Source organism: Streptacidiphilus sp. BW17, from assembly GCF_041262485.1.
GTDB lineage: Bacteria > Actinomycetota > Actinomycetes > Streptomycetales > Streptomycetaceae > Streptacidiphilus.
Genome location: NZ_JBGCCR010000008.1, coordinates 1 through 55,401, shown reverse-complemented (window position 1 = coordinate 55,401; position 55,401 = coordinate 1). Strand labels below are relative to the sequence as shown.

General features: G+C 71.2%; 53 protein-coding genes, 1 tRNA gene, 3 pseudogenes and 1 riboswitch (1 of these 58 only partly in view). Of the genes and pseudogenes, 24 read left to right on the top strand and 33 right to left on the bottom strand.

The window, feature by feature from the left end:
- Positions 1-647 carry the 3' portion of a hypothetical protein gene (locus ABH940_RS12235; protein ID WP_370105231.1) on the top strand. 400 nt of this gene lie to the left of the window's left edge, so the window shows 647 of its 1,047 coding nt (coding positions 401-1,047); its start codon lies off the left edge, out of view; it ends in the stop codon at positions 645-647.
- Positions 648-944: 297 nt separating this feature from the next.
- Positions 945-1,997 (top strand): hypothetical protein, encoded by a 1,053-nt coding sequence (locus tag ABH940_RS12230; protein WP_370105230.1) that lies wholly within the window; start codon positions 945-947, stop codon positions 1,995-1,997.
- Between the two features lie 121 nt (positions 1,998-2,118).
- Here ABH940_RS12230 and ABH940_RS12225 read toward each other — a convergent pair whose 3' ends face one another.
- On the bottom strand, positions 2,119-3,498 hold the full coding sequence (locus ABH940_RS12225) for a lipase family protein (RefSeq protein WP_370105229.1): 1,380 nt from the start codon (positions 3,496-3,498) through the stop codon (positions 2,119-2,121).
- A gap of 268 nt (positions 3,499-3,766) precedes the next feature.
- Between ABH940_RS12225 and ABH940_RS12220 the strand changes: the two genes are divergently transcribed.
- A complete protein-coding gene (locus tag ABH940_RS12220; protein ID WP_370062522.1) occupies positions 3,767-4,222 on the top strand; it encodes a VOC family protein in 456 nt (151 codons plus the stop codon).
- A gap of 15 nt (positions 4,223-4,237) precedes the next feature.
- Here ABH940_RS12220 and ABH940_RS12215 read toward each other — a convergent pair whose 3' ends face one another.
- Positions 4,238-4,570, bottom strand: a complete 333-nt coding sequence (locus ABH940_RS12215; protein ID WP_370062520.1) for a hypothetical protein — start codon at positions 4,568-4,570, stop codon at positions 4,238-4,240.
- 238 nt (positions 4,571-4,808) lie between these two features.
- Positions 4,809-5,576, bottom strand: a complete 768-nt coding sequence (gene map / locus ABH940_RS12210; RefSeq protein WP_370062518.1) for a type I methionyl aminopeptidase — start codon at positions 5,574-5,576, stop codon at positions 4,809-4,811.
- Positions 5,577-5,682: 106 nt separating this feature from the next.
- Between map and ABH940_RS12205 the strand changes: the two genes are divergently transcribed.
- Entirely contained in the window at positions 5,683-5,949 is a 267-nt protein-coding gene (locus ABH940_RS12205) for a helix-turn-helix domain-containing protein (protein WP_370062516.1), read from the top strand.
- A gap of 40 nt (positions 5,950-5,989) precedes the next feature.
- Positions 5,990-6,148 (top strand): annotated as a pseudogene (locus tag ABH940_RS12200) (SDR family oxidoreductase); the annotation flags it as partial.
- 1 nt (position 6,149) lies between these two features.
- On the opposite strand, the gene ABH940_RS12195 reads toward ABH940_RS12200, so the two are convergent.
- The 4 genes from ABH940_RS12195 to ABH940_RS12180 all read right to left on the bottom strand — a co-directional run bounded on the left by ABH940_RS12195 (position 6,150) and on the right by ABH940_RS12180 (position 9,599).
- Positions 6,150-6,332, bottom strand: a complete 183-nt coding sequence (locus ABH940_RS12195; RefSeq protein WP_370063006.1) for a hypothetical protein — start codon at positions 6,330-6,332, stop codon at positions 6,150-6,152.
- Positions 6,333-6,361: 29 nt separating this feature from the next.
- On the bottom strand, positions 6,362-7,168 hold the full coding sequence (locus ABH940_RS12190) for a maleylpyruvate isomerase family mycothiol-dependent enzyme (RefSeq protein WP_370062514.1): 807 nt from the start codon (positions 7,166-7,168) through the stop codon (positions 6,362-6,364).
- 222 nt (positions 7,169-7,390) lie between these two features.
- Positions 7,391-8,488 (bottom strand): NADH:flavin oxidoreductase/NADH oxidase, encoded by a 1,098-nt coding sequence (locus ABH940_RS12185; RefSeq protein WP_370062512.1) that lies wholly within the window; start codon positions 8,486-8,488, stop codon positions 7,391-7,393.
- 58 nt (positions 8,489-8,546) lie between these two features.
- Positions 8,547-9,599 (bottom strand): NAD(P)-dependent alcohol dehydrogenase, encoded by a 1,053-nt coding sequence (locus ABH940_RS12180; RefSeq protein WP_370062510.1) that lies wholly within the window; start codon positions 9,597-9,599, stop codon positions 8,547-8,549.
- A gap of 101 nt (positions 9,600-9,700) precedes the next feature.
- On the opposite strand from ABH940_RS12180, the gene ABH940_RS12175 reads away from it, so the two are divergent.
- A complete protein-coding gene (locus ABH940_RS12175) occupies positions 9,701-10,618 on the top strand; it encodes a helix-turn-helix transcriptional regulator (protein WP_370062508.1) in 918 nt (305 codons plus the stop codon).
- A gap of 150 nt (positions 10,619-10,768) precedes the next feature.
- Positions 10,769-11,011 carry a hypothetical protein gene (locus ABH940_RS12170; RefSeq protein WP_370062506.1) on the top strand — a complete coding sequence of 81 codons (243 nt, stop codon included), beginning with the start codon at positions 10,769-10,771 and terminating at the stop codon, positions 11,009-11,011.
- Between the two features lie 17 nt (positions 11,012-11,028).
- On the opposite strand, the gene ABH940_RS12165 is transcribed toward ABH940_RS12170, so the two are convergent.
- The 9 genes from ABH940_RS12165 to ABH940_RS12125 all read right to left on the bottom strand — a co-directional run bounded on the left by ABH940_RS12165 (position 11,029) and on the right by ABH940_RS12125 (position 19,722).
- Positions 11,029-12,111 (bottom strand): NAD-dependent epimerase/dehydratase family protein, encoded by a 1,083-nt coding sequence (locus ABH940_RS12165; RefSeq protein WP_370105227.1) that lies wholly within the window; start codon positions 12,109-12,111, stop codon positions 11,029-11,031.
- A gap of 69 nt (positions 12,112-12,180) precedes the next feature.
- Positions 12,181-12,963 carry a dioxygenase gene (locus ABH940_RS12160; protein WP_370062502.1) on the bottom strand — a complete coding sequence of 261 codons (783 nt, stop codon included), beginning with the start codon at positions 12,961-12,963 and terminating at the stop codon, positions 12,181-12,183.
- Positions 12,964-13,066: 103 nt separating this feature from the next.
- Positions 13,067-14,308, bottom strand: a complete 1,242-nt coding sequence (locus ABH940_RS12155) for a CBS domain-containing protein (RefSeq protein WP_370105226.1) — start codon at positions 14,306-14,308, stop codon at positions 13,067-13,069.
- Positions 14,309-14,492: 184 nt separating this feature from the next.
- Positions 14,493-15,728 (bottom strand): styrene monooxygenase/indole monooxygenase family protein, encoded by a 1,236-nt coding sequence (locus tag ABH940_RS12150; protein ID WP_370062498.1) that lies wholly within the window; start codon positions 15,726-15,728, stop codon positions 14,493-14,495.
- Between the two features lie 60 nt (positions 15,729-15,788).
- On the bottom strand, positions 15,789-16,352 hold the full coding sequence (locus ABH940_RS12145; RefSeq protein WP_370062985.1) for an ATP/GTP-binding protein: 564 nt from the start codon (positions 16,350-16,352) through the stop codon (positions 15,789-15,791).
- Positions 16,353-16,437: 85 nt separating this feature from the next.
- The gene (locus tag ABH940_RS12140) at positions 16,438-16,845 is read right to left on the bottom strand and encodes a DUF742 domain-containing protein (protein ID WP_370062496.1); all 408 of its coding nucleotides are present in this window, start codon (positions 16,843-16,845) and stop codon (positions 16,438-16,440) included.
- The gene (locus ABH940_RS12135; RefSeq protein WP_370062494.1) at positions 16,842-17,252 is read right to left on the bottom strand and encodes a roadblock/LC7 domain-containing protein; all 411 of its coding nucleotides are present in this window, start codon (positions 17,250-17,252) and stop codon (positions 16,842-16,844) included. The genes ABH940_RS12140 and ABH940_RS12135 overlap by 4 nt, the downstream gene beginning before the upstream one ends.
- A complete protein-coding gene (locus ABH940_RS12130) occupies positions 17,249-18,649 on the bottom strand; it encodes a sensor histidine kinase (RefSeq protein WP_370105225.1) in 1,401 nt (466 codons plus the stop codon). The genes ABH940_RS12135 and ABH940_RS12130 overlap by 4 nt, the downstream gene beginning before the upstream one ends.
- Before the next feature lie 425 nt (positions 18,650-19,074).
- Complete coding sequence (locus ABH940_RS12125; protein WP_370062490.1) at positions 19,075-19,722, bottom strand: TetR/AcrR family transcriptional regulator; 648 nt, start codon at positions 19,720-19,722, stop codon at positions 19,075-19,077.
- A 233-nt stretch (positions 19,723-19,955) separates the two neighbouring features.
- Between ABH940_RS12125 and ABH940_RS12120 the strand changes: the two genes are divergently transcribed.
- Together ABH940_RS12120 and ABH940_RS12115 are read left to right on the top strand one after the other, a co-directional pair.
- Complete coding sequence (locus ABH940_RS12120; RefSeq protein WP_370062488.1) at positions 19,956-21,452, top strand: APC family permease; 1,497 nt, start codon at positions 19,956-19,958, stop codon at positions 21,450-21,452.
- Between the two features lie 100 nt (positions 21,453-21,552).
- Positions 21,553-23,151, top strand: a complete 1,599-nt coding sequence (locus ABH940_RS12115) for an amidohydrolase (protein ID WP_370105224.1) — start codon at positions 21,553-21,555, stop codon at positions 23,149-23,151.
- A 433-nt stretch (positions 23,152-23,584) separates the two neighbouring features.
- Here ABH940_RS12115 and ABH940_RS12110 read toward each other — a convergent pair whose 3' ends face one another.
- Positions 23,585-24,517: an RNA polymerase sigma-70 factor gene (locus tag ABH940_RS12110; RefSeq protein ID WP_370105223.1), complete on the bottom strand. Its 933-nt coding sequence runs from the start codon at positions 24,515-24,517 to the stop codon at positions 23,585-23,587.
- Between the two features lie 58 nt (positions 24,518-24,575).
- Complete coding sequence (locus ABH940_RS12105) at positions 24,576-25,049, bottom strand: carboxymuconolactone decarboxylase family protein (protein ID WP_370062482.1); 474 nt, start codon at positions 25,047-25,049, stop codon at positions 24,576-24,578.
- Positions 25,050-25,261: 212 nt separating this feature from the next.
- On the opposite strand from ABH940_RS12105, the gene ABH940_RS12100 reads away from it, so the two are divergent.
- The 3 genes from ABH940_RS12100 (at position 25,262) to ABH940_RS12090 (ending at position 29,982) form a co-directional block, all read left to right on the top strand.
- Positions 25,262-26,077 carry a DUF899 family protein gene (locus ABH940_RS12100; protein ID WP_370105222.1) on the top strand — a complete coding sequence of 272 codons (816 nt, stop codon included), beginning with the start codon at positions 25,262-25,264 and terminating at the stop codon, positions 26,075-26,077.
- Between the two features lie 301 nt (positions 26,078-26,378).
- Positions 26,379-27,899 (top strand): hypothetical protein, encoded by a 1,521-nt coding sequence (locus tag ABH940_RS12095; protein WP_370105221.1) that lies wholly within the window; start codon positions 26,379-26,381, stop codon positions 27,897-27,899.
- A 310-nt stretch (positions 27,900-28,209) separates the two neighbouring features.
- On the top strand, positions 28,210-29,982 hold the full coding sequence (locus ABH940_RS12090) for a protein kinase (protein ID WP_370105220.1): 1,773 nt from the start codon (positions 28,210-28,212) through the stop codon (positions 29,980-29,982).
- A 6-nt stretch (positions 29,983-29,988) separates the two neighbouring features.
- On the opposite strand, the gene ABH940_RS12085 is transcribed toward ABH940_RS12090, so the two are convergent.
- From ABH940_RS12085 to ABH940_RS12065, 5 genes and pseudogenes are all read right to left on the bottom strand, one after another.
- Positions 29,989-30,414, bottom strand: a complete 426-nt coding sequence (locus ABH940_RS12085; RefSeq protein ID WP_370062474.1) for a carboxymuconolactone decarboxylase family protein — start codon at positions 30,412-30,414, stop codon at positions 29,989-29,991.
- Between the two features lie 179 nt (positions 30,415-30,593).
- Entirely contained in the window at positions 30,594-31,547 is a 954-nt protein-coding gene (locus tag ABH940_RS12080) for a hypothetical protein (RefSeq protein WP_370105219.1), read from the bottom strand.
- A 166-nt stretch (positions 31,548-31,713) separates the two neighbouring features.
- The gene (locus tag ABH940_RS12075) at positions 31,714-31,779 is read right to left on the bottom strand and encodes a hypothetical protein (protein WP_370105338.1); all 66 of its coding nucleotides are present in this window, start codon (positions 31,777-31,779) and stop codon (positions 31,714-31,716) included.
- 106 nt (positions 31,780-31,885) lie between these two features.
- A pseudogene (locus tag ABH940_RS12070) lies at positions 31,886-32,071 on the bottom strand (glycine cleavage system protein H); the annotation flags it as partial.
- A 133-nt stretch (positions 32,072-32,204) separates the two neighbouring features.
- Positions 32,205-32,498: a GTP-binding protein gene (locus ABH940_RS12065; protein ID WP_370105218.1), complete on the bottom strand. Its 294-nt coding sequence runs from the start codon at positions 32,496-32,498 to the stop codon at positions 32,205-32,207.
- A 3-nt stretch (positions 32,499-32,501) separates the two neighbouring features.
- Here ABH940_RS12065 and ABH940_RS12060 point away from each other — a divergent pair.
- The 6 genes and pseudogenes from ABH940_RS12060 to cobF all read left to right on the top strand — a co-directional run.
- Positions 32,502-32,696: pseudogene (locus tag ABH940_RS12060) on the top strand (hypothetical protein); the annotation flags it as partial.
- 77 nt (positions 32,697-32,773) lie between these two features.
- Positions 32,774-34,690 (top strand): methylmalonyl-CoA mutase family protein, encoded by a 1,917-nt coding sequence (locus ABH940_RS12055; protein ID WP_370105217.1) that lies wholly within the window; start codon positions 32,774-32,776, stop codon positions 34,688-34,690.
- Positions 34,687-36,906, top strand: a complete 2,220-nt coding sequence (gene scpA, locus ABH940_RS12050) for a methylmalonyl-CoA mutase (RefSeq protein ID WP_370062466.1) — start codon at positions 34,687-34,689, stop codon at positions 36,904-36,906. Before ABH940_RS12055 ends, scpA begins: the two co-directional genes overlap by 4 nt.
- Positions 36,907-36,920: 14 nt before the next feature.
- Positions 36,921-37,925, top strand: a complete 1,005-nt coding sequence (gene meaB, locus ABH940_RS12045; RefSeq protein WP_370062464.1) for a methylmalonyl Co-A mutase-associated GTPase MeaB — start codon at positions 36,921-36,923, stop codon at positions 37,923-37,925.
- Entirely contained in the window at positions 37,925-38,755 is an 831-nt protein-coding gene (locus tag ABH940_RS12040; RefSeq protein ID WP_370105216.1) for a cobalt-precorrin-6A reductase, read from the top strand. Before meaB ends, ABH940_RS12040 begins: the two co-directional genes overlap by 1 nt.
- A gap of 64 nt (positions 38,756-38,819) precedes the next feature.
- Complete coding sequence (gene cobF, locus ABH940_RS12035) at positions 38,820-39,581, top strand: precorrin-6A synthase (deacetylating) (protein WP_370062460.1); 762 nt, start codon at positions 38,820-38,822, stop codon at positions 39,579-39,581.
- Between the two features lie 30 nt (positions 39,582-39,611).
- Here cobF and ABH940_RS12030 read toward each other — a convergent pair whose 3' ends face one another.
- Together ABH940_RS12030 and ABH940_RS12025 are read right to left on the bottom strand one after the other, a co-directional pair.
- Positions 39,612-40,163, bottom strand: coding sequence for an NIPSNAP family protein (locus ABH940_RS12030; protein WP_370062458.1), 552 nt, complete (start codon positions 40,161-40,163; stop codon positions 39,612-39,614).
- The gene (locus ABH940_RS12025; protein WP_370062456.1) at positions 40,160-40,642 is read right to left on the bottom strand and encodes a hypothetical protein; all 483 of its coding nucleotides are present in this window, start codon (positions 40,640-40,642) and stop codon (positions 40,160-40,162) included. The genes ABH940_RS12030 and ABH940_RS12025 overlap by 4 nt, the downstream gene beginning before the upstream one ends.
- Before the next feature lie 62 nt (positions 40,643-40,704).
- On the opposite strand from ABH940_RS12025, the gene ABH940_RS12020 reads away from it, so the two are divergent.
- The 3 genes from ABH940_RS12020 to ABH940_RS12010 all read left to right on the top strand — a co-directional run bounded on the left by ABH940_RS12020 (position 40,705) and on the right by ABH940_RS12010 (position 43,579).
- Positions 40,705-41,688: a helix-turn-helix transcriptional regulator gene (locus ABH940_RS12020; RefSeq protein WP_370062454.1), complete on the top strand. Its 984-nt coding sequence runs from the start codon at positions 40,705-40,707 to the stop codon at positions 41,686-41,688.
- Between the two features lie 37 nt (positions 41,689-41,725).
- Positions 41,726-41,866, top strand: a riboswitch (cobalamin riboswitch).
- Positions 41,867-42,031: 165 nt separating this feature from the next.
- Positions 42,032-43,108: a HoxN/HupN/NixA family nickel/cobalt transporter gene (locus ABH940_RS12015; RefSeq protein ID WP_370062452.1), complete on the top strand. Its 1,077-nt coding sequence runs from the start codon at positions 42,032-42,034 to the stop codon at positions 43,106-43,108.
- A 78-nt stretch (positions 43,109-43,186) separates the two neighbouring features.
- The gene (locus ABH940_RS12010; protein ID WP_370062450.1) at positions 43,187-43,579 is read left to right on the top strand and encodes an ArsR/SmtB family transcription factor; all 393 of its coding nucleotides are present in this window, start codon (positions 43,187-43,189) and stop codon (positions 43,577-43,579) included.
- Positions 43,580-43,601: 22 nt separating this feature from the next.
- Here ABH940_RS12010 and ABH940_RS12005 read toward each other — a convergent pair whose 3' ends face one another.
- The 4 genes from ABH940_RS12005 to ABH940_RS11990 form a co-directional block, all read right to left on the bottom strand.
- On the bottom strand, positions 43,602-43,781 hold the full coding sequence (locus ABH940_RS12005) for a hypothetical protein (RefSeq protein ID WP_370062448.1): 180 nt from the start codon (positions 43,779-43,781) through the stop codon (positions 43,602-43,604).
- Between the two features lie 123 nt (positions 43,782-43,904).
- Entirely contained in the window at positions 43,905-44,669 is a 765-nt protein-coding gene (locus ABH940_RS12000) for a succinate dehydrogenase/fumarate reductase iron-sulfur subunit (RefSeq protein WP_370062446.1), read from the bottom strand.
- Positions 44,666-46,633 (bottom strand): fumarate reductase/succinate dehydrogenase flavoprotein subunit, encoded by a 1,968-nt coding sequence (locus ABH940_RS11995; protein WP_370062444.1) that lies wholly within the window; start codon positions 46,631-46,633, stop codon positions 44,666-44,668. Before ABH940_RS11995 ends, ABH940_RS12000 begins: the two co-directional genes overlap by 4 nt.
- The gene (locus tag ABH940_RS11990) at positions 46,633-47,337 is read right to left on the bottom strand and encodes a succinate dehydrogenase cytochrome b subunit (RefSeq protein WP_370062442.1); all 705 of its coding nucleotides are present in this window, start codon (positions 47,335-47,337) and stop codon (positions 46,633-46,635) included. The genes ABH940_RS11995 and ABH940_RS11990 overlap by 1 nt, the downstream gene beginning before the upstream one ends.
- Positions 47,338-47,432: 95 nt before the next feature.
- Between ABH940_RS11990 and ABH940_RS11985 the strand changes: the two genes are divergently transcribed.
- The 3 genes from ABH940_RS11985 (at position 47,433) to ABH940_RS11975 (ending at position 50,329) form a co-directional block, all read left to right on the top strand.
- Positions 47,433-48,359 carry a LysR family transcriptional regulator gene (locus ABH940_RS11985; protein ID WP_370062440.1) on the top strand — a complete coding sequence of 309 codons (927 nt, stop codon included), beginning with the start codon at positions 47,433-47,435 and terminating at the stop codon, positions 48,357-48,359.
- Between the two features lie 102 nt (positions 48,360-48,461).
- A tRNA-Met gene (locus ABH940_RS11980) sits at positions 48,462-48,535 on the top strand.
- Positions 48,536-48,670: 135 nt separating this feature from the next.
- The gene (locus tag ABH940_RS11975; RefSeq protein ID WP_370062983.1) at positions 48,671-50,329 is read left to right on the top strand and encodes a DEAD/DEAH box helicase; all 1,659 of its coding nucleotides are present in this window, start codon (positions 48,671-48,673) and stop codon (positions 50,327-50,329) included.
- 146 nt (positions 50,330-50,475) lie between these two features.
- On the opposite strand, the gene ABH940_RS11970 is transcribed toward ABH940_RS11975, so the two are convergent.
- The 4 genes from ABH940_RS11970 to ABH940_RS11955 form a co-directional block, all read right to left on the bottom strand.
- Positions 50,476-51,282: a transglycosylase SLT domain-containing protein gene (locus tag ABH940_RS11970; RefSeq protein WP_370105215.1), complete on the bottom strand. Its 807-nt coding sequence runs from the start codon at positions 51,280-51,282 to the stop codon at positions 50,476-50,478.
- Positions 51,283-51,843: 561 nt separating this feature from the next.
- Positions 51,844-52,743, bottom strand: coding sequence for a TauD/TfdA family dioxygenase (locus tag ABH940_RS11965; RefSeq protein ID WP_370105214.1), 900 nt, complete (start codon positions 52,741-52,743; stop codon positions 51,844-51,846).
- Positions 52,744-52,769: 26 nt separating this feature from the next.
- Positions 52,770-54,353 (bottom strand): AMP-binding protein, encoded by a 1,584-nt coding sequence (locus ABH940_RS11960; RefSeq protein WP_370105213.1) that lies wholly within the window; start codon positions 54,351-54,353, stop codon positions 52,770-52,772.
- 1 nt (position 54,354) lies between these two features.
- Positions 54,355-54,981, bottom strand: coding sequence for a thermostable hemolysin (locus tag ABH940_RS11955; protein ID WP_370062432.1), 627 nt, complete (start codon positions 54,979-54,981; stop codon positions 54,355-54,357).
- Positions 54,982-55,401: the final 420 nt, after the last annotated feature.

The following is a 55,401-nucleotide window of genomic DNA, read 5'->3' as shown; positions in this document are numbered from 1 at the left end:
GGGGCGAACCCAGGAACCGCGAGCTCGACATCGAGGAGTTGCTCGGCGACGACATGCTGCTGGCGATGACGCTCAGCGACCTCGACGTCTCCGTCAACAGCCGCTCCGAGCACGTGAGCGTCCACGGGGACCGGTGGATGCACGCCGACCGCTCCTGGAGCACCGAGCGGATCCGACGGATCGTCATCGCCCGCACCGAGGGCGTGGACCGTTTCGTCGCGCTCAGTCTGCGCGACATCGACGGCGAGCAGCCGCCCAGCGTCCGGGCCATGCACGGCTGCCGCCTAGGGCGGGTCCGCACCGACCCTGCGACCGGCCTGCACGCCGCCGAGCTGCTCTTCGACCGCCGCCTGAGCAGCGGTCAGGTCCACGTCTTCGACTACGAGTACCAGGCCGGCCCCGGCTCCACCGGGGTGACCCGCTACGACTACGGATCCCGGCAGCCGCTCCGCGAACTGGTACTGCGGGCCCACTTCACCCCGGACCGGCTCCCGGTCCGCTGCTACCAGGTCGTCCGCCGCCGCTACCACGACGACAGCGGGTTGCGCGACGTGCAGGAACTCCAGCCCGACGCGCACGGCGTGATCCAGCTGGTGAGCCTCAACGGCAAGCCCGGCATCGAGGGCTTCCGCTGGGAGTGGGACTGAGGGCGCTGCTCCACCTCTGTTCGGCTGTCGCGAACGTGTTCACCTTGCCATTGACGTCTGCCACTCCGCCCTGCCCGGAACCGATCGTGAACATCCGTCAAGACAACTGTGAAACTGCGAATGTTCACGTTCTGCTCGCCCACCTGTACGACCACATGCACTTCCTGTGGGTCCGCATGCTCAGCACCTTCACAGTGTTCTCCCAGCCCGGCTTCAGGTCGTTGTCACCACGTGAAGTGGTAGCCCAGCATGCTCCCTGTCCCCCATCGCAGCAGTCGTCACAGGGAGGAAACCCTCGTGTTCTCGACCGCCCGCTCCACCCGTCCCGCGACGCGTCGCGCCTTCGGCCTCGTCGCCGCCGGAGCGACCGTTGTTCTCGCCGCGTCCCTCTCGGCGCTCCCCGCCAACGCCGCGCCCAAGCAGGACAACGGCGCCGCGGCCCCCGCCGCTGCCATGGCCGCGCACATCGCGCAGCTGGCGCAGAACGGACGCACCGTCACCGTGCACCTCGGTGGCAAGACGTACCACGTGCAACTGAACAAGCCGACCGGTGTCATGCCGATGAACCACCACGGCGTCAAGACCGCGGGCCACGCGTCCCCCACGGACACCAACGCCACGGTGTACCCGCCCACCACGTCGACCAGCGGCCTGAACTACGGCGGCGGCCCGCTCGAGACCCCCTCGCCGACGGTCTACCTCGACTTCTGGGGTAACCAGTGGGACAGCGACTCCAACGGTGTCCAGTCCTACATGCAGAACCTGTTCAACGGCCTGGGCGCCTCCGGTGACACCTGGTCCACCGTCACCAGCCAGTACACCGACGGCAGCGGGAACGCGCCGACCTTCAACGGCTCGGTCCTGGGCGGCACCTGGACCGACGACGGCTCGGCCGCGCCCGCCGCGCCGACCCAGGCCCAGATCGCGGCCGAGGCCGACAACGCCGCCTCGCACTTCGGCGTCTCCGGCCCGGGCGTGGACATCTTCGTGATGAGCCCGAGCGGCACGCAGCCGGACGGCTTCCCGAACGCCGGCTTCTGCGCCTGGCACGACTGGGACGGCAACGTCGCGTACACCAACATGCCGTACGTCCTGGACGCCGGTTCGAGCTGCGGCGCCAGCTCGGTGCAGAACCAGCTGGACGGCTTCAGCATCGTCGGTGGCCACGAGTACGCCGAGGCCACGACGGACCCGGAGCCGTCGAGCGGCTACGTCGACTCCAACGGCGAGGAGATCGGCGACCTCTGCGCCTGGGACAACGACCAGACGGTCAACTTCTCCACCGGCACCTTCGCGATGCAGCCGCTCTACTCGAACGCGGACAACGGCTGCGTCTTCTCCTCGCAGTGAGCCGGTGAACCCGTGAGCCGGTAAATCGGTAACGCGGTAAATCGGTAAAGCGGTACGGACTGTGCCCACGGACCTCTCGGGTCCGTGGGCACAGTGCTGTCGTTTCGGCCCGCTGTCGGCGTCACGACCCGGAGGTCGGCACCTCCGCTGCGAGCGAGTTGCCCGCCGGGATGTCACCGCAGTCGGACGGGGCCGTCCGGCCCGCGAACCGGTCGGCCAGCCAGCCGATCGCGGTGGGTGCCCAGGCGACGGCCGTCCCGACATGGCTCAGCAGGTCGAACTGCTGGAACTGGATGGCGTGGTCACCGGTGGCGCAGTACTGCCGGGCGAGTGCGCGCACGTCGCCCGCGACCATCACGCCGTCACCGGTACCGATGCCCGGCAGATTGCTGAACGTCCCCTCGAAGACCCCGCCGTCGCCCTGGCCGATGTAGCCGGGGACGGTCGGGGTGGCGGTGGAGCCGAGGTTGATCCGGTTGACCGCGTTGACGAACGCCGGCACCGAGTCGGGGTTGCTGTACTGCGGCTTGGCCATCTTCTGCCACGTCAGCCCCGGGAAGTGGCCCAGCGCGTCCACGATCGACGCGTTCTGCAGCTGGTCGTACACCTGCTGGCCGTAGCTGTTCATGTACTGCTTGAGGTCCAGCCCGTACGACCGGGCGACCCCGATCAGCGCCATCGGGATGACGCCGCTCCAGAGCAGCGACCCGTTCACGTACTTGAGGTTGTGCGCCGGGTCGACGAGCAGGCCGCCCTCGGCGAAGCCGACCAGCTTCCGGTTCACCTCCGGCGCGTAGTTCGGCGCCATGGCAGCGGCCCAGTCCGTGGCGATCGCACCGCCGGAGTAGCCCATCAACCCGACCCTCGTGTCGGCGTCCAGTCCGGTGCCCTCGGCCCGCGTCGCGGCACGGATCGAGTCGAGCGTGGTCGCGCCGTACTCGGGACCGGCCGCGAAGTCGGCGGTCTGGCCCTCCGTGTCCGGGATGACCAGGTTGTAGCCCTGGAGCAGCAGCGGGACCAGCAGGACCGCCTCGGCGTTCGGGATCACGCCGCCCAGCGTCACGTCACCGGCGATGGCGCGGGAGGGGCTGTCCGCCGGGTCGAGCGAGTCGTAGAACGACTGGTACGACACCGCCCGGGTCCGATCACCCGTCAGACTCCGCACCACCGAGGTCACATTGGCCGCGGGACGCCCCTGCGCGTCGACCGTGCGGTAGAGCAGCTGGATCACCGTCAGCGGCGTGGGGATGCCGAAGACGTGGTACTGGAGCGTCCGCTCCTTCAGCACGGTCCCCGGCGCGAAGTCGCCGAGCGGCTCGCTGCCGTCGTAGCGGTAGAACGGGTCGTCAGCTACGGCCGCACGGGCGGCATGCGCGGCAGCGGTGGACGCCGCGGACGCCGTCGGCGCGACAGCCGCTTCGGCGGTGGCGGCCGGAGCGACGGCGGCGGTCATCACGGCGGCAACGGCGGTGGCCAGGAGCCGAGCGGCGTGTCTGGACATGGGTGGGTCCCCCAAAAGCGTGAAACGGATCACAGATGGACCTGACGCCCGAGTAAGTTACCTCCTGGTAAAGCCCGTGCCCAGAGGTCGCGCAGCACAAGTTTTGTCACGCGTTCACAGTTCTGCGCCTGCCCCCGACCTGCCGGACACCTCGCCGACGCACGCGCCCGGTCCGGTTTGACCCTCTTGCCGGGACGCGGCCGGCACCGGCAGCTGATCGGGCCCGGGATTGCCGGGGATTGTCAGAGGTGTCTGCCAAGCTCCGGTCATGGAGATGACGCTGCAGCTGACGATCGACTGCGCCGACCCACAGCGGCTGGTGACGTTCTGGAGCGAGGCGCTGGGGTACGTCCCCGAGCCCCCGCCGGACGGCCATGCCAGCTGGCGGGGGTACTGGGTCGCCATAGGCGTGCCCGAGGACGAGCTGCCCCCCGGTGCGGGTGACACCCCGGAGTCGATCGTCGACCCGGCAGGGCAGGGCCCTCGGGTGTGGTTCCAGCAGGTCCCCGAACCCAAGACCACCAAGAACCGGATCCATCTCGACCTGAAGGTCGGCGGCGGACGCGACGTCCCGCTGAAGCTGCGCGCGCAGCGCGTCACCGCGACCGTGGAGCGGCTGGTCACGGCCGGCGCGGGGGTCGTCCGCGTCACGGACGACCCGGACGCGAACCACTACGCCGTTCTGCTCCAGGACCCGGAGGGCAACGAGTTCTGCGTCGTCTGAGACAGGCCCTGAGGCTCAGGGCTGGTCCGGCCGCCCGCGCTCGACGATCGTCACGTCCGTCACGTCCACGACCCGCAGGAGCTTGGCTCGCACCCGCTCCGCGTGCTCGCACGGCACCTGCACCTCGACGCGGGCGCGGACCGCCTCGCCTGCGTTCGCGTACGAGAGGGCGAGCACATGATGCGCGCTCAGGACCGCTGCCAGGCGCCCGAGCACGCCCCGCGAGGGGACGACCGTCGCGGCGAGCAGCGATGACGTGGCGGCAGGTCGGGGCCGGTGGGCGGCAGGGGTGGCAGGGGTGGTGCGGGCGTCGAGAGTGTCGAGGGTGTCCAGGGTGTCGACCGGCACGGGATGCTCCAGATCCTGTCGGGGCCCGTAGGTGCGCGGGCCAAAAGAAAAGACCTCCCGGAGGGTGCGGGAGGTCTGCGTGCGGCTGGTTCGGGCTGGTCCGGTGGGACTCACTCCGACAGCGGCACGCTGAAGCTGATAATGAGGGCCAGGCTCACGCGCCCAGCATGGCACTCTTTCCCCAGTTCGGGACGAACCGTCTCACTTGGTGAACGTCGGCCCAGAACCGGCCTGCGTCTCAGCCGAGCCGGGTCAGGACGCGGGGGCCGTCCTCCGTGATCGCGATGGTGTGTTCGGAGTGGGCGCCGTTGGAGCCGTCGGCGAGGCAGAGGGTCCAACCGTCGTCGTCGACGCGGAGTTCGTCGGAACTGGCCGACCACCAGGGTTCGATCGCGAGCGTCATGCCCGGCCGGAGCTTCATGCCGCGCCCGGGGCGCCCCTTGTTCGGAATGTGCGGGTCCTCGTGCATGGTGCGGCCGAGGCCGTGGCCGCCGAACTGGACGTTCACCGGGTAGCCGTGCGCCGACGCGACCGCGCCGATCGCCGCGGAGATGTCGCCGATGCGCGCACCCGGGACGGCCGCGGCGATCCCCGCGTCCAGCGCCGTCCGGGTGGACTCGACGAGGCGGGTGTCCTCCGCGCGGGGCGTGCCGACGAGGACCGTGACGGCGGAGTCCGCGACCCAACCGTCGATGGAGACGGCGAAGTCCAGGCTGAGCACGTCGCCGTCGCGCAGCACGTGGTCGCGCGGACGGCCGTGCAGCACGGCATCGTTGACGGACAGACAGATGACGTTGCGGAACGGCCCGCTGCCGAACGACGGGGCGTAGTCCCAGTAGCACGAGACCGCACCGCGCTCCTCGACCCGGCGGCGGGCGCGACGCTCCAGGTCGAGCAGGTTCACCCCGGGGCGGGCCAGCTCCGACAGCTCGGCCAGCGTCTCGGCCACGAAGCGGCCGGTCACCGCCATCTTGTCGATAGCCTGGGCGGTCTTCAGTTCGATCACAGCTCTCCCTCACCGGCGTCGGTCACCAACGCCGGTATTTAAATACCTTCCCTGTCGACGGGAGCCTAACACAGCTCGGTATTTGAATACCGGCTACGATGGCGCCATGGTCCGTATCCCCCTCACACCCGAACAGGTCGAGGCAGGCAGACGCCTGGGCACGCTGCTGCGCGACGCCCGCGCCGGACGCGATCCGGAGCTGATCGCCCGGACCGCGGGCATCTCCCCGGAGACACTGCGCAAGATCGAGGCCGGCCGCATGCCGAGCCCCGGCTTCGGCACCATCGTCGGCCTCTGCGAGGCTCTGCACCTCCCGATCCACACCGCAGCCCAGATCTGGCTGGGCCCGGCGGAGGAACAGCTGGCGGGCTAGGAGCGTGGACCAGCCACGGGCAACCGGGCTCGCGGCACGACCACTCTCCTCCAGCGCGGCCCTGCGCGCCGTCCCGGGCCTGAGCGTCTACGCCGCCACCAAGGCCGCGATCCGCAGCCTCGCCCGCACCTGGGCCGCCGAACTCGCCGACCGCGGCATCCGCATCAACGCCCTCAGCCCCGGCCCTCTCGCCACCCCCGTCAGACCTGGTTGTTCCACATGCGGAAGACCGTGCACCTGCCGTTCCTGTCGAAGGTCACCGTCCAGAGGTTGGCGAAGGTGCCCAGCTCCTTGTAGCGGCCGGTGCCCTCGATCGCTGCGGTGTCCCCGTTGATGGGAACGTTGGCCAGTAACCGGCAACTGACCGGGTGATCGTGACCCACGGGTCTCACGGCGCTGCGACAGCCTCTTCTCAGAAGACGACCCGGGCCGCGGCGAGGGCCTCCGCGGCGTCCGCGTCGCCCTCGAACGTCAGCTCACCCTGCGACGGCCGACCCGCGAGGTGGCGGGCGAAGTCGAGGGCATCGGCCCGCAGCGTGACCAGCGGTGGACCGCTGCCGAGCTGGTACCGGCCACCGGCCGGGCCCGAAAGCTCCAGCAGACAGGACGGGCCGGTCCAGCCGAGTGCCAGATCCAGCAGTACCTGGTTCATGATCTCGCTGTCGTGCCCGTCCAGGACTGGCTCGGTACCGGTGGCGTCACTGATGTCGATGCGATGCATCCAGGTGTCGCGGGCGATGAGCACGCTGTTCAGGTACTCCATGGAGTCCTCGGGCAGCGTCTTCCCCTCCGGGAAGATCATGCTCGTGCGGATCCGACGCCGTACCGGGGCCGGCATACGGCCCAACGACCGGGCTCCCCTGGGGGCGATGCGAGCGAACTCCGCGACCAGCCGCTCTCCCGACGCCTCGTCGCGATCTTCGATCTGACTCTCGTTGTGGCCGTCGAGCGCGCCCAACTCGGGATGCCTACGACGGGCCCGCCGAATTCGCGTGATCATGAGCCATGGCCTGGGCAACTCCTCGAACTGGCCGACCTCGTGGGCCACCATGTCCCGGACGGTCCAGCCGGTGCACACGGTCGGCCTCGACCACGCCTCGGCGCCCAAGGAGTCCATCATCGCAAGCGAGGCTCGAATCTCCGCCTGGTTGACCGTGCGCGCCCGACCCCCGGAAGTCCGGGAAATGTCCTTCGCGGAAACAGCAGCAGGCGTGGCCATAGCGCACCTCCTCGGCCCCCTCGGTCCAAGGCTACAAGGCACCCCCACCGGCGGCACGTGCATGGCACCGGCTTCCAGCAGGGCCGGAAGCCGCCGCAGTGAAGCAGCGACTGGCTGCACGACTACGCGTCGCGCCAGGAGCGCGGACCGGGGCCAGGGGCTGTGGCGGGTCGATCTCGCAACGGGCCACAGCCCCTCCACACGCGGTCCTCCGCACGATTGTCAGGAGCGGGCGTACTGGTTGAGCTTCGGGAGCTCGTGGCCGAGGGCCGAGGCGGCGTGGCGGGCCCAGTACGGGTCACGGAGCAGCTCGCGGCCGAGGAGGACGGCGTCCGCCTGGCCCGAGGCGACGATCTGCTCGGCCTGGTGCGGGTCGGTGATCAGGCCGACCGCTGCCGTGGCCAGGCCCGTCTCGTTGCGGACCCGCGCCGCGAAGGGGACCTGGTAACCCGGCTCGACCGGGATCCGGCTGCCGTCCGGGACGTTGCCGCCCGTGGAGACGTCCAGCAGGTCGATGCCACGCGACTGGAGCTCCTTGGCCAGCAGCACCGTGTCGTCACCGGCCCAGCCGCCCTCGTCCAGCCAGTCCGTGGCGGAGACGCGGAAGAACACCGGCAGGTGCTCCGGCCAGACCGCGCGGACCGCCTCGGCGACCTCCAGCGCGAACCGCATCCGGTTCTCGACGGGGCCGCCGTAGGCATCGGTCCGCTTGTTGGAGAACGGCGAGAGGAACTCGTGGACGAGATACCCGTGCGCACCGTGGACCTCGACGACCTGGAAGCCCGCCGCCAGCGCCCGCTCCGCCGCCTCCGCGAACCGCCGTACGACGACCCCGATCTGATCGACCGTCAGCTCATCCGGAGCGGTCAGCGACCCGAAGGGCACCGCCGACGGCGCGACCGACCGCCAGGCCAGCGGATGGTCTGCCGCCAGCGAGCCGCTTCCGCCCTCCCACGGACGGTGCGTGGACGCCTTCCGGCCGGCGTGCGCGAGCTGGATGCCGGGGACCGTGCCCAGTTCGCGCAGGAAGGAGGTGATCCGCCGGAAGGCCTCCGCCTGGCGGTCGTTCCAGATGCCCAGATCCCACGGGCTGATCCGGCCCTCAGGCACGACGGAGGTCGCCTCCGTCAGGATCAGCCCGGCGCCGCCGGCCGCGCGCGAGGCGAGGTGCTGGAAGTGCCACTCCCCCGGCACGCCGACGTCCTCGTTGTTCGCAGTCGGCCCCTCGGCCGGGGCCGAGTACTGGCACATCGGCGCCATCCAGACCCGGTTGGGGACGGTGACGTCACGCAGTTCGAGGGGCTCGAACAACTGGGTCATCGGGGCAGGGCTCCTGACGGTGGCTCGGGAGGGCGACAGAGGGACGCGGTGCCTGGGATCAGATCGTCGCGGTGTCGATCACGAAGCGGTAGCGGACGTCGCTGTTGAGGACCCGCTGGTAGGCCTCGTTGACCTGGTCCGCGCGGATCACCTCGATCTCCGCTCCGATGCCGTGCTCCGCGCAGAAGTCCAACATCTCCTGCGTCTCCGGGATTCCGCCGATCATGGAACCGGCCAGCGTCTTGTTGCCGCCGATCAGCGAGAAGACCGCGACCGGGACCGGTGTCGCCGGCGCGCCGACCTGGACCAGGGCGCCCGTCGGCTTGAGCAGGCCGAGGTAGGCGTTGAGGTCGAGCTCCGCCGAGACCGTGTTGACGATCAGGTCGAAGCTGCCGGCCAGCTTCTCGAAGGTCTCCGGGTCGCCGGTGGCGTAGTAGTGGTCCGACCCCAGCTTGAGGCCCTCCTCGCGCTTGCGCAGCGACTGCGACAGCACGGTCACCTCGGCGCCCTTGGCGTGGGCGATCTTGACGCCCATGTGCCCGAGGCCGCCCAGGCCGACGACGGCGACCTTCTTGCCCGGGCCCGCGCCCCAGCGGGTGAGCGGCGAGTAGGTGGTGATGCCCGCGCACAGCAGCGGCGCGGCGGCGTCCAGCGGGAGGCCCTCGGGGATCTTCAGCGCGAAGCGCTCGGTGACCACGACCTGCTTGGCGTACCCGCCGTAGGTGGGCAGGCCGTCGCGGCCGGTGTCGTTGTACGTGCCGGTCGCTCCGCCGGGGCCGGAGCAGAACTGCTCGAATCCGGCGCGGCACTGCTCGCACTCACCGCAGGAGTCCACCAGGCAGCCGACGCCGACGCGGTCGCCGACCTGGTGCCGGGTGACGGCGGAGCCGACCGCGGCGACGGTGCCCGCGATCTCGTGGCCGGGCACCATCGGGAAGATGGCCGGGCCCCAGTCCTCGTTGACCTGGTGGATGTCGGAGTGGCAGATGCCGGCGAAGGCGACGTCGATCAGGATGTCGTGCGGGCCGAGCTCGCGGCGCGGCACGGTGGTGCGCTCCAGCGGGGCCTTGGCGGCGGGTGCGGCGTAGGCGGGGACGGTGCTCGTTGTCATGACTCCCAGGCTGCCAGGCATAGGAACAGGCAGCCAGAGCCCTCTGGAACATACGTCTGCGGTTCCTACCACTGGCAGGGTCACCCTCATACTTGGGTGTCATGACGTCCAACCCTGCTCCCCTCGATCCGCGCAGCGAGCTCAGCGAGTTCCTGCGGACCCGCCGTGCCCGGCTGCAGCCGGAGGAGGTAGGCCTGCCGTACTTCGGCGCGCGCCGCCGGGTCCCGGGCCTCCGGCGGGAGGAGCTGGCGCAGCTGGCGGGCGTCAGCGTCGCGTACTACACGCGGCTGGAGCAGGGGAACGCCCACAACGTCTCGGCCTCGGTGCTGGAGGCGATCGCGGACGCGCTGCGGCTGGACGCCGCCGAGCGCGAGCACCTCGACCACCTGGTCAAGCCACGGCAGCGCACCCGGGCCGTTCCGGCGCGGGCGCAGCGGGTCCGTCCGCAGTTGCAGTTCCTGCTGGACTCGATGGACGCCGTCCCCGCCTACGTGATCGGCCCGCGCGCGGACGTCCTGGCCTGGAACCGGATGGCCTGCGCGCTGCTCGGCGACTTCGGCGCGAAGACCCCGGAGCAGCGGAACTTCGCCTGGATGATCTTCATGGATCCGGCCTCGCACGAGTTCTATGACGACTGGGAGGGCAAGGCCCGCGACGTGGTGTCGTGCCTGCGGATGGCCGCGGGCCGCACGCCGGACGACCCGAAGCTGGCGGCGCTCATCGGCGAACTGTCGGTGAAGAGCCCTGAGTTCCGGCAGTGGTGGGCGGCGCACGACGTCCGGAGCAAGGGGCCGTGCCAGAAGGAGCTGCACCACCCGGTGGTAGGACGGCTCAGCCTCGCCTACGAGGCGATGGTGCTCCCCGCCGACCCCGACCAGCAGCTGATCACCTACGCGGCCGAGCCCGGCTCCGCGTCGGCGGAGTCGCTCCGGCTGCTGGCCAGCTGGGCGGCCGAGCCGAGCAGGGGCACGGGCGCAGGCAGGGGCACCGCACAGGAGCAGGCCCGCGCGGCAGACTGACCCTCCGTGCGGCGGGATCATTTCGCGCATCTGCGGACCAAAGCTCTCGCCCCCATTGCCACAGGGGCCTGACCACGGTGTTAACTAGAGCCAAAGCCGGAGCGGCCCGCACGTTTGTTCGTGGGCGCTGTACCAGTGAAGGACGGTCACATGCATCAGCAGATGTCACCCCTCCACGCTGTCGCCCTCTACACCGTGCTGACCCTGGCCGTGCTCTGGACCGCCGTGGGCGTACGCGCCGTCTGGCTCGCCGCCTTCCGTCCCTGGGCCGTCGGCGGCAGCGCGGTCGGCATCGATCCTGCCGAGCAGGTCGCGCTGAGCCGCACCGAGCGCCGGGCCTTCGTGGCCATAGCGAACCAGCTCAACCGCAGCGACGCGTACACCCGCGTCTGACGAGCGGTCAGCCCGGCTCAGCCAGCGTCCCGGTCCCCTTCCGCAGCACGCGCCGCACTCCCCGCACCCGCCGCATGGGCGGCGAGCACCGCCCGCTCGTGCTCCGTCGAGAGGCCGACCGCGCGGTCACCGAAGGTCCGGTACTCCTCGAACGCCTCCAGCTCGCCGCCCGGTGCGAGCAGCCACGCCGCGGTGTCCCGCACCGACTCGACGACGGGACGGCAGCGCAGGCCCGCGGCCAGCGCCTTCGCGCACGACGCGTCCCAGACGGCCGCCACCTCCGGCACCGGTGGCACCCACAGCGGGGCCTCCGTCCACGGCTCGAGGCCGTGGTCGACGAAGAGCTGGTCGTCGACGTAGACCAGTTCGGCCTTGCCGCCGGTCGCCTCGACGCAGGCGTCGAGGTAGTCGCCCCAGGTCCCGTTGTCGGGCGCGCCGGGGACCAGGTAGTCCTCGACCGCGTCGCGCGGCGCCGCCGCCAGCAGGTCGAGCCCGAAGGCGGCGAGGTCGCGGACGTCGATCACCCGCACGGGCCGGTCCGGAGCGCCGGGGACCGCCATCGGGCCGCCGTCGGCCGCGCGGCGCAGCCAGGCCGTGGTGCGCCGGGCACGGTCGTGCGGGCCGACGATCAGCCCTGGCTGGAGCACGACGACGCGGCCGGGGAAGTTCTCGCGGACCGCCTTCTCACAACCGTCCTTGAGCCAGCCGTAGTTGCCCTCGCCTCCCTCGGGCCCGGCGTCGGCCAGGCCGCCGTGACGCGGCGAGGACTCGTCCGTCGGCTCGGCGGGATAGTCGGGATAGACGTTGATCGTGGAGACGAACACGTACGCGTCCGCATGCCCGGCCAGCGCCTTCACCGACTTGGCGACCTCGCGCGGGACGTAGCCGCAGACGTCCACGACCGCGTCGTACGGCCCGGCGGCGGCCAGCGCTGCCAGGTCCGTCTCGTTCTCGCGGTCGCCGCGCAAGGAGCGGGCGCCCGGGGGGTCGTCCTGGGTCCTGCCCCGGTTGAAGACCGTCACCTCCCACCCGCGCCGCACGGCGTCCTCCGCGAACGCCCGGCCGACGAAGACAGATCCACCGATCACCAGAAGTCTCATGCCGCTGAGTCTTCACGTCCGCGGGGGCGCGGTGAACCCGCGTGCGCGCTCGGCGAACAAAAGTAGCTGTCAGCCGAACTGGAGGGAGCGCTTCGACATGCCCATCCAGAAGCCGTCGATCACGCTGCGCCGGCTGCGCAGCTCGGACTCGGACGCGCCGAGAGTGACGAAGAGCGGCGCGAAGTGCTCGGTCCGCGGGTGGGCGAGCCGCCCGGCGGGGGCCTTGCGCTCGAAGTCGAGCAGCGCGTCGATGTCCTGCGTGTCGAGGGCGCGGTGTCCCCAGTCGTCGAACTCGGCCATGATCGAGTGCACCGACCCGTCCTGGGTCAGCGCCCGCAGGTTGTGGGTGAAGAAGCCGCTGCCGACGATCAGCACGCCCTCGTCACGCAGCGGTGCGAGCTTGCGGCCGATCTCCATCAGCGCCCGCGGGTCGAGGGTGGGCATGGAGACCTGGAGCACGGGGATGTCGGCGTCCGGGTACATCTCGACCAGGGGCACGTAGGCGCCGTGGTCCAGGCCCCGGTCCGGGATGTCCTGCACCGGCGTCCCTGGGGCGCGCAACAGCTTCCGCACGCTCTCGGCCAGCTCGGGGGCGCCGGGCGCGGCGTAGGTGACCTCGTAGTAGTGCTGCGGGAAGCCCCAGAAGTCGTACACCAGCGGCACCGTCGTGGTCGCGCCGATGGCGAGCGGCGCCTCCTCCCAGTGGGCGGAGATCATCAGGATCGCCTTGGGCCGCGGCAGATCCGCCGCCCATGCGGCGAGCTGTCCGGTCCACAACGCGTCGTCGGCGAGCGGCGGCGCGCCGTGGCCGAGGTAGAGGGCGGGCATCCGCGTGGGGGCGGCGGTGGTCATCGTGCTGCTCCTGAGGAGACGGTCGCCAGTAGTTCAAATCTGAACCAAATCTCGACGTCAGCGTACTCCGAGGTTCAGATGTGAACAACCACTCGGACGACCGTCAGGAACCACCCGTCGCCTGGGACAGCGTGAAGGTGACGTCCACGACGCCGTCGACGCCGCTCACCGTGCGCGCGACCTGTGGAATCAGGGACGAGTCCGACAGTGTGCCGCCGACGGTGACCATGCCTCCATCGATGTCGAGCGTCAGACCGGCGGCGATGTCCGGGCCCAGGGCGCGGACGAGGGCGGCGCCGATGTCCTCGGCGAGGGCGACGTCGTCGCGGAGGAAGACCGAGAGCACGTCCGCACGGCTGACGATGCCGAGCAGGGTGCCGTCCTCGTCCACGACCGGGAGGCGTTTGACGCGGCGGCGGAGCATGGTGCGGGCCGCGGCGGCGACGGATTCGTCCGGGCCGGTGGTGATGGCCGGGGCGGACATCAGCTCCTCGGCGACATCGGCGGCGAGGCGGGCGGCCTGGTCCGGGTCGAGGAGGGCGGCGCGCATGCCCAGGGTGCGGCGCCGGCCGGCCTGCTTGAGCAGCAGGTCGGCCTCGGAGACCACGCCCAGCACGTGACCGGACCCGTCGAGCACCGGGAGCGCACTGATCCGGCGCTCGTCCATGATCCGGGCCAGCTCCTTGAACGGCGTCCGGGCGGAGGCGGTCACCACGTCGCGGGTCATCACCTCCGCCACGGTCCGACCCTCGGGATTCTGATGGCTCGTCAAGACCGGCTCCCTTGCTGCTCTTCGTGGATGATTCAACGGATCAGGACGCGTTCGCCGGACGAGCACCGTGCCCGGTGCGATCTCGGTGTCGACGCCGAGCTCGGTCGGCCGGAACAGGGTGAGCACCTCCTCGACGTCCTCCTCGGTGTAGAGGGGCTCGGCCGGGCGGTGCTTGGACCAGCCGTTCTGGTTGGCGTGCTCGGCCTGCTCCTCCTGGAGGTGGGCGCTGTCGCGCAGCACGATCTCCGCAAGGCGGGCGGTGTCGGGGGTGCAGAAGATCGGTCCCCGGAAGCCCTCGCGGACGAGGCGGGGCAGATAGCCGGTGTGGTCCAGATGGGCGTGCGTCACGACGACGGACCTGACGTCGCGCGGGTCCAGCGGCAGCCGGCGCCAGTTGCGGCGGCGCAGTTCGGCCTGGCCCTGGAAGAGGCCGCAGTCCACCAGGACCCGGGCGTGGTCGGTCTCGACCATGAACTTGCTGCCGGTGACCGTGCCCACGGCGCCGAGGAAGGTCAGCAGGCCGGGCCGGGGCTTCGGGGCAGGTGGGGTGCTCTGTGCGCCTGCGTCGGCCATCGGAGACCTCACCTCGTCGGAAGCCCGGTGTCTCCAGCCTCGCCGACGCGATACCGGGTCGCCACCCGTGGCCCACCGGCCGCCACCGGCCCCGCACACAGCTGCAGGCCCGGCCCTCCCCCAGCTGTGGCAGGGGCGAGCCGGGCCTGCCGCAAGGCAGCACAGCGCAGCGCAGCGAGCGGACTCAGCCGCCGAAGGAGGCGAGGTACGCCGAGGCCGCGTCCGGGGTGAAGAACCAGTTCGGGAAGTCCGACGGGTTGTCGAAGCCGTTGGCGAAGCGGTCGGCGACGGCCGGGATCTGGCCCGCCGCGCCGATCAAGTTCAGCACGTGCTCCGGCGGCGGGGCCAGCATCGCGTTGGTCCACGCGGTGACGTCGCTCGCGGCATCCGCCCAGAACGTCTCGAAGGCCTGCTCCATGAAGGCGCGGTCGAACGGACCGTCACCGTTGGCACGGATCGACGCCAGGTACGAGGCGGCGCACTTGGACGCGGTGTTGGAGCCCTGGCCCGTGATCGGGTCGTTGGCGACGACGACGTCCGCCACACCCAGGACCACGCCGCCGCCGGGCAGTTCGCCGACGGCCCGGCGAACGGTCGGCGCGTAGCGGCCGGCGAGGGTGGCGCGCGAGTCGGTCAGCTCGACGCCGCCCCGGGTGCGCTCGTACTCCCACGGGGTGTAGGTGCGCATCAGGTCGAGGGTGCGGTTGAGGTGCTCCTCGGGCTCCAGACCCGGCTCGAAGACGTCGAGCGGTCCGCCGGGGATGCCCTCCCAGAAGAGGATGTCGCACGGGCCGGAGTGGGTGAGCGCGGGTATGACGAACAGTTCGCCGACGCCCGGCACCAGGTTGCAGCGGACCGCAGGGAAGTCGTGCTCCGGGCGCGGGCCGAGGCCGTGCACGTAGGAGACGGCGAGCGCGCGCTGCGGCACGCTGTACGGGGAGCGCTCAGGGTTGCGGGCGAACATCGACACCAGCTCGCCCTTGCCCGCGGCGACCACGGTCAGGTCGTAGCCGCGGACCAGGTAGTCCAGGTCGGAGACGGTGACGCCGTTGATGACGACCTTGCCGCCGCGCTGGGCGAAGAGCTCCAGCCAGCCGGGCATCTTGACGCGCTGGTCCACGGACTGGGCGTAGTCGTCGAGACGGCCGACCCAGTCGATGACGCGGGCGGACTCGGGGCCGCTCACCGAGACGCCGAGACCCTGGGCCTTCGGGGCCTCCGCCTCCCAGAGGTTGACGCCGAGTTCACGCTCGATGGCGAGCGAGGTACGGAACATGCACTGGGTGGACATCACCCGGCCGCCGCGCACCTCGTCGGGGGTGCGGTCGGTCATCACGGTGACGTCGTGGCCCTCGCTCTGCGCGCCGAGCGCAAGCTGCAGTCCGGCCTGGCCGGCGCCGACGACGAGGATTCTCGCCAAGATGAGCTCCTGTTGTGCTGGTTGTGCTGGTGAAGGACGACCGGACGGACTGACGGACCGTCAGTACGCGGTGGTCGCCAGGGTGTGCTGGACGAGGGCCGCCAGCGTCCGCGCCGAGGAGGAGCGGGACCGGGCGTCGCAACGCAGCAGCGGCACTGCCGGGTTGAGCGTGAGCGCGTCGCGGACGTCGTTCTCCTCGTACACCGGCGCGCCGTCGAACTCGTTGACGGCGACGATGAACGGCAGGCCGCTGCTCTCGAAGTAGTCGACCGCGGGGAAGGCTTCAGCCAGCCGACGGGTGTCGACCAGGACCACCGCGCCGACCGCGCCACGGGCGAGGTCGTCCCACATGAACCAGAAGCGTCGCTGGCCCGGGGCGCCGAAGAGGTAGAGGATCAGGTCGTCGGCGATGTGCAGGCGGCCGAAGTCCATGGCCACCGTGGTGGTGGTCTTCTCACTGCCGGGAGCCAGTTCGTCGGTCCCGCTGCCCGCGTCGGTCATGATCGCCTCGGTGCGCAGCGGGGTGATCTCGGAGACCGAACCCACCATCGTGGTCTTGCCGACCCCGAAACCGCCCGCGATCACGATCTTGGCGGAGGTCACCGCAAGCTCGGTCAGCGGGATGCCGGGCGTGGCGACGGCCGCGTAGGAGACGCCGGGCGCGCCGGGACCGGGAACGCCGCCGGGCGGGGCGGCGTCCGACCGGGTGTCAGGCCAGGTCACGAAGGCCTCCGAGAATTCTTTCGAGCACCACGCGGTTGGGACGGTTGGGAACGCCGATCGGCGAGTTGCCGGAGCCCATGCTGACCGAGGAGCCGTGGACGCGGATGCGCCCGGCGTCCACCAGGTCGCTGACCCAGACGCGGACGACGCCGAGCGGCAGCTTCAGCAGCGCGGACACCTCGGCGATGGAGCGCATCTGACCCTCGCACAGAGCGCAGATCCGCTCCAGCTCGGGCATGGCGGAGGCGGTCGGCTGCGCCTGCCACGCGGGCTGGACCGGTCTCTGCTCGACGGCCGAGATGAGTGTCTCGACGAGCAGCACCTGGCCGAAACGGGTTCGGCCCCCGGTCAGCGCGTAGGGGCGCACGCGGAGCGAGCGCGCGGGGACAGTCACCGGATCGCCTCCTGGACCTCGGTACGGACGTGCGCGGTCAGGACATGGCCGGCCTGGTCGACCAACCGGGCCATCTGGAAGGCCACGACGCTCAGGTCGCAGTCCCGTGAGGTGTAGGCGGCCAGGCAGGCGGTCTCGTCGACGGACATGAGGATCACCGTGCCTTCGTCCAGCGTGACCACGGTCCGCTTGAGCCGGCCGAGTTGGAGGAGGTGGGTCAGCCCGCTCGCCAGTCCGTTGATCCCGGCGACGAAGGTCGCCAGCTCCTCCACGGGGCAGTGCTCGTCGACGGCCACGAGGGGCAGGCCGTCCGTCGAGACCAGGGCCAGCGCACGCAGGCCGGGTGTGCTGACCAGCACATCACCGAGCAGCCAGCGCAAACGCTGCTGCGGGGTCGCCTGGGTCATGCCTTGTCGTCCTCCTCGCGCGGGGCTGCGGCCTCGCGCAGTCCGTTCTGGAAGCCGCCGAGGCGGCGTCGGAGCTCTTCGGCTGCGGAGCCGGCGTCCCGGGGAGGACGAGTACCCACCTCGCCGCTCGGTTCGTTGGCCTGCGCCACCTGTCCGCTCTCGCCGGGGACGCGCTTGGGCAGTCCGTTGGGGGACGTCGTGGTCGTGCTCGGCGCGGCGGACGTGCCGGCAGGACCGGCAGACCTGGACCCGCCCATGGATCCTGCGGCGCCGACCCCGCCGGTGGTGCCACCGGAGAAGCCGGCCCCCTGGCCGTGTCGGGCGTTGGGGACGGCGGCGAGCATCGGGCCTCCCTGTCGGTAGGTGGCGGCCTGGGTGTGGGCGTCCTCCGGGAGCGGGCGTCCGGGCGGGATGTGCTCCATCCCTCCCGTCACGGCCTGCTGGTGCGTCTCGGCGGGGTCGGCCAACAGCCCGGCGGGCAGGGCGACCAGGGCCGTGGTCCCGTCTCCGCTGGCGCTGGTGCGCAGCTGGATCCGCAGGCCGAGACGGCGTGCCAGCAGCGTGACGACGCGCAGCCCGAGGGAGCGGCCGCTGCCGTGGCCGATCTCGTGACCGTCGCCCTGCTCGGCGAGGGTGCGGTTGACCTGACGCAGCATCGTGTCGGTCATGCCGATGCCGCGGTCGCCGACGGAGACCATCACCTCGCCGCTGTCCAGGTGCCAGGCGGTGACCGTGACCGCCTCGGTGGGCGGGGAGAACGCGGTGCCGTTGTCCAGCAGTTCGGCGAAGACGTGGCTGAGGTCGTCGGCGACCTCACCGCGGACCAGGACCGGCGGAAGCGCCGTCAGGTGCACGCGCTCGAAGCGCTCGATCTCGGAGAGGGCGGCGCGCAGGACGTCCAGCAACTGGGCGGGCGCGCCGGGGCGACCGGGGCGCTGCTGGTCGCTGCCGCTGGCGAGCAACAGCATGTTCTCGCTGTTGCGGCGCATCCGGGTGGCGAGGTGGTCGAGTTGGTAGAGCTGCTCCAGCCGGACGGAGTCCGACTCGCGCTCCTCCAGCCCCTCCAGGTTGCCGAGCTGGCGTTCCACCAGGACCAGGGAGCGCAGCGCCAGGTTGGCCAGCACCTCGCCGCCCTGGGTCCGGCTGCGGTGGAGCTCCTCGGAGGCGTCGTCGAGCTCCTGGACGAGCCGCACGTTGTTTTCCTGCAGCTGCGCGTACGCCCGGTCCAGGTCGTCGTAGGCCCGCCGCATCTTGTCCATGGCCGCGTTACGGGCGGCCTGACCACGGCGACGGGCTCTGCGGGTGCGCAGTTGCACCACCAGGAGGGTCAGCAGCAGGAGGACCGCAACTACAGCGGCGGCAGCAGCCAGAGCCGCAGGGGCGTTCAGTGTGGACACGTAACCCCACAGTTCAGCGCAGCAGCTTGCGCATCAGAAGCAATCAGAAGGAATGACCCGCCCATCACATCATATGGACGATTCCGCATTCCAGTCCGTCCCCTGAGGGGACGCCAATGCCGAAGCACCGCAGGTTGATCCGGCTGTCGGCGCGTCAGCGGGCGACATCGGCCCGCAGTCGGAAACGCCGCGCCCTGGACGCGGACCGCACGATGCAGCGGATCGCCCACGAAGTCTTCCGGGAAGACGAACGGCCAGCTCAGAGCCGGGTCACAGGAAGCCCATGGCACTCGATACCGGTACAGCGAGCCGGATATGACACTCCTGTTCGGCCGGCGTGCCGGGAGCCCGCACCATCCACGCAGCTCAGGGGTGGATTTGGTGAAGAAATCGCGCACCGGGACTGACGCAACGGCAACTGACCGTCAGGGCTTCGCGGCGGGGCCGTCCGGCCGGGGCGCGGTGAGGAGGGTGCGGCAGTGGGCGAGGAAGGCCGTCAAGGCCAACTCGAACGCGGCGTCGGCGCGATGGCCACCCTCCGCGCCCCCGGCGGCGGCGAGCGCCCGCGCCAGCGACGGGGTGGAGCCGTCGGGGGCGGTCTCCCACATGGTCTCCGGAGCGGTCAGGTCGAGCGCCGAGCCCAGCACGATGTTGTCCAGCGCGGTGATCAGCGGCATCACCGTCCCCTCCGGGAACCCCGCCTCCAGCAGCGCTGCGGCGCACCGGTCGTACTGCGCCAGGGCCTCGGGCGCGGCCACCCGGGCCGCCGCCAGCATCGGGATCGCGCGCGGGTGCGCGGCGAACGCGGCGCGATAGGAGCGAGCCCAGGCCTCCAGCGCGCGGTCCCACGGACGCAGGTCGAGCGCGGACGCGTCCATCCCCGCCGCCAGCCGCACCCGCAGCAGTTCGATGATCCCGGCCCGGCCTTCGACGTGGTGGTAGACCGACGCGGTCTGCACCCCGAGCCGCTTGGCGATCTGCGGAACGCTGAAGTCGCCGTGGGCGTCGACCAGCGCCAAGGCGGTGGCGCCGATGCGCTCGCGGTCGAGCAGGGCCTTGCTGGGCCGTCCCATCGCACCCCTCTCACACGTCATCCGCGCGTGGTCGCTGCGCACGGCCGCAACGCGCGGTCGCAGCGCACGGTCGCAACGCTCGCCGCAGCGCGGCGATCGTCTGCCCGCGGCCGCGGAACCAGGCCTTCCCAAACGGTGAAGACAGGGCTACGGTACCGAAACCATCAAGCTTTAGGTTTATGGAGAAGTCGCCGTGGTCCCGGACCCCGGCCGGCCGTGAAAGGCACCTGCGCATGACCGAGCCCCACGCCCGAAGAGCGGACGCGCCCGCCCCCACCCTGCGCACCAACACCCTCGGCACCGCCGACATCGCCTTCTTCGTCGTCTCCGCCGCCGCACCCCTCACGGTGATGGCCGGCGTCGCACCGCTCGCCCTTCTCATCGGCGGCATCGGCGCGCCCGCCGGCTATCTGCTCGCCGGAGGCACCCTGGCCGTCTTCGCCGTGGGCTTCATGACCATGAGCCGCCATGTCCGCCACGGCGGCGGGTTCTACGCGTACATCACCCGCGGGCTCGGCCGGCCGGCCGGATTCGGCGCCGCGCTGCTCGCCCTGCTCGGCTACCTGGCCATGAACATCGGCGTCTACGGGCTGCTCGGCTCGGCCACGCACGACACGCTCCAGACCCTGTTCGGCTGGAACGTCCCCTGGCCGGTGATCTCCCTGGCCGGGCTCGCCGTCATCTGGTTCGGCGGTTTCCGCTCGATCGAGTTCGGCGCCAAGGTGCTGGGCGTCCTGCTGCTCGCCGAGGTCGCGATCCTGGTGCTGCTGGCCGGCGCGGTGCTGGTGCAGGGCGGCGCGCACGGGCTGAGCGCGAGCTCCTTCGCTCCGGCCAACCTGACGGCCGCAGGCATGCCCGGCATGCTGGCCATGGCCTTCGCCGCGTTCACCGGCTTCGAGTCCACCGTCATCTACCGCCGCGAGGCGCGGAACCCGGACCGGACCATCCCCCGCGCCACCTACATCGCCGTGGCGTTCCTCGGCCTCTTCTACGCGTTCGTCGTGTGGGTGGTGATCCAGGCCTTCGGCGACCAGCAGGTCGTCGCCGCCGCGGCCAAGGACCCGACCGGCCTCTTCTTCTCCGCGACCGCGACCTACGTCGGCCCGTGGGCCGCCGACGTGATGCACGTCCTGATCGTCACCAGCCTGTTCGCCTCGCTGCTGGCCTTCCACAACGCGACCAACCGCTACGCCCTCGCCATGGCCGAGGAGGGCGTGCTCCCAAGGCAGTTGGGCCGCATCCACGTCCGGCACCGCAGCCCGTGGGTCGCCGGCGTCGCGCAGACGGTGCTGGGCGTCGTCGTGGTCGTCGCCTTCGCGGCGGCGGGTGCGGACCCCTACACGCAGCTGCTGCTGTGGGTGAACACGCCGGGCCTGCTCGCGCTGGTCGCTCTGCAGTTGCTCGCGGCTGTCGCCGTGCCCTGCTACTTCCGTCGCATCCACCACGACGAGGGCGTGCTGCGCACCGTCGTCGCACCCTCGCTCGCCACGCTGCTGCTCGGGGCCGCGCTCTACCTGGTCGTCGCTCATGTCGGGCTGCTGACCGGGGCGTCCGACACGGTCAACACGGTGCTGGTGGTGCTGGTCCCGCTGGTCTTCCTGGCCGGCGTCGGGTACGCGCTCCGGCTTCGCGCCGCAAAGCCGCGCGTATACGCGGAGTTCGCCGCCGAGCCTGCCCGACCGGATGCGCCTGGCACCTCCGAGAACGCCGCGCTGCCGATCTCGTCCTGAGCACACCCCTCCTCTGTCTCTCCGCTCGTCTGCTTCTCCTCCTGTCTGTCTCTCCTCCTGTCTGTCCCTCCTCTCGATCCACCCGAACAAGGAAGCATCGATGTCCCTCGCGCCAGAAGTGATCGTCGTCGCGGCCCAGGTCCACACCCTCGACCCGGACCGTCCGCATGCCACCGCCGTGGCCGTCCGGGACGGCCTGATCACGGCCGTCGGCGACGCGGACGACGTACGCGACTGGCGCGGGGCAGGGACGGAGGTGCTCGACCTCGGTGCCGCAACCCTCTTCCCCGGCCTGGTCGACAGCCACAGCCACCCGGTGTTCGGCATCGACCTCGCCTCCGGGACGGATCTCAGCGCGGTCCGCGACCTCGACCAGCTGCGCGGCGCGCTGGCCGATGCCGAGCGCGTCGACGGATGGGTCCACGGCTGGGGGCTCGACCACAACGTCTTCGCCGGCCGGCCCGTCCACCGCGAGGTCCTGGAATCCGTCCTCGGTCCGGACACCCCCGCGTTCATCCGCCTCTACGACGGCCACTCCGCCCTGGTCACCGGCGCTGCGCTGCGCGCCGCCGGGATCACCGGACCGGTCGCCTTCGCCCAGCGGTCCACCGTCGTCTGCGACGCGGACGGCTCGCCCACCGGCCACCTGATCGAGATGGCGGCGATGGACCTGGTCACCGCCGTCCTGCCGCGCCGTCCCTTCGCCGAGCGCCGCGACGCCCTCCACGCCCTGCTGAGCTCGATGGCCGCCACCGGCCTGACCGGCGCTCATGTGATGGACGCCGAGGGCGACGTGGTCGACCTGCTGCGGGCCGTCGAGAAGGAACACGACCTTCCGCTGCGCCTGCGGCTCGCGCCCTGGTGCAACCCCGGGATCTCGGCGGAGGGCCTCGACGCGCTGGCCGATCTCCAGGGCACCGCCGGACGCAACTGGCTGGTCGGCGGCGTGAAGTTCTTCATGGACGGCACGGTCGAGGGCGGCTCCGCGTGGCTGGAGCACCCGGACTGCCACGGCCAGAACAGTCGCGCGCTCTGGCTGGACCCGGCCGAGTACACCAGCGCCGTGCACCGCCTCCATGCCGCCGGGGTCCGCACCGCCACCCACGCCATCGGCGACGCGGGTGTGCGCCATGTTCTGGACACCGTCGCCTCCATCGGCCCCGGCGGCCGGATGCGCCATCGCATCGAGCACATCGAGACGCTCTCCAAGGAACAGGCACGGCGTTTTGGCGAGTTGGGCGTGATCGCCTCGATGCAGCCCACCCACTCCGCCTACACGCGCGCCGACCACACCGACGAGTGGTCCACCCGCGTCGGCGCCGAGCGCGCCGACCGCGCCTGGATCTGCCGCACCCTCCGCGACACGGGCGCGGTGCTGGCCCTCGGCTCCGACTGGCCGATCGCCCACTTCGACGCCCGCGAGGTCCTCGCCTACGCCCAACTCCGACGCCACGCCGGGACCGACACCGCACCCGTCATGCCCGAGCAGGCGCTCACCGCGACGATGGCGCTGGAGGGCTTCACCACTCACGCCGCCCTCGCGGCGGGCGAAGCCGAGCGCACCGGCCGCATCTCCCCGGGCCTGCGCGCCGACCTCACCGCCTTCGCCCTCGACCCGCTCAACACCCCCGCCGACGAGCTGGCGGAGACGCCGGTGGCGCTCGCCATGTCCAACGGCCGTGTCACCCACCGCGCCTGACGGACAGCGCTACTCGAGGCCTGACCGCTTGCCCGGGACCCGCGAGCCCGGGCGCGGGTGCGGAAGCCCACGGGTCTCGCCAGCGCGCTGCCGGAGGAAGCGGGTCAACTTCTCGGCCCTGAGGACCGAGCGTGTCGCCCGATCCCGGAGCTTTGATTGCAAGTCGTACTCACGGCTGGCTGCAGCAGGTCGCCTGCGTCCGGCACTGTGCTAGGCGTGTCGCCTGACGGTGCTGGGGCTGTTGACTTTGCCCCGCTGCCACGCAGCATCGGCCCGGTGGGCGATGTTGCGGGAGCCGTTGAGCACACCAGGGCGTCGACTACGACCTGGTCGTGGACAGCACCTCCAGCGAGCCGCTCGCGTGCGCCCGGACCATCGCCGAGCGGATCAGCTGAAGAGATGAGTTGAACGGATGGGTGGAACGGACGCGTGCTCAGCGCGCGGAGCGGCGGGACTCGCGGAACTCGCGGTCGACCGCCCAGGCGTCGGCGACCGGGCCGAGGTGGGCGAGCTTGTCGGGGTTGACGACCGCGCGGATGGCCTGGATCCGGCCGTCGGCGACGTCGAGGACCAGCGTCTGGAGCACCCTGCCGTCGCGGTCGTGGAGGATCGCGCCGGGCTGGCCGTTGAGCTCGTGGAGCTCGCAGGTCACGTCGATGCGGAGCAGCGCGGGGTAGACCGAGCCCAGCAGTCGGGCCACGCTCGAAGCGCCCAGGACCACCCTGGCCAGGCGGGGTGCCTTGCCGCCACTGTCCCCGACCAGCTGCACGTCGGCGGCCAGCAGCTGCTGCAGTCCGCCCACGTCACCGTCCTTCAGCGCGTCGAAAAAGCGGGCGGCGAGCTGCTGACGTTCCGTCCGGTTCGCCTCGAAGCGCGGCGTCCCGGCCTGCATGTGGCGCCGGGCCCGCACCAGGAGTTGGCGGCACGCGGCCTCCGAGCGCTCGACCGCCGAGGCGATCTCCGGGAACTCGAAGCCGAACACGTCCCGGAGCACGAAGACCGCGCGCTCCAGCGGACTGAGCCGCTCCAGTAGGACCAGCGCCGCCATCGGCAGCGAGTCCGCCAACTCCACCGCGCGTTCCGGGTCCTCGTACGGGTCGGCGAGCAGCGGCTCGGGGAACCACGGCCCGACGTACTCCTCACGCCGGACGCGCGCCGACCGCAGGACGTCGATCGAGATCCGCGTGACGGCGGCCGAGAGGTAGGCCTTGGTCGAGGTGGGCCGGGTGGTCGAGGCGTCGAAGCGCAGCCAGGTCTCCTGCACCGCGTCCTCGGCCTCCCCCACGCTGCCGAGAATCCGGTAGGAGATCGAGAAGAGCAGCGGTCGCAGCTCCTCGAACTCCTTGACCCTGTCCGCGCTTTCCACAGCGACTCCTCTCCCCTGGGCGGGATCCTTCATCCGATGCCGCCTGGGTGCAAGTGGATCAGTGCAACTGTCCGGCCTGGTAGTCGCCCGCGGGCTGGCGGGTGATGATGTTCATCCGGTTGGCCAGGTTCATGAAGCCGACCAGCAGCACCAGGGCCGTGAGCTGCTCCTCGTCGTAGTGCTTGGCCGCCTGCTCCCACACCTCGTCGCTGACGCCCTCGCCCGCGTCCGCAGTACGTGTCCCCTGCTCCGCAAGGGCCAGCGCGGCGCGCTCGGGCTCGGTGAAGACGGTCGCCTCGCGCCAGGCGGCGACCAGGTGCAGACGCAGCGCGGTCTCGCCGGCGGCGGTGGCCACCTTGGTGTGCATGTCGATGCAGGCGGCACAGCCGTTGATCTGGCTGACGCGCAGCGACACCAGCTCCTGGGTGGCGGCCGGGAGCGCCGACTCGCGCAGCGACGCGCCCGCCGTCATGAGGTGCTTGAGGGCCTTGCCCGCGGTCGGCTGGGCGAGGAAGTTGAGACGCGGTTCCATGGGTGCTCCTCGTGCTCGTCGGTGCCTACACCCCCTAAGACGGAATAGCCCGGCCCCCTGTGACATGCACGGGAGTGACCCGGGTCACGGTCGGCACGCACCGCGTCGCCCGATCGTGCGGGCGCAGGGCGGGTGAGCGTGTCCCGTTGTCTTGCGGTAGGGGAACGGGCAGGCTGGGCCGGGTCGGGGATCCGTTCACCACGGAGGACACCATGACGTCCGCACCGAACACGCCGGACACACCGGACACACCACCGAACCCGCCGCGCGCCGGGAACACACCCGGCCGTCCGCCCGTCGTCGACCTGGCCACCTGGCGGGCCGCCCGGGGCGAGCTGTTGCTCCGCGAGAAGGCCCACACCCACGCGGGCGACGCCATCGCCGCAGCGCGCCGACGACTGCCGATGGTGGAGTTCGACGGCACGGTCGAGGTCGTCGGGCCCGACGGTCCGATCCCGTTCCTGGACCTGTTCCAGGGGCGTGACGAGCTCATCGTGTACAAGCACATGTGGTACGACAGCGCACCCCACCAAGGGCAGTGCGAGGGCTGCACCAACGCCGCCTGGCACATCCCGGATGCCGTCTACCTCAACGAACGCGGCGTCTCGTTCGCGGTCCTGACCACGGGCCGGTGGGACGAGGTGGCCGCCTTCACCGAGTTCATGGGCTACACCCAGCCCTGGCACTCGGTGCGCGGTCTGCCGGAGCCGGTCGGCGGGGACATGGGCTACCTGACGTGTTTCCTGCGCGACGGCGACCGTGCGTTCCTCACCTACTCCACGACCGGCCGGGGCAACGAGCCGGCCAACGGGTCCTTCGGCCTGCTCGACATGACCCCCTACGGCCGCGGTGAGACGTGGGAGGACAAGCCCGAGGGCTGGCCCGAGGGACACCACTCCTGCTGGTACTGGCGGTCCGACGCCGACGGCACCGCCGACTGGGGCCCGACCAGCCGGCCCGTGCCGCAGTGGACCCGCCCAGGTGCGACTCCGGAGAAGACCCTCGGCCGCAGCGGCCCCCACTCCTGACGTCCTGACGCGCGCGGAGTTCGCGGAGTTGGCGGAGCTCACAGAGTCCATGGAGTTCGCCGAGTTCGCGGAGTTCACGCACTGGAAAGCCCGAGGTCGGCTCCCCGTGGAAGGCCCACAGGTAGGTGTGCCAAGCTGCCGTGTCCCCTTGATCGGATCGCGGCGGAGTGTCCCCCACATGACGACGTCAGTCACCGGCTCGGTACCCCCGACCACAGGCGTAACCGGAAGCGACGCGGGCCGCCGTCCCCGGACACGCGGGACCTCCCTCAGGCAGGCCCGAGGGGACGCACTGCTGGTCGTGGGCGTGTTCCTGCTCGGGCTGCCCGTCTGCATCCGCCTGCCCTGGGACGGTGACCTCGGCGTGCACCTGGCGACGGCGCTGCGGGCCGCCGCGTCGCCATGGAACCCGGTCGACCCGCTGACCGGAACGACCGATTCGAGCCCCTACTACTCGCCGCTGACGATCCCCCAGGGACTGCTCGGCCGGGTCACCGGCCTCTCCGCGCACGCGGTCGTCAGCATCAGCGCCGCCTGCTTCGTCCTCGTTCTGGCGATCGGCGTCGTGCGGCTGACCCGCTGCTTCACCGACCACGTCCTCGCCCCCGCGCTGGCTCTGGCGCTGCTGGTCGGGTTGTGGGGCTGGCAGCTCTTCGACTGGAGCGGCTTCCCCTCGCTCAACTCGCTGGCGCTGGGCGTCGGTTACCCCAGCACGGCGGCGCTGGCGCTGACGCTCAACCTGTGGGCCTGGTGCCGTCGCCGGACCATGCGCGACGGGGGTGCGCGGCCGGGGCTCTGGCTGTCCGGAATGGGCGCCTGTCTCGGCGTCATCCTGCTGATCCATCAGTTCACCGGGCTCGCCGCCGGGCTCGGCCTGGCCGCCATGGCCTGCGGCCCGCTGTGGCGTCAGGCCCGCACCCGGCAGGACCGGCTGCGGCTTCTCGGGCACGCGGCGGGAGCCGTCACCGTCTGCGCGGTGGTGGTGAGCGTCTGGCCGTACTACGACTTCTGGGCGCTCGGCGGCAGCGCCGACGCGCTCAACAGGATCCACCAGCCGCTCTACCTGGCCATGGGGCGGCACTACGGACTGGCGCTGCTCGGCGTTCCGGCGCTCGCGCTGCGGTTCCGCCGGGACCGGCTGGATCCGCTGGTGCTGCTCTTCCTCTCCTCACTTGGCGTCTTCGTCGCCGGTGGGCTCACCCACGAGTGGGCGATGGGCCGGATCCTGCCCGCCGTCATGCTCTCCGCGCAGCTCGCCCTCGCCTACGAGCTGCTGCCCACCCGGTCGGCGACGGCTCGGACAGCCCCTGGCTCCGGGCTCACGCGGCGGCTGCGCCGGGCCGCGCTCGCGGTCACCGCAGCCGCTGCGGCGGTCGGGCTGTGGACGCAGGCGGGCGCACTCGTCTTCGCGCTGCCCGGTCTGCGGGCGCCGCTGACGGACGCGGGCGTCCACGTCGTCGCCCTCTGGGACGCGTCGACCTGGCACTTCCCGTCGGCGCAGACCACGGCCGCCACAGGGACGCTGATGACCGAGGACTACTACATGTTCCGCGTCGCGCCGGCGCACGGCATGCCCACCGTCGCGCCCGCGTACATGGACGTGTTCCTCAGGGACAGCACCGCGCGTTCCGACGCCACCTGGGCCTTCTTCAATCCCGCCACCCTCCACGCCCAGCGGCTGGCGACGCTGCGCCGCTACCACGTGCGGTGGATCGGCGTCCCCGCCGCCGCGCTGCCGTCCGACCTACGCGGCGACGTGCAGGTCGTCTCGTCCGAGCCGTACGGTCTCACCCTCTTCGCGGTGGATCCCGCAGTCTCCTGACGACACGTCAACAGTCGTGGCAGACGGGCAGGCACGTCGGTAGGCAGGCACGTCACCGGCAAGCACGCAGTGAACCATTCTTGACGCTGCGTCAGATATGTGGGGACGATGGAGAACCGGCCGCACCGATCACTGCATGCGGATCTGTCGCTGATCTTCTCGTAGACTCGCGAGGCCTACGAGGACAGTTGACATTCCGGGATTGTGAGCACACTGCGTGGCTGAAACGGGGAACGGGTCGAACGAGCCTTACGGGTTCGACCTTGCGGGGAGCGGGGCCACACCACTCGGGGACGAGGACCCGCGCAGGGTGGGGTCGATCCCACTGCTGGGGCGGCTCGGTTCCGGCGGCATGGGCCGGGTCTACCTGGGTGTGGTCGACGGCAGATACGCCGCGATCAAGCAGGTGTTGCCTGCCTTCGCCGAGGACGGGGACTTCCTGCGGCACTTCGGCCACGAGCTGGACAACCTGGCCAGGCTCCCGAAGGACGTGAGCGCCGCGCTACTGGCCAGCGACCGCGGGGGCCGTCCGCCGTGGTTCGCCACCGCGTACATCCCCGGCATGACGCTGGCTCAGACGCTGGACCTGCACGGCGGTCCGCTCTCGGTCCCGATGCTGTGGCTGCTGCTGCGCGAGGCGGCGGCCGGCCTCAAGGCCGTCCACGCGCAGGACATGGTGCACCGGGACCTCAAGCCGTCGAACGTGATGCTCACCGAGCAGGGCGTCACGCTCATCGACTTCGGGGTGGCACGCGCGGCCGACCAGAGCCGACTGACCCGCACCGGCGTGATGATGGGCACCCCCGCCTACATGTCCCCGGAGCAGGCCAACGCGGCCAAGAACCTCACCGGCGCCACGGACGTGTGGGCACTCGGCGCGATGCTTGCCTACGCGGCGGCCGGGGAACCGCCGTTCGGCGACGGCTCGGGCGTGGACCTGCTCTACCGCATCGTCCACACCGAGCCCGACCTGACCCGGGTCCGCGCGCTGAACGCCGAGCTCGGGGAGGTCGTCGCTGCCTGCCTCGACAAGAACCCGCTGGCCCGGCCCAGTGCGGAGCGGCTGCACGAGCTCGGCAAGCAGAAGTGCGGTGCGCCGAAGCCCGGTTGGCCGTCGGAGGTCATGAGCATCCTGGCCCGGCGGTCGGCCTTCGCCCGCACCGAGGTGCCCGCGATCGCGGCTCCTGCCGAGGCGGCTGCGGCGGGCGCGGGGGCGGCTCCGGCTGACGCGGTGCCGGCACCGGGTGCGGGAGGCGCCGCGCCAGCCAGCTCGCCGACGGGGCAGAGCGTCGTCTCCCCGGTCCTGCTCAGCGAAGGGCCGCCACCCGAGCGGCCTCGACGCCGCAGGCGCCTGATGTACACCGTCGTCCCGATCCTCCTTGCTGTGGGTGCGATCGTCGCGGTGGCGCTGCTGCCGGGGACCCTCTCCCCCTCCAGCAACGCAACGGGCGGACACTCCGGGACCTCGGTCACCACGGTCCCGGCGACGACCACCTCCCCCCGCTCCGCCTCGCCGTCGGCGAGCGGTTCAGGCTCGGGCTCGCCGTCCTCGCACGCGTCGGCGTCGGCGGGCACGAGCCCGACCGCGAAGTCGAGCTCGACCTCCGGCTCCGGCTCGACCGGCAGTGCGTCGGCGGGGACGAGCGGTGGCACCAGCTCGGGGGGTACCAGCTCAGGGGGCACCAGTTCCGGGGGCAACTCAGGCGGCACGGGCGGAGGCTCCTCCGGCGGCTCCAACGGAGGCTCCAGCGGCGGGTCGACGCGCCCGCCGACCGGCTCCGCACCAGGCACGGTGACGAACTGGAGCGCCTACTTCCAGGGCAGTTGCTTCGGCAGCTGCCGCTTCCCGATCCTCATCCAGTGGAACACGGTCTCCGACGCGACCAGCTACGACATCCACTACACCAACGACGGCGCCGGCAACGCCAACGACAAGACGGACACCGTCATCCCCACCGGCGGCTCCAGCTACACGATCAGCAGCCAGGTCTCCGGCGACAACATCTGCATCTGGCTCCGTGCCGTCAACTCGCACGGCGTCTCGCCCTGGTCGAAGTCCATCTGCTCCGAGACCCCGTACTGATAGCCGCTAGTGTTGCGCCCGGCCTGTTCCCTCGACCGGCAACAGGCCGCGTTCGGCGAACACCTCCTTGGCGACCTTGGTGGCATTGATCGCGCGGGGGAAGCCGCAGTATCCGGCGGACTGCAGCAGCGCCTCGACGATCTCGACCGGCGTGAGGCCGACGTTGAGCGACGTGCCGATGTGCATGCGCAGCTCGGGCTCGCAGCCGCCCAGCGCGGTGAGCATGCCGAGGGTGAGCAACTGGCGGTCGCGCGGCGCCAACTGGGGTCGGCCGTAGATCTCCGCGTACCCCCAGGCCACCGCCTGGTGGGCCAGCTCGGGTGAGACGTCGGCCATCGAGTCGACGAAGAGCTGCCCCTGCCCCCCGCTGACCTCTTCGAGGAGTGCCATTCCGCGTTCGAACCGTGCCTGCCGCTCGCCCTGCTCCGTCATGGGCCGACGGTACCGGGGGTGCCGCGCGGCGTCAGGGTCCGGCGGGCGTGTCCGGAGTCGCGACGAGGTGCACCACCCGGCTGGAGTAGCCGCGTGCGGCTCACGCGGACGGGCGCTGTCAGCGCCGAGCTGCTCAACGGCCCGCTAGACCGTCCTGACGGGGAGACACCTGACGTCGGTCAGCTGAGACCTGCTCCGTGCACCAGGTCCGTGCCGAGTCGCGTCGGGGCGTGGTGGACCGTCTGGCCGTTGCGGACGGTGGCGATGAGGCCGGACTCGCGTAGGACGGAGGCGTGTCGCGAGGCTGCTGCAGCCGATACTCCGAGTGTCGCCGCGAGCCGTCCGGTGGTCACGGCCGGCGTCCTGACGACGGCGACGAGTGCCGCTGCCCTTGTCGTTCCCAGGAGCGACTCCAAGGCAGGGGCCGGAGCGTGGAGCTCGGGGTCGCGCGTGATGACACCGGGCGCCGCGGGATAGATGACCGTCACCGAGTCAGCCAGCGGGTCGAACATGATGCGAGTGGCCAACGCCGTCGGCTGGAGGATCAAGGGACGCCCTTCGAGAGATTCTTCGGCCTCGACGTTGGTGTTCAGACGCAGCCTCCGACCGTCCCAACGAATCGACGGGTGCAAGGAGTTCAGCATGTCGTCGATGCCACCGAGCGCGGCGCGGACTTTTGCGTCGGCTGATGCGGTGGCGACGGCGGAGGTGATCCTTCGGCGGTAGGGGTCCAGCGCCGTGGTACGGAATGTGGCGAGGATGTGGTTCAGCGTGCTCACCGCGCCCGAGCGGCCGTCAGCGAGCTCGCGGGTGAACGGAGTCAGGGCGCTGGATCGGGCCAGGTCACGCAGATGAGCGGTAGCCGACGGGGACTCAGGGTCGATCCCTGACGGCGCCGCGCAGGCGACCTGATCGAAGAACGCCGGAATGTAGAGGCTCGTGTACAGGTCGAACAATCTGCTGTGGTCGGGGTTCCAGCCCCGGGCGACCTCCAGCTTCCACGCCGTCAGCCTCCGGTCGGAAGTCCGGTAGGCCAACTGAGCCCCGCCCAGGGCGAGCTCGTACCCGAAGTCAGGCACGTCGGCGACCTGCAGCCGCTCCAAGTCGTCCGTCGACAGACTGATCCGTATCAACCTGGCATCCCCCCGGAGCCATACGCCGACGAGTCGGCTTCAGACCTTTTGCATGTCCACGCAAAAGACTAGCTGTTGGGTCACGCACCGTCGATCGTTTACCGTTTTCGACTGGGGCCGGCTGCACCGCAGGCGGCCCCAGCACAACAGCAAGGAAAACAGGCCGTCAGCCGATCAACTTCTCGTAGGCGGCGGCGTCGAGGAGCTCGTCGAGCTTGGCGCCTGCCGCCAGCTTGATGCTGACCAGCCACGCGTCGTAGGGGTCCGAGTTGACTCCCTCGGGGGGAGTCGACGACGTCCTGGTTCACCGCCACCACCTCACCGTCCACCGGGCTGTAGAGCTCGGAGACCGACTTCACGGACTCGATGGTGCCGATCTCGTCACCGATCTGGACGGACCTCCCCTCCAGCGGCAGCTCCAGGAACACGATGTCGCCGAGGGCGTTCTGGGCGAAGTCGGTGATGCCGACCCGCACCGTGCCGTCCTTTTCGACGTGCACCCACTCGTGGTCGGCTGTGTACATGAGGTCGGCGGGGACGTTCGCCATGACAGGCTCCTCCGGGACAGGGTGTGATCAACAGGTGACACGCTGCCATGCCGGGGGGTGCCTGTATGCGAGCTTTCGCCCCAACACGCCCGAAGGGCGGGCACCTGCGTCAGCGACCCACTGGAACCTCGCAGACGTTGTCCCAGGCCGGGAACGGGTCGTCGAAGGCACGCCAGGCGGTCTCGTCACCGGCCAGCTCGTCGTCGGAGAGCAGGCAGGCGTACAACTCACGGCGGAGCGCGTCGTGCTGGAGGCCGGTGCCGATGAAGACCAACTCCTGCTGCCGCGCGATCTCCTCGTGCCGATGTGGCCCGTCCGCCTCCTCGACGTGGGCGCCGGAGGGCTCGAACCGGGCGACGGAGCCGGCCTGGGACCAGAGGCCGGTGATGTGGGGGCGGGTCACCAGCTGCACCGCGCGGTCTTCGCGCGGCTCGGGGAGGCCGACTGGCCGCACGGCATCGAGACGGCCGTCGACGCCGCCCTGACCGCCCGCTACTACGAGCGGTACGCGGACCATGCCGCGTCGCTCGCCGGGCGCGTGGTGTACCTGGTCACCGGGAGGCATCCGCACCCGGAGGGCTCGCTCGTCCTCACCCCCTGACATGCAGGTGCGGAGAGGGATACATCACAACCGTTCGCTCTGCTGAACCTCAAGCTGGCTGCTCTAGCATCCTTTGCATGACAGTCGTGCCTGATGACGGGCTCTCGCTCGCTGCCGAATTCCCCGACGCCACCCGAGACCAGTGGCAGAGCCTGGTAGCCGGTGTACTGCGCAAGTCGGGGAAGGACGTGTCGGGCGCGGCTGCCGAGGAGGCCCTCGCGACCGCCCTGGAGGACGGCCTCGTCGTCGCTCCCCTGTACACGGCGGGGAACACCGCGGACGGCACGACCGGCTTCCCCGGCTTCGCACCGTACCTCCGTGGCGCCGCACCGGCCTCGACCGGCTGGGACGTACGTCAGCGACACGAGCGGCCGGAGGCCGACCGCTGCAACGAGGCCGTGCTCGCCGATCTGGAGAACGGCGTCACCTCCCTCTGGCTGGCCGTGGGCGGATCGGGTGTGCCCGTCACCGACCTGGCCCGTGCCCTGGACGGCGTCTACCTCGACCTCGCGCCGGTCGCGCTCGACGCGGGCGCCGAGACCGGCGCCGCCGCACGCGAGCTGCTGCGGATCTACGACGCCAAGGGCGTCGCGCCCGACGTCGTCCGCGGCACGCTCGGCGCCGACCCGATCGGCCTCTCCGCCCGGACCGGCGAGCCGGTTGCCGAGTCGGACACCGCCGACGCCGTCGAGCTGGCCAAGCTCTGCGCCGACCGCTACCCGGGGATGCGCGCACTGACCGTGGACGCGCTGCCGTACCACGAGGCCGGCGCCTCGGCCGCCGAGGAGCTCGGCTGCTCGCTGGCCACCGGCGTCGCCTACCTGCGGCTGCTGACCGAGGCCGGACTCTCCGTCGACGCGGCCTGCCGCCAGCTGGAGTTCCGCTACGCGGCCACCGCGGACCAGTTCCTGACGGTGGCCAAGTTCCGTGCGGCGCGGCGCCTTTGGGCCCGGGTCGCGGAGGCGAGCGGGGCCGGCGCAGAGGCGAGCGGGGCCGGTGCGGCCACCGGCGCCGCTGCCCAGGTGCAGCACGCCGTCACCTCGCCGGTGATGATGACCCGGCGTGACCCGTACGTGAACATGCTGCGCACCACCATCGCCTGCCTCGCGGCCGGGGTCGCCGGTGCCGACGCGGTGACCGTGCTGCCGTTCGACCACGAGCTCGGGCTGCCGGACGCGTTCGCCCGCCGGATCGCCCGCAACACCTCGTCGATCCTGCTGGAGGAGTCCCACCTGGGCCGGGTCACCGACCCGGCGGGCGGCTCCTGGTACGTGGAGCAGCTGACCGACGAACTCGCCCACGCCGCTTGGGCGTTCTTCCAGGAGCTGGAGCGTGCGGGCGGCCAGGAGGCGGCGCTGCGTTCCGGCATGGTGGCCGACCGGATCGCGGCCACCTGGGCGGCACGCGGCAAGAAGCTCGCCCGTCGCAAGGAGCCGATCACCGGCGTCAGCGAGTTCCCGAACCTCGCCGAGACGCCCGTCGTCCGCGAGGAGGCCGCAGCGGACCGGATCCGCCCCCTGGCCCGCCACACGGGCGACGGCAAGGGCCTCCCCCGGGTCCGCCGCGACGAGGCGTACGAGGCGCTGCGGGCGCGTTCGGACGCGCAGCTCGCGGCGACCGGCGCGCGCCCCCGGGTCTTCCTCGCCGCGCTCGGCCCGGCGGCGGCGCACACCCCGCGCGCGACCTTCGCGTCCAACCTGTTCCAGGCGGGCGGCATCGAGCCCGTGCACGACCCGGTGTCCGTGGACGCCACCACCGTCGGCTCGGCGTTCGCCGCCAGCGGCGCGACCGTCGCGTGCCTCTGCTCCAGCGACGAGCTCTACGCGGAGCAGGCCGAGGCCGTCGCCGAGGCGCTCCGCACCGCAGGCGCCACGCGTGTGTACCTCGCCGGTCGGCCCGCCGAGTACGCGCAGGTCGACGCCTACGTCTTCGCCGGTTGCGACGCGCCGGCCGTCCTTTCCTCCGCCCTCGACCTCATGGGAGCCCCGGCGTGACGCAGATTCCCGACTTCTCGCACGTCGACCTCGGTGCCGGTGCACCGGCCGGGGCCACCGAGGAGCAGTGGCGCGCGGCGGTCAAGGAGGCCACCGGCAGCAGCGTCGGCGACCTGCTCTGGGAGACGCCCGAGGGCATCTCCGTCAAGCCGCTCTACACCGGCCAGGACCTTGAGGGCCTGGACTTCCTCGGCACCTACCCGGGCGTCGCGCCGTACCTGCGCGGCCCGTACCCGACGATGTACGTCAACCAGCCGTGGACGATCCGGCAGTACGCCGGGTTCTCCACCGCCGAGGAGTCCAACGCCTTCTACCGCCGCAATCTGGCGGCCGGTCAGAAGGGCCTGTCGGTCGCCTTCGACCTGCCGACCCACCGCGGCTACGACAGCGACCACCCGCGCGTCACCGGCGACGTCGGCATGGCGGGCGTCGCGATCGACTCGATCTACGACATGCGCCAGCTGTTCGACGGGATCCCGTTGGACAAGATGACGGTGTCGATGACCATGAACGGTGCCGTGCTGCCCGTTCTCGCCCTCTACATCGTGGCGGCCGAGGAGCAGGGGGTGCCGCCCGAGAAGCTGGCGGGGACCATCCAGAACGACATCCTCAAGGAGTTCATGGTCCGCAACACCTACATCTATCCGCCGAAGCCCTCGATGCGGATCATCTCCGACATCTTCGCGTACACCTCTCAGAAGATGCCGCGCTACAACTCCATCTCCATCTCCGGCTACCACATCCAGGAGGCCGGAGCGACGGCCGACCTGGAGCTGGCGTACACGCTCGCGGACGGTGTGGAGTACCTGAGGGCGGGTCAGGCCGTGGGCCTGGACGTGGACACCTTCGCGCCGCGGCTCTCGTTCTTCTGGGCGATCGGCATGAACTTCTTCATGGAGATCGCCAAGATGCGCGCGGCCCGGCTGCTCTGGGCCAAGCTGGTCAAGCAGTTCGACCCCAAGAACGCCAAGTCGCTGTCGCTGCGCACCCATTCGCAGACCTCCGGCTGGTCGCTCACCGCGCAGGACGTCTTCAACAACGTCACCCGGACCTGCGTCGAGGCCATGGCCGCGACCCAGGGGCACACCCAGTCGCTGCACACCAACGCGCTGGACGAGGCGCTGGCCCTGCCGACCGACTTCTCCGCCCGCATCGCCCGCAACACCCAGCTGCTGCTGCAGCAGGAGTCGGGGACCTGCCGCGTCATCGACCCGTGGGGCGGCAGCGCCTACGTCGAGCGGCTGACCTACGACCTGGCCCGGCGCGCCTGGCAGCACATCCAGGAGGTCGAGGCGGCCGGCGGCATGGCGAAGGCCATCGACGCGGGCATCCCCAAGCTCCGGATCGAGGAGGCGGCGGCCCGCACCCAGGCCCGGATCGACTCCGGTCGCCAGCCGGTCATCGGCGTCAACAAGTACCGGGTCGAGAGCGACGAGCAGATCGACGTGCTCCAGGTCGACAACTCCTCGGTGCGCGCCCAGCAGATCGCCAAACTCCGGCGGCTGCGGGAGGAGCGCGACGAGACGGCGACGCAGGACGCGCTGCGCGCGCTGACCGCTGCGGCCGAGCGCGGTTCGGGCTCGGATTCCGGATCGGGCCTGGACAACAACCTCCTCGCGCTGGCCGTGAACGCGGCCCGCGCCAAGGCGACCGTCGGCGAGATCTCCGACGCCCTGGAGAAGGTGTACGGGCGGCACACCAGCCAGATCCGTACCATCGCGGGTGTGTACCGCAACGAAGCAGGCGAGTCCCCGTCGCTCGGCCGCACCCGTGCCCTGGTCGACTCCTTCGAGGAGGCCGAGGGGCGCCGTCCGCGCATCCTGGTGGCCAAGATGGGCCAGGACGGGCACGACCGCGGCCAGAAGGTGATCGCGACGGCCTTCGCCGACCTCGGCTTCACGGTCGACGTGGGCCCGCTGTTCCAGACCCCGGCCGAGGTGGCCCGTCAGGCCGTCGAGGCGGACGTGCACATCGTCGGCGTCTCCTCGCTGGCCGCCGGCCACCTGACACTGGTTCCCGCGCTGCGCGAGGAGCTGGCGGCCGAGGGCCGCGAGGACATCATGATCGTCGTCGGCGGCGTCATCCCGCCGCACGACGTCCCGACGCTGCTCGACATGGGCGCGGCGGCGGTCTTCCCGCCCGGCACGGTAATCCCGGACGCGGCCTACGACCTGGTGCAGCGCCTCGGCGCCTCGCTCGGTCACGCGGACCTGTAGTCGCGGATCAGCGGATGCGCATCGATCTGGACGCCTACATCAAGGGTGTGCTCGACGGGAAGCGGGCGTTCGTCGCCCGCGCCGTCACGCTCGTCGAGTCCACCCGTCCCGACCACCGGGCCCTGGCGCAGCAGTTCCTGACGGAGCTGCTTCCGTACTCCGGCAAGGCCCGGCGGATCGGCATCAGCGGCGTGCCCGGCGTGGGCAAGTCCACGTTCATCGACGCCTTCGGCACCATGCTGACCGGCCTGGGCCACCGGGTCGCGGTGCTGGCCGTCGACCCGTCCTCGACCCGGACCGGCGGCTCCATCCTCGGCGACAAGACGCGGATGGAGCGGCTGGCGGTGGACCCGGCCGCGTTCGTCCGCCCCTCCCCCAGCGCCGGGACGCTCGGCGGGGTGGCCAAGGCGACGCGCGAGTCCATGGTGGTGATGGAGGCCGCGGGTTACGACGTGATCCTGGTCGAGACCGTCGGCGTGGGCCAGTCGGAGACCGCCGTCGCGGACATGGTCGACTCCTTCCTGCTGCTCACCCTCGCCCGAACCGGCGACCAGCTTCAGGGCATCAAGAAGGGCGTGCTGGAGCTGGCCGACGTCCTCGCCGTCAACAAGGCCGACGGCCCGCACGAGCGCGACGCCCGCGCCGCCGCCCGCGAACTGGCGGGCGCGCTGCGGCTGATGCATCCCGCCGACGCTGCGTGGACCCCGCCGGTCCTGCACTGCAGCGCGCGGGAGTCCACCGGGCTCGACACGGTCTGGGAGCGGCTGGAGCAGCACCGCACGCTACTGGAGTCCACGGGTCGGCTCACCGCCAAGCGCCGTTCGCAGCAGGTCGACTGGGCCTGGTCCATGGTCCGCGACGAGCTGCTCGGCCGGCTGAAGGCGCATCCGGGTGTCCGTGCGCTCACTCCGGACCTGGAAGCCCAGGTCCGGGCGGGCGAGTTGACGGCGACCCTAGCCGCCGAGCAGATCCTCGCCGCCTTCGACGGCGTCAACTCCGCAGATGCCAGCGAAAGCTGATGTCCAGTCATGAGCTGCGTCATACATTCCGTCATGCACTCCGTCATGTGCTGATCCTGGGCGGCACGACCGAGGCCCGGCTGCTGGCAACGGAGCTTGCGGCATGGTCTGCCGCCCTACGGGTCACCACATCGCTGGCAGGCCGCGTGGAGCAACCGGCGCTGCCGGACGGGGGCGTGCGCGTCGGCGGGTTCGGCGGCGCGGACGGTCTGGCCGCCTGGCTGCGCGCCGAGCGGGTGTCGGCTGTGGTGGACGCCACGCATCCCTTTGCCGCCGGGATCAGCGCCAACGCCGCCCAGGCCGCGGCCGGGACCGGCGTGCCGCTGCTCGTGCTGCGCCGCCCGGGCTGGCAGCAGGTCGCGGGCGACCGCTGGCACCTGGTCGCCTCGGTGTCCCAAGCCGCGGCCCTGCTACCGGAGTTGGACAGCGCGGAGTCGGGCAGCCGGGTCTTCCTCACCACCGGTCGCAAGGACCTGGCCCCGTTCACCGGCCCCGACCGGCTGCCCGCGCTGGACCGGCTCCGGTTCCTGATCCGCTCGGTCGATCCACCCGAGCCACCGCTCCCGCCGGGCGTCGACGTGGTGCTGGACCGCGGCCCGTTCACCCTCGACGGCGAACGGGCGCTGCTGCGGCACCACCGGATCGGCGTGCTGGTCACGAAGGACAGCGGTGGCGCGGCCACGGCCCCGAAACTGACGGCGGCGCGGGAACTCAGCCTGCCCGTCGTCGTGGTCCAACGACCGCCCGCGCCTGCGGGCGTGCCGGTGGCAGCGGACGTCGCGGCCGCGCTGGCATGGCTGGCGCGTCTGGCTCGTCCGCAACTCACCTGACCCGGACGACCCCGCCCTGACCTCAGCGTACGGTCGCCGGAACCGATCCGGAAGAATCATCCCCATGCGGCACATCAACGTCATCGGCATCGGCGCGGGCGACCCCGACCACCTCACCCTCCAGGCGGTCAAGGCGTTCGCCCGGACCGACGTCTTCCTCCTCCTCGACAAGAACGACCAGCGGCAGGAGCTCGTCCAGCTGCGCCTGCGCATGATCGAGGAGCACGGACGCCCCGGCCACAGGCTCGTCCAGGTCCCGGACGCCGAGCGCGACCGCAGCACCCCCGCGTACCGGGAGGCGGTCCACGACTGGCGGCGGCGCCGGGCCGAGCTGGTGGCGGGCCTGATCGCCGAGCACATCGGCCCGGACGGCACGGGCGCGCTGCTGGCCTGGGGCGATCCTGCCCTCTACGACAGCGTCTCCGCCGTCCTCGACGAGATCCTGGAGCAGGACCCCACCGCCTTCAGCTACGACGTCATCCCCGGCATCAGCAGCCCCTCGGTGCTCGCGGCACGCCACCGCACCACGCTGACCCGGGTCGGCCGCCCGGTGCGCATCACCACCGCCCGCCGCCTGGCCGCCGACGGCTTCCCGCCCGGTGCGGAGGACGCCGTGGTGATGCTGGACGGGAAGGCGGCGTTCAGCAGGATCGATCCCGAGGGCGTCCACATCCACTACGGCGCCTACCTCGGCACCCCGGACGAGATCCTGGTCTCCGGCCCGCTCGCCGAGACCGCCGAGGAGATCTCCCGCCTGCGCCAGGAGGCCCGCGAGGCCAAGGGCTGGATCATGGACAGCTACCTGCTGCGGCGTAGGGAGGACTGACGTCGCGTCACGGCGTCAGGCGTCACGGCGTCACGGGGCCACAGGTTCCAGCCGCAGTCGCCGGACCGGCCAGGGAGGCGGCGGCTCGGCCGGGCCGAACCAGACACGGACGTCCTCTCCCGCGCGGACCGGCAGGAGCGGATAGTCGTTCTCGGTGTGCTCGGTGCGGTGCAGCGCATGCCGGGGGCCCAGGTGCCGCGCGGCGTACGCGTCGAAGTCGGCCACGACCCCGGGGTGGCAGACGGTGGTAAGGACTTCACGCGTGCCGGGCGTCGGCGTGAAGCCCGGGCCGCGCAGCAGCAGGACGTCGTCGCTGTCGACCATGGTGGCGTTGGCCGCGTCGCGGTGCTCGCGCCAGACCGGGCCGGTGTAGAACGCCTCCAGCGAGCGCCGACGGTGTGCCATGTTCGGAAAAGCGCGCAGCCAGACGAAGCGGTCCGGGTCGTCCAGGTCGCGGAAGCGCCCGCCCACGGTGATGCCGACCGCCTGCTGGCCGGTCACGAACTCGCGCTCGAAGAGCTCGATCAGCGTCTCCCGCGCGCCGGGATGCAGGGTGTACTGCCGGAGTTCGACGATGTTCATGCGCCGGGCCGCCAGGTACGGGTGCGGGTGCGGGTGAAGTCCATGGTCCAGTTGAGCTCCCAGGTGCGGCCCCCGTCGGCGGAGAACTCCTGCTCCCAGCGGGCGGTGTCCGGGCCGAGGCGCTGCCAGGTGAAGTGCACCCGGATCGGGCGGCTGTCGTAGGTGTCATCTCCGTAGAAGTCGCCACGGTCACCGGTGAAGCCGCCGACCACCGGCGGGTCCAGCCGGCCGGTCCTGCTGTCGGACCAGTGGATCGACCACTGCTTCGTTTCGCGGTCGAAGAGCCGTAGGGACACGCCCTGACGGCCCAGGGTGGGGAAGGTGATCTCGTCGATGTTGCCGGCCCCTCCGAACAGGGGCTGGATCACCGAGTGACCGGGGAACTCCTCCCAGATGTCCGCGTCGGCGTCGCCGAGTGGTGTGGTGAGACGGCGGTTGGCCACGTCCCAGGAGCCGTGCAGGAAGTCGAAGTCGTCCATGTGACGCAGGTTAGGCACGCTCCACTGACATCTCCTGTCAGTGGATGTGGATACTGGGCGACATGCGCGCGAGCCGACTGGTGACCCTGCTTCTGCTGCTCCAGAACCGGGGCCGGATGACGGCCCGCCAACTGGCCGAGGAGCTGGAGGTCTCCGTCCGCACGGTCTACCGGGACGTCGACGCGCTCGCCGCCGCCGGCATCCCGCTGTACGGCGAGGCGGGACACGCGGGCGGCTACCAGCTGGTCGACGGCTACCGGACCCGGCTCACCGGGTTGACCCCGGACGAGGCGCAGGCCGCGTTCCTGACGGCGCTCCCGGACGCCGCCGCCCAACTCGGCCTCGGCGAGGCGCTGGTGACCGCCCAGCTCAAGCTGCGGGCCGCACTTCCAGCGGAGCTGCGCGAGCAGGCCGAGCGGATCCGGCGGAGCTTCCTGCTCGACGCCCCCGGCTGGTACGGCGAGGCCGAGAGCACGCCTCACCTGCCCGCGGTCGCCGCCGCGCTCTGGGCGCGGCGAGCGGTCCTCATGCGGTACCGGCGCTGGCGGGCGCCGGAGGAGATCGAGCGGCGGGTCGAGCCGTACGGGCTGGTCCTCAAGGCCGGACGCTGGTACCTGGCCGCCGGCGGGCCGTCCGGGATCCGCACCTACCGGGTCGACCAGATCCTCGAAGTCCATATGCTGGATCAGGAGTTCGCCATCCCGGACAGGTTCGACCTGGCCGCGCACTGGAGCAGCAGTCTGGCCGACTTCCACACCCGGCTGCACACCGGGGAGGCCCTGGTCCGGCTCACCCCGGAGGGCGCCCGCCGCCTCGGCGTAACGGCCTTGGGCGACGGAGCAGCACAGGACGGATGGACCGAGACCCGGGTGCCCATCGAGTCGATCGACCACGCCCACCAGGAGTTCCTCCGGCTCGGCGCGGACGTCGAGGTCCTGGCACCGGCCGAACTCCGCGACCGCATCACCGAGACGGTGCGTACCCTCGCCGCCCGGTACCAGCCGACGTCCGCACCGTCCTCGGCAGTGAATCAGACACCTGCTTAGATGTGCAGGCTTGTACCCGAGCCCCCGCCACCTCTAGGCTGCCGAAGGTCCCCTCACTGCGCGGGGACAGTGCAGCGTCAGCGAAGTCCGGTGAGAATCCGGCGCTGTCCCGCAACGGTGAACCCCTCGGCACGAGTGAGGGCAAGTCCGGTCGCCTGGCGTCGCACTCCTGGAAACCAGCCTCGCAGGAAGGTCGGTCCGGACCGGGCCCTCCGGGAGTCTCCGACCAGGCCGCGCCGACCTGTGAGCGTCCCGAGGAGGATGCCCAGTGTCCGCGTTCGTCGCCAAGCTACAGATGGTCCGTCAGTCCCTGAGTCCCGCGGAATGGACCAGGATCGGGGTGATGTCCCTGGTGATTCTGCTGCTGAACGGCGTCGGCTGGGGCATCTACATCTTCACTGTGCTCCCCCACCACTTCCACTACGACAAGCTCGGCGTCGGCCTCGGCGTCGCGTTCACCGCCTGGACGCTGGGCGCGCGTCACGCCTTCGACGCGGACCACATCTCCGCGATCGACAACTCCACCCGCAAGCTACTGGCGGACGGTCAACGTCCCCTGGCCAGTGGCTTCTTCTTCGCCCTCGGCCACTCCACGGTCGTCTCCGCCGTAGGCGTCGGCATCACCGTCGCCGCCAAGGCCGTCTTCGGCGCGATGGTCGACCCGAACTCGACCTACGAGACGCTGGGCGGCATGCTCGGCACGCTCACCTCCGCCGGGTTCCTCTACCTGATCGCCGCGCTCAACCTGATCGTGCTCGCCGGGATCTTCAAGGTCTTCCGCGACATGCGCCGGGGCACCTTCGACGAGGAGGAGCTCGAAAGGCAGCTCCAGGCGCGCGGGCTGATGTGGCGCTTCTTCGGCCGCTTCATGCGCTCCATCAACCACACCTGGCAGCTCTTCTTCGTGGGCATGATCTTCGGCATCGGCTTCGACACCGCCACCGAGGTCGTCCTGCTCGCCGCCACCGCCTACGCCGCCACCGCCGGGCTGCCGTTCTACGCCGTGCTGGCGCTGCCGCTGCTCTTCTCCGGCGGCATGATCCTCTTCGACACCTTCGACGGCTTCTTCATGAACTTCGCCTACGGCTGGGCCTTCGCGCGACCTGTGCGCAAGGTCTACTACAACCTCGTCATCACCGGCCTCTCCATCGCCGCCGCTTTCCTGATCGGCACCATCGAGGTGCTCGGCGTACTCACCAGCGAGCTCCATCTCACCGGCGGCTTCTGGGACTTCATGGCCAACTTCGACATCAACAAGGCCGGCTTCGTCATCGCTGGGCTGTTCGCCCTCACCTGGGTCGTCGCGCTGCTCTACTGGCGTTACGGCAAGATCGAGTCCCGCTGGCAGACCGGTCTCGCCGGAGGGACGGAGGCCGCTCCTGCCGACGCCGCAGCGACAGTCACGGCCACCGAGGCCTGAGCCCGCCAACTGACCCTGCACATCCGCTCACCTGCACGGTGTTGCAGATCACCGGGCAGCGGGGGTCCAATGGGCCCCATGCATCTCGTTCCCACCGAGCGGGCCCACCGCAGGGCCATCGACGAACACAGCGTCTGCACGGCCATCGAAGGCATCGGCGAGCCCGATCAACTCCCCGTCTGGGCCGACCGTTTCGCGCTGCTCGGCGAGCCGCACCGGCTCGCCGTGCTGCTGGCCGTCCACCGGGCCGGTCCGATCGCCGTCACCGACCTGGCCACGGCGACCGGTATCGCCGACACCGCCGTCTCGCAGATCCTGCGCCTGCTACGCGCCGGTGGCACGGTCGCCGGGACGAAGGACGGCCGGATCGTCCGGTACGAACTCAAGGACGCCCACCTGGCGGCGATCCTCGACCAGATCCGTCCCGAACCGGCCGTCCTCGCCCGGGAGCTGCACCACAGCGCCACCTGAGCGCGCCGGAGGCCGTCCCGGGTCAGCAGGAGATGTCGCCCGGGCCGACGTCCGTGCCGAGCATCCCGGTGAACTGCTTGTACAGGCTGATCCGGTCGTTGCGCTCGTCCGGGTTCTTGCCGTTGCACTCCGGGTCGCCGTTGATGTTGCGGATCGTCTCGCCGAAGCCCCGGCCGTTGACCATCGCGTCGTGGCCCGTCATCGTCCCGGCACCGCGCTGGGTGTTCCAAGCGTCCCTCCGCGTACCTGGGAGCACCCGTGGTGGCGTCAGATCTCGCCATCGGCGACCGTGTCCGCCCCGGAACGCGCGCCGGACGGGAACCCGTCAGCGCCGGTGTGCCGCGCCGGGGTTGCTCCTCGCCGCGCGGAGGAACTCGCGGTTGAGGGTGGCGATGCTGGTCAGCGGGATGCCCTTGGGGCAGGCCGTGGTGCAGGCGCCGGTGTTGGTGCAGCCGCCGAAGCCCTCGGCGTCCATGGCGCCGACCATGTCCAGCACCCGGCTCTCGCGTTCCGGCGCGCCCTGCGGGAGGACGCCGAGGTGGGTGATCTTGGCGCTGGTGAAGAGCATCGCCGAGCCGTTCGGGCAGGCTGCCACGCACGCGCCGCAGCCGATGCACTCGGCGTGTTCGAAGGCGAGGTCCGCGTCCGGCTTGGGGACGGGGGTGGCGTGGGCCTCGGGAGCGGAGCCGGTCGGAGCGGTGATGTAACCGCCGGCCTGGATGATGCGGTCGAACGCCGAGCGGTCCACGACCAGGTCCTTGACGACCGGGAAGGCGGTGGCCCGCCACGGTTCGATGTCGACGGTCTGGCCGTCGGTGAAGTGGCGCATGTGCAGCTGGCAGGTCGTGGTGGCGCGTTCCGGGCCGTGCGCCTCGCCGTTGATGACCAGCGAGCACATGCCGCAGATGCCCTCGCGGCAGTCGTGGTCGAAGGCGACCGGCTCCTCGCCGCGCTGGATCAGGTCCTCGTTGAGGACGTCGAGCATCTCCAGGAACGACATGTCGGGTGAGACGTCCTGGACCTGGTAGGTGACCATGGCGCCGGGGGCGTCGGCGTTGCGCTGGCGCCAGATCCGCAGGGTGAGGTTCACGTGTAGCTCCGCTGGGTGGGGTGGACGTACTCGAAGACCAGGTCTTCCTTGTGCAGGACGGGCGCGCTGCCGGTACCGGTGAACTCCCAGGCGGCGGCGTAGGAGAACGCGTCGTCCTGGCGGGCGGCCTCGCCGTCGCGGGTCTGCGACTCGGTGCGGAAGTGCCCGCCGCAGGACTCGGTGCGGTGCAGCGCGTCCAGGCAGAGCAGTTCGGCGAGTTCGAGGTAGTCGACGACGCGGTTGGCCTTCTCCAGGGACTGGTTGAGCTCGTCGCCTGCGCCAGGGACCGTGATGCAGCGCCAGAACTCCTCGCGGATCTCCGGGATCCGGGCCAGCGCCTTGCGCAGCCCGGCGTCGCTGCGGGCCATGCCGCAGTACTCCCACAGCAGTTCGCCGATCTCGCGGTGGAAGGAGTCGGGGCTGCGGTCGCCGTCGTTGGCGAGCAGCCGGGCGAGGCGCTCGGTGGTCTCCCGGACCACCGGGGCGACCTCGGGATGGTCCTCGGTGACCAGTCCCAGGCTCGGGTTGCGGGCAAGGTAGTCGTTGAGCGTGGTGGGGAGGACGAAGTAGCCGTCGGCCAGGCCCTGCATCAGGGCGGAGGCGCCCAGGCGGTTGGCGCCGTGGTCGGTGAAGTTGGCCTCGCCGATGGCGAACAGGCCCGGGACGGTGGTCTGCAGGTCGTAGTCGACCCAGAGGCCGCCCATCGTGTAGTGGATCGCCGGGTAGATCCGCATGGGGACCTGGTAGGGGTCCTCGCCGGTGATCCGCTGGTACATCTCGAAGAGGTTGCCGTACTTCTCGGCGACGGCCTGCCTGCCCAGCCGCCGGGTCGCGTCGGCGAAGTCGAGGTAGACGCCGAGCCCGCCGGGACCGACGCCGCGACCCTCGTCGCAGACGTTCTTGGCGGCGCGGGAGGCGATGTCGCGCGGCACCAGGTTGCCGAAGGAGGGGTAGAGGCGCTCCAGGTAGTAGTCGCGCTCGTCCTCGGGGATCCGGTCGGGGCTCCGGGTGTCGCCCTTGGTCTTCGGCACCCAGATCCGGCCGTCGTTGCGCAGCGACTCGCTCATCAGCGTGAGCTTGGACTGGTGGTCCCCGGAGCGCGGGATACAGGTGGGGTGGATCTGCGTGAAGCAGGGGTTGGCGAAGTACGCGCCACGCCGGTGCGCGCGCCAGGCGGCCGTCGCGTTGGAGTTCTTGGCGTTGGTGGAGAGGTGGAAGACGTTGCCGTACCCGCCGGACGCAAGGACGACGGCGTCGGCGAAATAGCTGGAGACGGTGCCGGTGATCAGGTCGCGGGCGACGATGCCGCGGGCACGGCCGTCGACCACGATCAGGTCGAGCATCTCGGTGCGCGCGTGCATCTCGACGTTGCCGGCGGCGATCTGCCGGGACAACGCCTGGTACGCGCCGAGGAGGAGTTGCTGACCGGTCTGGCCACGGGCGTAGAAAGTGCGCTGCACCTGGACGCCGCCGAAGGAGCGGGTGTCGAGCAGTCCCCCGTACTCGCGGGCGAACGGGACGCCCTGGGCCACGCACTGGTCGATGATCTGCACGGAGACCTCGGCCAGGCGGTGGACGTTGGACTCGCGGGCGCGGAAGTCGCCGCCTTTCACGGTGTCGTAGAAGAGCCGGTGGACGCTGTCGCCGTCGTTGCGGTAGTTCTTCGCCGCGTTGATGCCGCCCTGCGCGGCGATGGAGTGAGCCCGCCGTGGGGAGTCCTGGTAGCAGAACTGGACGACGTGGTAGCCCTGTTCGGCGAGGGTGGCCCCGGCGCTGCCGCCGGCCAGGCCGGTGCCGACCACGATCACCGTGTGCTTGCGGCGGTTGGCGGGGTTGACCAGCTTCGCCTGGAAGCGGCGGGTGTTCCAGCGCTCCTCGATGGGCCCGTCGGGTGCCCGGGTGTCGGCGACGGGCGCGCCGACCGCATAGTCGACATAGGGGGTGCTGTCGGGGTGCTCGGACATCAGTGCACGGCTCCGGTCATGACTGCGACGGGCACGGTGACGAAGCCCGCGAAGAGGACAAGGGCGAGGACCCAGCTGACGGTCCTGAAGACCGGGCCGCTGCGGGGCCCGTTGGCGCCCAGGGTCTGTGCGGCGCTCCAGAACCCGTGGCGGATGTGCAGGCCGAGCGCCGCCATCGCCACGAGGTAGATGACGTCCGCCCACCAGTTGCGGAAGTCGGCGACGACGTTCTCGTACGGGTGGCCCGCCTCGCCCAGCGGGTTCAGGGTGCCGGTGGTGAGGTCGAGGATGTGCCAGACCAGGAACAGGCCGATGATCACGCCGCCCCAGCGCATGGTGCGGGTCGCGAAGGACGGGCCGACGGGCGTGCTGTGGACGTAGCGCTGCCTGCGCGCGGCGACGTCCCGGCGGCTCAGCTGGTACGCGGAGACCGCGTGGAGCACGACGCACGCCACGAGGGCCGTGCGCTGGATCCACAGGTACCAGGACTGGTGCAGGACCGGCTCGCCGATGGTGCGCAGCCAGGCCGCGTACGCGTCGAACTCCGTGGCACCGAAGAAGATCTTGAGATTGCCGAGCATGTGGACGACGAGGAACGCCAGCATGACCACGCCGGTCACCGCCATCACGGCCTTCTTGCCGATGGTGGAGGACCACAGCGTCCGTAGGGTCGACGGCGGAACCGTCCGAATCGCGACTGCCATGGACAAGAAGCTAGGTTCGTCGCATCGAAAGGTCCAAGACATGATCTTGGTTGTTTCGATAGGTAATGCCTATCGAGCGGGTAGGGTTGCGGAACATGCAGCTCCAGCAGCTCGTCTACTTCCTCGCTGTCGCGGACGCGCGCCACTTCTCCCGCGCGGCCCAGCAGGTGCACGTCGCCCAGCCGTCGCTGTCGCAGCAGATCCGGGCGCTGGAACGGGAGTTGGGCTCCGACCTGTTCCACCGCGCCCGCGGCAACATCACCCTCACCGACGCCGGTGAGGCGCTGCTGCCGCTGGCCCGGCGGATCGTCGCCGACGCCGAGAGCGCCCGGATCGAGGTGCAGGAGGTGGCCGGTCTGCGCCGCGGCCGGGTCCGCCTCGGTGCGACACCGAGCCTGTGCACCGGGCTCCTCCCCCACGTGCTGCGCGCCTACCGCCGGGAGCACCCCGGCATCGGCCTGCACATCGAGGAGGGCGGCTCCCGTGACCTGGTCGGCCACCTCGCCACCGGCAGCCTCGACCTGGCCCTGATCATCCTCCCGCTGCAACGGCACGACCCGGCCCTTGCCACCACCGAACTGCTCAGCGAGGAGCTGGTGCTGGCCTCCGCGCCGGACGCCCCGCCGCCGACGGCCGGACCCGTGATCGAGGTCGCCGAGCTGCGCGACCAGCCGCTGGTGATGTTCCGCCACGGCTACGACCTGCGCGAGGTGACCATGGCCGCCTGCCGCGCCGAGGGCTTCGAGCCGCCCTTCGCCGTCGAGGGCGGCGAGATGGACGCGGTGCTCGGCATGGTCGAGGCCGGCCTCGGAGCGGCCGTGGTGCCCAGCATGGTGGCCGCCCGCCGCCCGCTCCGGGTCACCCCGTTCGCCCCGCCGGGACTGCGCCGCACGATCGCGCTCGCCCACCGCAAGGACGTGCAACCGCCGCGCGCCGCGCGCGAGCTGCGAAGCGTGCTGACGCAGTATCTGGACGAGGCCGCCAGGAGCGGAACGCTCCCGCCGGGAACGCGTCCGGCGTGAGGCGCTGATCACAGAGAGAGACGCGGCGACCGGCAGGTGGGCGTCGTCACAGGGCCCCATCCGACATCGGCGGCCGAACTCTGTTAACGTTCAAGGTACCGACGCGGGGTGGAGCAGCTCGGTAGCTCGCTGGGCTCATAACCCAGAGGTCGTAGGTTCAAATCCTGCCCCCGCTACTACGGCTCCGTGGGCTCGGCCGGAAGGCCGGGCCCACGGAGCCTTTTTTGTGACTTCTTGTGGAAGGTCCATCTGTGAACCACCGCACCAACCGGTCGAACGACCAGCGTCCCGCGACCCGCTTCGGTCGGCCGTTGTCCCCGGCCGAGCGGGACGCACGCAACGGACGTAAGCGCGGTGGCCAGCAGCAGCGTGCCAACGCCGAGGGCGGCGGGCAGCGGGGCGGCGCGTCCTACGGTCCGCCGAAGCGCCGTCCGACGAAGCGTCAGTCCGTCGCCGCGCAGGGCGAGTTCGAGGTGGCCGCGCCGGAGACCCCGGGGCTGCCGCCGGTGGCGAGCTTCGCCGAGGCCGAACTGCCGCGTGCGCTGCAGACGACGCTCGTCAAGCAGGGCGTGACCGAGCCGTTCCCGATCCAGGCGGCGACGCTGCCCAACGCGCTGGCCGGACGCGACGTGCTCGGCCGTGGCCGGACCGGCTCCGGCAAGACCCTCGCCTTCGGCCTCGCGGTGCTCGGCCGCCTGACCGGTCGCCGCGCGGAGGTCAAGGCCCCGCTGGCGCTGGTCCTGGTGCCCACCCGCGAGCTGGCCCAGCAGGTCCAGACCGCGCTCACCCCTTATGCGACCGCCGTGAACCTGCGGCTCGCCACCGTCGTCGGCGGCCTGCCGATCGGACGCCAGGCCGGTGAGCTGAAGCGCGGCGTCGACGTACTGATCGCCACGCCCGGCCGGCTGCGCGACCTGCTGGAGCGCGGCGACGTGCAGCTCGGCCGCGTCGAGATCACGGTGCTGGACGAAGCCGACCAGATGGCCGACATGGGCTTCCTGCCGCAGGTCACCGCCCTGCTGGAGCAGGTCCGCCCGGACGGGCAGCGACTGCTCTTCTCGGCGACGCTCGACCAGAACGTCGACCGCCTGGTCCGCCGCTTCCTGAGCGACCCGGTCGCGCACTCGGTCGACCCCAGCGCGGGCGCGGTCACCAACATGGAGCACCACGTGCTCTACGTGAGCGACCAGGACAAGCGCGAGATCACCCGCGAGATAGCGGCCCGCGAGGGACGCGTGATCATGTTCGTCGACACCAAGCGCGCCACCGACCGTCTGGCCAAGGACCTGCTCGCGAACGGCATCCTCGCCGCAGCGCTTCACGGCGGCAAGACGCAGCCGCAGCGCAACCGGGTCCTGGAGCAGTTCAAGCAGGGCCAGGTCACCGCGCTGATCGCCACGAACGTCGCGGCGCGCGGCATCCACGTCGACGACCTCGACCTCGTCGTCAACGTCGACCCACCGACCGACCCGAAGGACTACCTGCACCGGGGCGGTCGCACCGCCCGCGCGGGCGCGTCCGGCACCGTGGTCACCCTGGTCCTCTCCCACGAGCGGCGCGACACGGCCAAGCTCATGACCGATGCGGGCATCCGCCCGTCCAACGACCGGGTCCGCCCCGGCGACCCGGAGCTCGTCCGGATCACCGGCGCGCGCCGCCCGTCGGGCGTCCCGGTCACCCTCCCGACGCCGACTCCGCCGGCCGCGTCCAAGCCTGCCGGGTCGAGGGGTTCCCGCTCGTCGGCCGGTGGACGGGGCGAGCGCTCCCAGCGCAACGAGCGGTCCCAGCGGACCGAAAGGCCCCAGCGGACCGAGCAGCGGGGCGAGCGCGCTCAGCGCGGCGAGCGCACCGAGCGCACTCAGCGGCCCGAGCGCACCGAGCAGTCCGGCCCCCGCGCCGCGTCCGGCCGTCGCCCGGACCAGCGCCGTCGCCGCCCGCAGGGGCCGAAGACGAACCAGGACAAGGCGTAACGACCTGCTGCGCGACAGAGAGGTCCACTCTCTGTCGCGCACCAGGTCGTGAGCCGGGCCCGATTCACCGGATAGTCCGCAACGCACAGCGCCCCCGTACCTGCCAGGCAGGCACGGGGGCGCTGTGCGTTGGCGAGGGCGGCTGATCAGTAGCCGCTCGAGCCGTACGCGACGTTCATGAACGAGCCGTAGGTGGCGTTCGCGTAGCGGACCGCGGCGACGATGTTGTCGACCGGGTTCCAGATGTCCGTGTGCCCCGGCAGCGCGTACGTGTCGAACGTGGACTGGATCGTCTGCATCAGACCCATGGACGGCGTGCCCGCGGCGGCGTTCGAGTCCCAGTTGTTCTGGGCGTTCGGGTTGCCGGAGGACTCGGTCATGGCGCGCGCGGTGATCGCGTCCGCGGTCGGGACCTGGTCGCCGTCGGCCTGGAGGATGGCCTGGGCCTGCGCGATCCAACCGCTCAGGTTGTTCGCGTAGACCGGGGTCGCGGCGGCCGCGGCGGCAGCCGCAGCGGCAGCCTTCGCCTTGGCGGCGGCAGCGGCCTGCGCCTGGGCCTGAGCCTGAGCGGCGGCCTGGGCCTGGGCCTGCGCCTGAGCCTTGGCGGCGGCGTCGGCCTTTGCCTTGGCAGCGGCCTGGGCCTGCGCCTGCGCCTGCGCCTCTGCCTGAGCCTTCGCCTTCGCGGCGGCGTCGGCAGCGGCCTTCGCCTTGGCGGCGGCAGCAGCCTTGGCCTTGGCCGCGTCGGCGGACGCGGACGCGTTGACCAGCGGCGCGCGCTGCTCGGAGCGGTTCGCGGTGCTGGCGGACGGACGGGCGGCGGCAACGGCGCCGGCCGCAGCGGCCGTGTGGCTCGGGCTGGAGCTGCCGGTCAGGGCGACGGCGGTCCCCGTGGCGGCACCGGTCAGCAGGACAGCTGCACCGACACCGGCGGTCAGGCGCTTGTTGAGGCTCATCGCGGAGACACGCTGGTTGAGCTGCACAAGAGAGCGACGGGCGTGGGAGAAACGGGCGTGGGAAGGCATGACACTCCGATGTCGACGGATCTGCCCTGACCGAAGGCGCACGGAACCACGCGTTCGCCGCACCGGCGTCGCTGGCTGGGAATGCGCCCGGCGGCATTCGGGACTGGCCCGACCGAGCAGGGGGAGCACATCGGCGTTTGACAGGTCGGCGCTGTGTGCGCCGGTCGCCGTGCTCCAGCAGGCTCTCTGCCTGGCCTGCCTCAGGCACTCTCACACGGCCTTCACAAGTGGAGCAAGCCATACCGCCGGTAAAGTGCGCCACGCCACAAGAAGGCCGTGACCTGCGTCTCATTTGTCTACGGAGCGCAGCGACGCCGCTCCGATCAGGCACCGCAAAGTGCGGCAACCCGGTCGAAACGGCGTCGTGAGGTCAGTATTTGATGGTGTTTTAGATATTTGCCCAGATAAGTCTGATTCGTCCGATTTAATAATGCTCACCCCTTTTCATCGGGGATAAGCGCAGCCGGTACGGTCCAGTCCGGACCGGGCGGCTCAGGCTACGAAGCTCTGCGCGTTGACGATGGTGCGGCGGGTGTCGGTGATCGGGCGACGGCCGTGCATCACGCGGGAGTTGTCGATGAGGACGACGTCGCCGTCCTGCCAGGCGATCTCCTCCGTGACCTCCTCGGTGATCCGGGCGAGCTCGTCCAGCACCTCGCGCGGGATCGGGCCGTGCTCGAAGCGGATCTCCGGCGTCTCGTAGTTGTAGGAGGGGCCGAAGATGCTGTTGGCCCAGGTGGTGTCCTCCGACCACTTGCCCGGGTGGGCGGCGTGGGTCTGGAACGCGTAGTGGACTGAGCCGTCCTCGCGCTGCGTCACGGTGGCGTTGCCCTGGTCGGCGAGGAACCGCAGGTCGTCCAGGGTCACCTCCTCCGGCTTTCGGCCGCCGCCCAGACTGAAGGCGGTGAACTGCCGCCACTGCGGCTCGGACACCGAGCGGGCGAAGACCACGGGGTTGTCGAGGAAGAGCTCACGGGTCGGCTCGTCCAGCTGCTCCCACACCCGGCGCCCGTCACAGACGGTGGTCTGCGAGCCGGAAGCCGCGGCCGTGACGCAGTGGAACCACAGCAGGTCGGGCGGGTAGGGGGTCGCGCCGTTCTCGATGTGCAGGCCGATGGAGTCGGTGCCGGAGTCCACCAGCTGCGCGACGTCGCCGTGGAAGGTGCGCGCGGGGTCGAGGGTGACCTTGGCGCTGCACTTCTGCACCAGCTCGTTGAAGTCCTCGACGCTGGGCGCGAAGCCACGCAGCAGCAGGTGGCCCGCCCCGCGGAGTTCGTCCAGCAGCACGGAGGCGGTGTCGACCAGTCTGACGGTGCTGTCGGACGGCGTGATGAGCGCTCCGGTTCCGTCGCCGAGGCGGGACCGGTGGATCGGGAGGGAAGCGGTGGTCACAGGAAAGTCCCCTTCAAAGGAAATGGTCAGCGGGTTGCGGCGACGGCGAGGTGGGGCTGTACCTGCTCGGTGAAGAGCAGGTCACGGCGGGGCCGACCGGTGACGGTGAAGTAGCGTGCACGCAGTGCGGGCTCGTCGCGCAGCACGATCGTCCGGCTCGGCTGGTCCGTCTCGGCGAGCGCGTGCGCGGAGTACGCGGCGACCTCGGCGTGCACGTGGTCGTCAGCCAGGGTTCCGTCGGTGAGGACGAGCGCCACCAGGTGCTCCAGGCCGTCACCGAAGACCACGGCCTCCCGCACCGCCGGGCAGGAGCGCAGTCGGCCCTCCACCCACTCGGGCGAGATGTTGCGGCCGAAGCCTGTGATGATCATGTTCTTCAGGCGTCCCAGGATGCGCAGCCGTCCGTCCGGGTCGAGCTCCGCCCGGTCGCCGGTGTGCAGCCAGCCGTCGTCGTCCAGCGGGCGGCTGGTCGGGTCCTCGACGGTGTAACCGGCAAAGAGCGAAGGCGACTTGACGAGCAGTTCGCTGTCCTCGCCGATCCGGACCTCGCAGTGCGGCAGCGGCCTGCCGACCGTGCCGGGCACCACGTCGCCGGGGCGGTTCCAGGCGACCACGGAGGTGTTCTCGGACAGGCCGTAGCCCTCCAGGACCTCGATGCCCAGCGCCGCGAGCGACTCCAGCGCCTCGGTGGCGACGGGGGCGCCGCCCGCCATGAGCAGCGGCGCGGTCGACGCGCCGAACAGCTCCTGGACCGGATCGCGTCCGGCCGCGACAGCCTGCGCCGCGACCTTCGCCAGCGCGGAGACGACCACCGGCGGCAGCACCGCCGCGCTCAGCCCCATCACGCGCAGCCATTGCAGGGCGTCCTCCACCCGCGACCCGGCCGTGCCGAGCAGCGCGGCCTCCGGTGCGAGCAGACGCAGCGTGCCGCCGACCGCGATCGGCATGTAGACGGCGGCGACCTGCTCGATCAGCAGGCTGAACGGCACCATGGAGAGGTAGCGGTCGAGCGCGCCTGCGGGCAGCATGCCGTGCAGCGACTCCTGCAGCGCCTCGATCCCGGAGCGGCGGATCAGCACGCCCTTGGGCGTGCCGGTGGTGCCGGAGGTGTGGATGATCTTCACCACGTCGGCGGCGCGACCCTGCAGCGGCTCGCCGACGAGGGTGACCGGTCTCTCGACGTCCGCACTGTCGTCCGCGCTGTCGTCGGCGCTGTCGTCGGTGATGTGCAGCAGCACCCGGTCGGCGTCCAGGCCCCACTCGGCGAGGCGCCGTGCGCCCTGCTCGTCCACCAGGCACACCGACGTACCGGCGAGCAGCGAACCGGCCTGTTCGGCGGAGAAGGCCAGCGGGACCGGCACCTCGACCGCCTCGGCGGCCAGCAGCGCCAGGTCGGCGACGACCCACTCCGGGGTGTTGCCCGCGACCAGGCCGACCGGCGTGCCCGGGGCGACCCACCGGCGCAGCCGGGCGGCGAACCGGTCCCGGGCGGCGCGTATCTCGCCGTAGGTACGGGAACTGACGACCCGTCCGTCCATCGGGTCGGCGACCTCGACCAGCGGCCGGTCCTGCCAGGCCGGGTTGGTCAACCCTGCTTCCACGCTCCGCATCTCACGCCCTCCCCGCGGTGCCGGCCAGCGGCGACTGCCCCGACAGCAGGGACAGCGCGTCCCCCATGTGCTGGTTGATGTCCGTGTACACGGTCACCGGGTCCAGGTTGTAGTAGCGGCCCCAGTCGCCGCGCAGCTCGGCGGGCAGCCGGGCCTCGGTCGCGTGGCAGATCACCTCGGTGCTGATGCCCGAGCGTCGCAGCATCAGGTGCAGCGGCCGGGTGACGGTGAACACCGCCGCCTTGGCGCCCTGGCACCAGCACATCGCCCCGAGCAGCGAGACCAGCCGACCACCGGCACCGACGGTGCTGGAGGCGAGCGGTCCGACCTCGACGATCTGCGACCGGGACAGCTCCTCGCCCGCGAAGGGCGCCAGCGCCGTCTCGATCGGGACGTCCAGGTAGTGCTCGGCGAAGAGCGGCCCCTGGTTGGCGAAGGTCAACCCGGCGACCGCGCCGTCGAGTTCGTCGTCGGGGCCGAGGGTACGCGGGTCCTGCTCGCTGAGGATCAGCGCGGCGTCAGGGGCCGGGTCGATCCGGGCGTCGAACTGGTCCTGGTACGTGCGCTGTGCGAGCCGGACACCTGCTCGCCAGGCTCTGGTGTCGCGTCGTGCTACCTCGAGATGCACGGGAGTTCCCTTCCTGAGCGTGGACCTGGCGGACTTGCGGTTGCGCGATGGGGGTTCCGGACCGCGGGCTACGCGGCCGGGGTCGGGGCTTCCCAGGTGAGGGTCAGCCCCGCGTACGGGTAGCGGCTGGGAGCAGATGCACCGCCATGGAATCGCGCTGCGAGCCCTGTCCGGGGAACATCACGAATGTGCGGCGGATCCGGTCTTCCGGATATCTCTCGTCCACGCGCCATAACGTGCCGGTCAGGGCTCGCAGTGGGCTCGAACGGACCTTGAAGTCCGCCTCATGCAGAGGCCCCGGTGCGGGCTGGGAGGAGTCGTGACTCCTCCCCGCCCGCCCCGGGGCCCGGGCGGGGGGGGGGCCCCGGCCATGGCGCGGGGGTGGCCCCGGGCCGCGGCCCGGGGCGCGCCCGACTGGGC

What these genes read in the sequence shown, in the direction of transcription:
- ABH940_RS12005 (WP_370062448.1), bottom strand. Translation starts at nt 43,781, where the DNA reads ATGACGGGCCACGACGCGATGGTCAACGGCCGGGGCTTCGGCGAGACG.
- ABH940_RS12185 (WP_370062512.1), bottom strand. Translation starts at nt 8,488, where the DNA reads ATGACCCAGTTGTTCGAGCCCCTCGAACTGCGTGACGTCACCGTCCCC.
- ABH940_RS12025 (WP_370062456.1), bottom strand. Translation starts at nt 40,642, where the DNA reads ATGGACGACTTCGACTTCCTGCACGGCTCCTGGGACGTGGCCAACCGC.
- ABH940_RS12085 (WP_370062474.1), bottom strand. Translation starts at nt 30,414, where the DNA reads ATGACGGAGCAGGGCGAGCGGCAGGCACGGTTCGAACGCGGAATGGCA.
- ABH940_RS12015 (WP_370062452.1), top strand. Translation starts at nt 42,032, where the DNA reads ATGTCCCTGGTGATTCTGCTGCTGAACGGCGTCGGCTGGGGCATCTAC.
- ABH940_RS12055 (WP_370105217.1), top strand. Translation starts at nt 32,774, where the DNA reads ATGACAGTCGTGCCTGATGACGGGCTCTCGCTCGCTGCCGAATTCCCC.
- ABH940_RS12225 (WP_370105229.1), bottom strand. Translation starts at nt 3,498, where the DNA reads ATGTCCAGACACGCCGCTCGGCTCCTGGCCACCGCCGTTGCCGCCGTG.
- ABH940_RS12100 (WP_370105222.1), top strand. Translation starts at nt 25,262, where the DNA reads ATGACGTCCGCACCGAACACGCCGGACACACCGGACACACCACCGAAC.
- ABH940_RS11995 (WP_370062444.1), bottom strand. Translation starts at nt 46,633, where the DNA reads ATGTCCGAGCACCCCGACAGCACCCCCTATGTCGACTATGCGGTCGGC.
- ABH940_RS12115 (WP_370105224.1), top strand. Translation starts at nt 21,553, where the DNA reads ATGTCCCTCGCGCCAGAAGTGATCGTCGTCGCGGCCCAGGTCCACACC.
- ABH940_RS12030 (WP_370062458.1), bottom strand. Translation starts at nt 40,163, where the DNA reads ATGAACATCGTCGAACTCCGGCAGTACACCCTGCATCCCGGCGCGCGG.
- ABH940_RS12010 (WP_370062450.1), top strand. Translation starts at nt 43,187, where the DNA reads ATGCATCTCGTTCCCACCGAGCGGGCCCACCGCAGGGCCATCGACGAA.
- ABH940_RS12155 (WP_370105226.1), bottom strand. Translation starts at nt 14,308, where the DNA reads ATGGCCGACGCAGGCGCACAGAGCACCCCACCTGCCCCGAAGCCCCGG.
- ABH940_RS12180 (WP_370062510.1), bottom strand. Translation starts at nt 9,599, where the DNA reads ATGACAACGAGCACCGTCCCCGCCTACGCCGCACCCGCCGCCAAGGCC.
- ABH940_RS12190 (WP_370062514.1), bottom strand. Translation starts at nt 7,168, where the DNA reads ATGGCCACGCCTGCTGCTGTTTCCGCGAAGGACATTTCCCGGACTTCC.
- ABH940_RS12165 (WP_370105227.1), bottom strand. Translation starts at nt 12,111, where the DNA reads ATGAGACTTCTGGTGATCGGTGGATCTGTCTTCGTCGGCCGGGCGTTC.
- ABH940_RS12170 (WP_370062506.1), top strand. Translation starts at nt 10,769, where the DNA reads ATGCATCAGCAGATGTCACCCCTCCACGCTGTCGCCCTCTACACCGTG.
- ABH940_RS12220 (WP_370062522.1), top strand. Translation starts at nt 3,767, where the DNA reads ATGGAGATGACGCTGCAGCTGACGATCGACTGCGCCGACCCACAGCGG.
- ABH940_RS11990 (WP_370062442.1), bottom strand. Translation starts at nt 47,337, where the DNA reads ATGGCAGTCGCGATTCGGACGGTTCCGCCGTCGACCCTACGGACGCTG.
- ABH940_RS12105 (WP_370062482.1), bottom strand. Translation starts at nt 25,049, where the DNA reads ATGGAACCGCGTCTCAACTTCCTCGCCCAGCCGACCGCGGGCAAGGCC.
- cobF (WP_370062460.1), top strand. Translation starts at nt 38,820, where the DNA reads ATGCGGCACATCAACGTCATCGGCATCGGCGCGGGCGACCCCGACCAC.
- ABH940_RS12040 (WP_370105216.1), top strand. Translation starts at nt 37,925, where the DNA reads ATGTCCAGTCATGAGCTGCGTCATACATTCCGTCATGCACTCCGTCAT.
- meaB (WP_370062464.1), top strand. Translation starts at nt 36,921, where the DNA reads ATGCGCATCGATCTGGACGCCTACATCAAGGGTGTGCTCGACGGGAAG.
- ABH940_RS11985 (WP_370062440.1), top strand. Translation starts at nt 47,433, where the DNA reads ATGCAGCTCCAGCAGCTCGTCTACTTCCTCGCTGTCGCGGACGCGCGC.
- ABH940_RS12160 (WP_370062502.1), bottom strand. Translation starts at nt 12,963, where the DNA reads ATGACCACCGCCGCCCCCACGCGGATGCCCGCCCTCTACCTCGGCCAC.
- ABH940_RS11970 (WP_370105215.1), bottom strand. Translation starts at nt 51,282, where the DNA reads ATGAGCCTCAACAAGCGCCTGACCGCCGGTGTCGGTGCAGCTGTCCTG.
- ABH940_RS12205 (WP_370062516.1), top strand. Translation starts at nt 5,683, where the DNA reads ATGGTCCGTATCCCCCTCACACCCGAACAGGTCGAGGCAGGCAGACGC.
- ABH940_RS12120 (WP_370062488.1), top strand. Translation starts at nt 19,956, where the DNA reads ATGACCGAGCCCCACGCCCGAAGAGCGGACGCGCCCGCCCCCACCCTG.
- ABH940_RS11960 (WP_370105213.1), bottom strand. Translation starts at nt 54,353, where the DNA reads ATGCGGAGCGTGGAAGCAGGGTTGACCAACCCGGCCTGGCAGGACCGG.
- ABH940_RS12020 (WP_370062454.1), top strand. Translation starts at nt 40,705, where the DNA reads ATGCGCGCGAGCCGACTGGTGACCCTGCTTCTGCTGCTCCAGAACCGG.
- ABH940_RS12135 (WP_370062494.1), bottom strand. Translation starts at nt 17,252, where the DNA reads ATGACCCAGGCGACCCCGCAGCAGCGTTTGCGCTGGCTGCTCGGTGAT.
- ABH940_RS12175 (WP_370062508.1), top strand. Translation starts at nt 9,701, where the DNA reads ATGACGTCCAACCCTGCTCCCCTCGATCCGCGCAGCGAGCTCAGCGAG.
- ABH940_RS12125 (WP_370062490.1), bottom strand. Translation starts at nt 19,722, where the DNA reads ATGGGACGGCCCAGCAAGGCCCTGCTCGACCGCGAGCGCATCGGCGCC.